Origin of the sequence: Alteribacillus iranensis (genome assembly GCF_900113025.1) — a bacterium.
GTDB lineage: Bacteria > Bacillota > Bacilli > Bacillales > Marinococcaceae > Alteribacillus_A > Alteribacillus_A iranensis.
In genome coordinates this window covers 442,201-499,871 of record NZ_FONT01000002.1, presented here as the reverse complement: position 1 = coordinate 499,871, position 57,671 = coordinate 442,201, and the positions used below count along the sequence as shown (strand labels likewise).

The window sequence follows — 57,671 nt, the reverse complement described above, 5'->3', positions numbered from 1 at the left end:
GTTACACTGTTCCATGCAGTTCAGACATTCTTTGATGCATTCTTCGTATGTCACCACTATCATCCTTTCTTCGCGAAGTGTAGAAGGTCGTACAAAAGAAGATGAGTGTGAATCTTCCATTGTCTCCTTTAACAGTTACCCTGTCATCTTCTTGTCTCAAACATAGAATGGACGGGCTGCCACAGGAAACGGCTCCAACCTGCAGGAGGCTGAAGCCGTGTATTATTTAAACATGCATTTGTCATCGATGCATTAGGACGCTTTCACCCAATACGCCGCATCATTGCTGGATGGGTCTGGAGGGAAACGTTCTCCTTTTTCCAAGTCAATTGTTGTGTTTTCTTCTGGAGTGCCTTCATTTACTAATTCGCTCACTTCATACTTTCCACTTTGTGGGGCTTCTTCGCCTGTTTTAAAACGATTTTGTGCCATGATAGAACACCTCCATGATGATTGGTTCACTGTTCTCCTTCCACCTCATCCCTTTTCGTAAACTTTTTTCTCGTTATTCTTTTTTCACCGCATAAAAAAATGTTGCTTCTCCCGGCGCTTTGACTCCGCCTGCTCCCGTGAGCGAAACACCCCGTATTTCATCATAAAAAAGCTGCTCGTAAAAGAGAGAAACATCGCGAGTCCTTTTGCGATATTTTGCGAAAGAAAAGCAGGGATTGGGAGGTACGCTTGTTCAGAAAACAAATGCAAGATGGCGATGAAAACGAAATTGTTGACGAGCCAAGCGATGATGGCCTGTAAGAGAAAAAGGGATTTTTCTTTCCAACCGAAGTCTGAAAACCGATAAAACGTAAACCGTGCATTCCAATAGTAGCTGTTCGCAATGGCAAGAAAATAGGCAATGGAATTAAAAAAGAAGAGCGATGTATTATCCGTGGTCGGCCATATCCAAAGAAGCAGATTTAGCACCCCGATGTCGATGATGGCATTCAAGACACCGATCGAACTAAACTGAAACACTTGCTTTTTCACATTGGTATCCCCCTCGGGAAGTTAGGAAAGTGTATGTGTTGTCGTGTTCAAGATGTAGCGCCTGACCCTAGCGCTCCTGAGCAAGGCGCTTGCGTTTTTGTTCTATGTACCCCCGCATGTTCCTCCTTACTCTCTTTTTTGTGGGAAGAACAAGGGTAAGGAGCAACAGAAAAAGCGGTTGCTTCCATAAAGTATAGGGGGGCGGGCCCAGCCTGTCTATTCCTGTCACAAACATGTCACGGTCGGTTCACCTAGGTGCTCTCAGGAAGTTCCAATGATTGGATAAAGGAGAAGCGTTTTTTGTCCACATACTTGGGGAAGAAAGAGAATTAGCGCCATCTATCAGGTCGAAAAACGCAAACCATGAAAGAGGTAAAGGAGAGAGGAAGCTATTGAGAACGCTGGATCGATTTCCATCATTGTTTTTATTATATCAGCGGTCGTATCCGCACTGTCTGTTATCAGACTATCGAAATATGCGGATATTATAAGTAAAGAAACAAAAATGGGCGGCCTGTTAGCAGGTACGATTCTTCTTGCTACGGCTACATCCTTACCGGAACTGACCATTACCGTATCCGCAGGGCTTATTGGGAACGCGGATATCGCGGTGGGGAATGGACTGGGAAGCATTTTATTTAACATTTTTATATTGTTCGTGTTGGATATTTACTTTCGGAGTCAACGCTTGTTTCTTCGTGTAAAACATGACCATATCTATACGGGGATGATTGCGCTTATCCTCTGTATTCTCACTGTCATTGGACTGAGTGTCCATGTTTCGGTGTCATTGTTTACTATGAGTCTCACGAGTATAGCGATTGTCGTGACGTATATTGCAGGTATGCGATTTGTATCAAAAAAGCAACAAGAAAACATAGAACCTTCTTCGGACAGCGAAAACCCAACGAAGCAAAGCGAAAAGAAGATAAGTGTACAACGAGCAGTGATAGGGTTTTTTCTGTTTTCGATTCTTATTTTCTTTTTCGGAAGTGTGTTGTCGATATCGGGGGATGTGATGGCCGACACGACTGGAATCAGCGCTACTACGGTTGGAAGCATTTTTGCATCATTAGCTACGTCCATCCCTGATGCGATGAGCGTGTTCATGTCCTTGAAGCTCGCCAACGTGAATATGGCAATTGGAACGATTTTAGGAAGCAACGTGTTTAATCTTTTAGTGATTGCGATAGCGGATCTCGTCTACGTAAACGGAAGCATATGGCTCGATACGAGTGATGAATTAATGTATGTGTCTCTCGTGGGGATCATATTGACGATAATGGTGATGGTCATCATCAAACGGGATCATACGCGGAACAGATTCACGTACCTCTTTCCGTCGATCATCGCGGTCACCAGTTATGTAGCGGTCGTGAGCTTCCTTTTTTTAGGGTAATCACTCGACGAACGAGGCTGGGACAAAACTAGAATAGTCAACTCTAAAGACGAACGATCACATGTTGGAGGAGTCACCCGTTTCATAAACGCAGTGTATCAGCGTAGTCAAAATACGTAGACTCCAGCGGGAACAGCACGAGCTGAAGATCCCGCAGGAAAGGCGTTTTCGCTTTCCGAGGAAGCTGAAGCCGTGCCCGCGGAAAGCGAAGTATTTTGACAAAGCGACAACATAAGTTGTTCGGATTTATCTTTCATTTAAATACTTTTGTCCCAACCTCTTTGGTCTTTTTTTCACGAGGAAACACCGGTTTTCGCTGGATAAATACATATGGAGAGGGGACCCTAACGGTTGACATTACCATTAGGATGATTTATTATTACCTTGAATTCAAGATAATTGAACGAAGGATAGGGTGACCATGAGTCAATCACGCCATAACAACGAAGATCTTTCACTTAAATCTCTAGTTGTTCTTTCTCGTGCCCAACATGCGGTCGAAGAGAAAATTAGAGAAGACATCCGCACGCATGGATTGAACCCGACGGAATTTGCGGTGCTCGAGCTTTTGTATCACAAGGGAGATCAGCCGATTCAACGAATTGGTGAGAAAATATTGTTGTCGAGCGGCAGCATTACGTATGTGGTAGACAAGCTCGAACAGAAACATTATTTAGAGCGAAGACGTTGTCCGAAAGATCGGAGAGTCATTTACGCAAGCATAACCGAAAAAGGATCCGAGCTGATGGATGATATTTTCCCGAAGCACCAGAAAGCTGTACAAGGAATGTTTAATGTGCTGGAAGAAGAGGAAAAGCAAACATTGATAACATTATTAAAAAAAGTCGGCTTTTCGTTGAAGGACTAGGTAAGTCAGCTTTTTCATCATGGGAAAGCTGCTTCCCCCCCCAAACAACAAAGATAAATTTTTTTAAAATAATATCTCGAATTAAAGATAAATGAAAGAAAAATAACTGGAAAGACAGGTGCCAACCATGGCTAAAGCAACTGCAGGGATTCACCATATTACGGCGATTGTTGGGGACCCTCAAGAGAATCTTGATTTTTACACCGAAGTGTTAGGACTCCGGCTTGTGAAACAAACCGTCAATTTTGATGACCCGGGAACGTACCATTTTTATTTTGGAAATGAAGAGGGAGAGCCTGGGACGATCATGACCGTCTTCCCGTGGGCCGGTGCTCCGCAGGGACGAATAGGAACCGGGCAAGTTGGAATCACGTCTTTCGTCGTCCCGGAGCATGCCTTGGATTATTGGGAAGCGCGATTACGAGACTTCGATGTTGAGGTGACAAAAGAAACACGGTTTCAAGAAGACTTTCTTCAATTTGATGATCCCCATGGCCTACGTTTAGAAATCGTCGCAAGAGAAGATGGCAATCCTAGCACGTGGGAAAGCAACGGGGTGACATCGGAGCATGCGATTAAAGGTTTCGGCGGAGCCGTGTTATGTACCGCAGCTCCTTACAAAACAGCAGAGCTGCTGGAGCGCGGTATGGGTTTCAAGAAAGAAGGGCAGGAGAACGATTATTTACGCTTCCGCTCCTCGGGCGCCTTTGGAAATGTCATCGATATCAAGCTGAGCGCAAGTCCCCGCGGCGAAATGGGCGTGGGTACGGTTCACCATATCGCATTTCGTACGGAAGACGGGGAAGATCAGCTGGAGTGGGGAAAGCATTTATCCGATCAAGGATACTTCCCGACAGAAATAAAAGATAGAGATTATTTTACTTCGATTTATTTCCGGGAGCACGGAGGATTATTGTTTGAAATGGCAACAGATCCGCCCGGCTTCACACGAGACGAGCCGTTAGAAACTCTCGGTGAAACACTGAAATTGCCGGAATGGCTGGAAGTTCACCGTACACGGATCGAAGGCATGCTGCGACCGGTGACGGTTCGAAATAGAAAGGAAGGAAACGAATGAAGCATATTTTTCAACAAGGGAAAAACGATACAACCTTTCTTCTTTTGCACGGAACAGGAGGAACAGAGACAGACTTAGTGCCTCTCGCAGGCATGATCGACGGTTCCGCTTCCGTGTTAGGGGTCCGAGGAAATGTGAGCGAAAATGGGATGCCCCGCTTTTTTAGAAGGCTCGCAGAAGGGGTATTTGATGAAGAAGATCTCATTCATCGTACCGAAGAACTGCATCACTTTCTCGATGACGCCGCGCAGGAGCATGGATTTGATCGTCAGAATGTCGTGGCTGTTGGCTATTCGAATGGAGCGAATATCGCAGCGAGCTTATTGTTCCATTATGAGAATGCGCTGAAAGGAGCTATCCTTTTTCATCCCATGGTTCCACGACGAGGCATCGAATTGCCAGATATAACAGGTCTTCCCGTCTTCATCGGCGCCGGGACGAATGATCCGATCTGTAAGCCGGAAGAGACAGAAGAATTAGCTGATTTCCTTCAGAAGGCCGGGGCATCCGTAGAAGTGCACTGGGAACATCACGGCCATCAACTGACGAGAAATGAAATCGAGAAAGCCGCCGAATGGTACAACCAAATAGGGTAACACGTTCCATGGTTATCCTAATAAAGGAGGTGTGTCGAACACGTCAGACGAGGAAATGGCCACAAGAAACGAATAAGAAAATAAATGCGGTGGTGTAGCAAATGGGTATTTTTGACTTCTTAAAAAAAGATAAAACCAAACAAGGGAGCGATCAACCAATGGAAAACGTAAAATTAGCAGTGATTTATTATAGTTCAACAGGAACCAACTACCAAATGGCACAATGGGCAAAAGAAGGCGCTGAAGCAGCAGGAGCGGACGTGAAGCTCATGCGTGTCGAAGAGCTTGCGCCAGAAGCAGCCATCGAGTCCAACCCAGCTTGGAAAGAACACATCAACGCAACCAAAGACGTGCCAGTCGCAACAAACGACGATCTCGAGTGGGCCGACGCGATCATCTTCAGCGCGCCAACTCGTTTCGGGAACATCCCTGCTCAAATGAAACAGTTCTTAGATACAACAGGCGGACTTTGGGCTAACGGAAAACTCATCAACAAAGTAGTGAGCGGTATGTCTTCCGCAAGCAACCCGCATGGCGGACAAGAAGCTACGGTTCAAGCTCTTTACACGACGATGATGCACTGGGGCGCGATCATTGTACCTCCAGGATATTCAGATGCGGTACAATTTTCTTCCGGCGGAAATCCATACGGCGTCAGTGTCACTGTAGACCAGGAAGGCAACATGCAAGAAGACGTGCAAGAAGCAGTGAAGCACCAAGCGAAGCGTACGGTGTCTGTCGCTTCTTGGGTGAAGCAAGGACAACAATAATACAGAGCGTCAGTTAGCAAAGGTGGGGAGAAGATCCTCACCTTTTTTTAGTGTCGTCCTATGGTTCAGAGTGGAAGGGTTGGTTCATGAGACATGAAAGATAAGGATTCAAAGGAAAGGTGGTCTCATGAAAGCAAATCCAGGGTTCATGGAGCAAGAAAATAGAAAACACCAAAGAAATTATGTTCCATGGAAGGTTCATAGGACAAGTATCAGGCGGAAAGTAAGTAATTCCTGCTCTATGAAGCTGTCATGAGACAAGAAAAACAAGGATTCCAAGGACTTTTCGTCTCATGAAAGGGAAAAACAATGTTCATGGAGCATCAATGGATAGAAAATCAAAGAATATTTGCTTTATGGAAGGTTCATAGGACAAGAAATATAAGAATCTATCAAAAATATTGTCTCATGACCCGGGGAGTTTCTCTTTCTCCCACACTTCGTTACGTAGACAAAGGAATACAATTGTTCAAGGTCGTCATTGGGGTTCAATAGTGACGTTGAAACTGAACAATATAGAAGGAAGGTCAACAAAGCGAAGCAACAGACCAAGGTGGATGCCCTAAGGCTGAGCAGAAAGGAAACCAAGGTCAGTAACCGGAGTGGGTGGTGCCCTTGAAAAGGAGAAGAAAGCTTCCAAGGTCATCATTGGGGTTCAATAGTGACGTTGAGATTGGAAAATAAAGAGGGAAGGTCAACAGAGCGAAGCAACAGACCAAGGTGATGCCCTAAGGCTGAGCAGAAAGGAAACCAAGGTCAGTAACCGGAGCGGATGAAGCCCTTGAAAAGGAGAAGAAGGATTCCAAGGTCATCATTGGGGTTCAATAGTGACGTTGAAACTGAAAAATATAGAAGGAAGGTCAACAAAGCGAAGCAACGGACCAAGGTGGATGCCCTAAGCACGCGAAGAAAGCAGACCAAGGTCAGTAAGCACAGTGGGTGGTGCCCTTGAAAAGGAGAAGAAAGATTCTAAGGTCGTTAACCGGCATCCATAGTGACGTCAAACTTAAAAAATATAGAAGGAAGGTCAACAAATGCAGCAGGGGACGATGTGTCTCGAATCCGAGTCCCTTACTTTGTCGAATCAAATAAAAAGCGGACCAGCTTCAGGGGCTTCCCTTACTGATCCGCTTTTCTTTTATTAAGAAGGAATGTGTTCTTTTGGTTCAGAAGCTTCTATGTCTTCGATTCCTTCTTCTCCGCGGAACTCGCGCAAGGCTTTATCAAAGCGGTCGACAACATGCTGGTCACGCGGCGCGGTAGCATAGCTGACACCGATGAACAAGACGGTATTAATCGCAAGTCCCCACATCGCAGGATCGAGACCAAGTGGACTCACTAGCGCTGGAATAAAAGTAAACGCAATGATAAAGACAAGGCTTCCAATCAAGCCGGCCATGGCACCGCTTGCCGTTCCGCGTTTCCAGAAAAGTGCGCCAATGACAGGAACAATGAGCTGCGCCGTTCCACCAAAGGCAATCAACCCAACGGTGACAAGCAATCCAGGCGCAAACAAAGCCAAGAAGTATGCTAACACCGAAAACGCCAATAGGAAATAACGACCGACTTGGATCAGCTTCGATTGGGGAGCTTCCGGATTTCGGTACCGTTGATAAAAGTCTTTCGTCATGACGGTGGACACCGCATGAATCTGGCTGTTCGCCGTAGACATGGCGGCTGAAGCTCCGCCGGCAAGGACGATTGCTCCGATGACAAACGGGGCGTAGTCGAGCAGCATGAGCGGCAAGATCTGATCTGGATTTTCGACTCCAGGCATAACGAGAACGCCTGTCCAGCTGACAAATAAGGATCCAATGTACGTGATCGCCACAAGTGAAATTAAAAACGGCATTAAATTAAAAAGCTGTCCGTTTTTGACGGAATACATACGCAGCCAAATCTGTGGTCCCATAATCGCACCAATAGCTGTCACAAAGCAAAGAGAAATCCAAGTCGCATACCCCGAAGAACCTTCTGGACCAGGGAGCGTCATGTGATTCGGATGGGACTCTTGCATTTGGCTGAACATAGACGCCGGTCCGCCTACAACGTTTGCAATATAAAACCCGACGAATAAGAGACCGAAAAATAACAATGCGCCATAAATAATATCGGTCCATGCGACAGCGCGAATTCCGCCAACCCACACGTATGTAATAATGACGACGTAAAAAATAAGAGCAGCAAGCCAGAAAGGAATCACACCGCCGGACGCCACTTCAATTAAATATGCGCCCCCGGTTAATTGAATCTGCAAGTAAGGAATCGTAAAAACAATAACGATAAGGCCAACGAGAATACGAACTTTTTCACTGTTATAAAAATCACCTAACAAATCAGACGGGGTCACATAGTTAAACTTTTTCCCTAAAAACCAGACACGTTTTCCGACTACAAAATATAAAAAACCAAATAAAATGTTCCATGCAAATGCGGTTAAATACACCGGCCCTTCAGTGTAAAACGAGGCGTTGGAGCCGAGAAAGGCGAAAGCACTCCACCAAGTGGCGGCAACGGTGAAAAACGCTGCGACCGATCCCATGCCGCGTCCTTGAATGAAATAGTCGTCACTCGTATTTTGAGATTTCCCAGCGGCATAAAATCCGACCACAAGCGGAATGACCATAAATAATACGATAATGAGAACGCCCATCGTCATGATGCATCACTCTCCTGTTTGGACTTCGGTTTTCCCCAGTTCATTTTGTGAGCAATGAAGAATAAGATGGTACAAAACGCCCACCAAAATAAAATCCAAGCTACTAAAAAAGGAAAGCCGAAAATGAAAGGTTCGACTCGATTTGCAGCTAAGAGGAGCGGACTTTCCATCATAATCAACCCGAAAATAGAAGCAGCAAAAAGAAAGATACGGGTATTGTTTCTATTCTTCACAATAGACACTCCTTTCTGAAAATTAATTGGGTAAAAAAGTAAGTTATTAAATATGATAATATAAAGTTAATAATTGTCAAATGAATTTTAATATTTTATCAAAATGCGCACGAAATAATAAGTTGTTTTTCTCATTGAGTGAATTTATTTTTACAAAAGAGACTGTGTCGAATGGTCTGGATTCAAATAAGGAAAAAAATAAAAGGAATTCGGGAGGAGTATCCCGAATGTCCTTTTATAGTAGATCATCTCATTACTTTTTAGCTCGAAAACTCTCTTCCACAAAGTCGATCCATTCTCTCGTGGCGTGAGATTGATAGCTGTTTTTTCGCCAAATGAGAGCGAGATCCCACGTGAGGGCCGGGTCTGTAACTTCAATAACCCCGACCTCGGTCATGTCCATTTTTTCACAGAGTGTTTCAGGAACAAATGCCACACCAAGATTTTTCTTAGCCATTTCAACGAGAAAATCCCACTGCGTGCTTTCATGGATAACAGTCGGTTCGAAACCGGCCTCAATGCATCCTTCGCGAACCCGGTCATATAAAGAAAAGCCTTGCTGGAACATAAGGAAGCGTTCATGACGAAGCTCTTTCATCGTGATCTTTTTTTCCTTTGCTAGCGGATGATCGGGGGCAACGATGAGAAGTAAATGTTTTTGAATGAGAGGGCGAACATCAAACAGGTCCGACGCGACGGGAAGAATCGCGACGCCTACATCAATATTACCTTCCAGCAAAGATGCTTCCATGATTTTTGCCCCTTCCTCAATGATTTGCATGTCGGTATCTGGGTAAGTCGCACGGAAGTCCGCGATCACATCGGGAAACAAGGTCGAACCGATGACCGGGGGGAGTCCAAAGAGGAAGCTTCCTTTTCGTCGCTGAATCAAATCATCTGCTGCTTTCTTCATATCATCTGCCGCCCGAATCACTTGTTGGGCATGGATCAACATCATTTTTCCTTCGTCGGTGATTCGCAAGTGGCGAGTCGATCGGTCAAACAAGCGGATGCCCAATTCTTCTTCAAGCTGATGAATGACTTTACTTAACGAAGGTTGAGAAACATGCAACGTTTGACTTGCTTTCGAGAAGCTTTTTTCCTTTTCTATTTCTAGAAAATATTCCAGTTGTTTCAAATTCATAGCGGTCACCTTTTATTCTATTTTGGAATAAATATATAATATTTATCTATTTTACTTATGTAAGCGTTTTTAGTAAAGTGGAAAGTAACAAAACGTCGTAAGGGGGTTTTTTCATGTCAAAGGTGTCTACGTCATTTGAAGAGAGTGTTCGCAAAATTAAAGATGGGGATACGCTCATCGTTGGTGGTTTCGGGTTATCGGGTATCCCGGAGAATCTCATTCAAGCATTGGCAGAACAAGGCACAAAAGATCTCACAGTAGTCAGTAACAACTGCGGGGTGGACGACTGGGGATTAGGTCTGTTGCTTCAAAATCGGCAAATTAAAAAAATGATTGCATCGTACGTTGGGGAAAACAAAACGTTTGAGTCCCAGTACTTGAATGGGGAATTGGAAGTAGAACTCGTACCACAGGGAACGCTTGCGGAGAGGATTCGCGCTGGCGGTGCTGGTATTCGCGGTTTTTATACGCCAACGGGAGTCGGAACCCCTATTGCGGAAGGCAAGGAGCATAAAGAATTTGACGGGAAAACATGCATTTTGGAAGAAGCCATTGTAGGGGATGTGGCTCTTGTAAAAGCATGGAAAGGGGATTCTTACGGAAATTTGATATACCGCTACACCGCACGCAACTTTAACCCGTTAGCAGCCGCAGCCGGTGAGCATACCATTGCGGAAGTGGAAGAGATCGTTGAGCCAGGGGAGTTAGACCCGAACTTTATCCATACGCCGAGCATTTACGTACAGAATATTTTGAAAGGCGATCACTTCGAAAAACGAATAGAGAGAAGAACCGTCCGCCAAGCGCAATAAGAAAAGCGTAAGTGCCCTGGCTTGCACAGGACGTGCTGACTTCTGCTTTGACTTACGCAGGAGATGCATTGCTGCACTTTTAGCAGAAGAATCGCTATGCACCAAAGAATAAAAATATATCGTCTAACAGCTATAAATACATGAGGAGGGATCGGTATGAGCAATTCGCGTGAAAAAATCATTTCCCGTGCGGTAAAAGAAATTGAAGATGGCATGAATGTGAACTTAGGGATTGGGATGCCGACACTGATTGCGGACCGGATACCGGAAACGAAAAGTGTGTTTCTCCATTCGGAAAACGGACTACTCGGAATAGGTCCTTACCCGGTAGAAGGAGAGGAAGACGGTGATCTCATCAATGCCGGAAAAGAAACGGTGACAACGAAAAAAGGGGCGTCTTTCTTTGATAACGCCGAGTCTTTCGCGATGATCCGCGGCGGGCATGTGGACCTCGCCATTCTCGGCGGCATGGAAGTTTCTGAGAAAGGCGACTTAGCAAACTGGATGATTCCCGGAAAAATGGTAAAAGGCATGGGAGGCGCGATGGATATCGTACAAGGCGCCCGAAAAGTGGTTATCATTATGAATCACGTGAACAAACACGGTCAGTCGAAAGTACGCTCCGAATGTGAACTTCCATTAACAGGATCACAAGTCGTCGATCGACTGATCACAGATATGGCGGTGTTTGATTTTACAGAGAACGGCATGGTTCTTCGTGAAATTTTAGATGGCTCGGATATCGAAACGGTTCGCCAAAACACGGAAGCTTCGTTTACCGTGGATGAATCACTCCGAAAGAAGGAGGGATCTCAGTGAGGGAAGAGGGTATTGTCTTAGCCGGCGCGGTCCGGACCCCGATCGGAACGTTCCGTGGGGCTTTCAATAACGTGTCCGCCGTCGACCTCGGAAAAGCAGCTATTTCATCCGCACTTGAGCGAGCGGGAATCCAGCCAGACCAAGTGGATGAAGTCATTATGGGAAATGTTCTTCAAGCCGGATTAGGGCAGAACCCGGCTCGCCAGGCAGCTCTCCAAGCCGGCCTTCCCGAAGGCGTTCCATCGATGACGATAAATAAAGTGTGCGGATCGGGCTTAAAAGCCGTTCACTTGGCAACGCAAGCAATAAAAGCAGGAGATGCGGAAATCATTGTTGCGGGCGGCATGGAAAATATGAGTCAGGCTCCTTATCTTGTAAAAGGCGCTCGCGATGGTTTTGGCATGGGGAACCAAAAGCTGGTCGACAGCATGATCGATGATGGCCTGACGTGCGCGATGGAAAATTATCACATGGGAATTACGGCGGAAAACTTAAATGAGGAGTACGGCATTACCCGTGATGAACAAGACGCGTTCGCTGCTGCGAGCCAAGAAAAAGCGGCTCAAGCCCAGGAAAAAGGGCTGTTTGAGGAAGAAATCATCCCGATTGACGTCCCGCAGCGAAAAGGGGATCCGGTCAGAGTAGACCAAGACGAAGGAATCCGTTCCGGCACGACTGCTGAGAAGCTCGGCAAATTACGCCCGGCCTTTAAGAAAGAAGGAAGCGTCACGGCAGGAAATGCATCCGGCATTAATGACGGCGCCGCTGCCTTGATTGTGATGAGTGAAAGAAAAGCAGAAGAACTAGGAATCACGCCGCTTGCTCGAATTCGTATGAATGCGAACGCCGCCGTTCAGCCACGTATTATGGGCATTGGGCCGGTATCCGCAACACAGCGAGCATTAGAGCGGGCTGGGTTGACGGTTGATGATCTTGACTTGATTGAGGCAAATGAAGCCTTTGCCGCGCAGTCCCTTGCCGTTCAGCGGGAATTGAAATTTCCTGAAGATCGCTTAAATGTCAATGGAGGGGCGATTGCCCTCGGTCATCCAATCGGTGCCAGTGGTGCTCGCGTTCTCATCACCCTTCTTTATGAAATGAAACGTCGAAACAGCAAAACAGGATTAGCTACGCTATGTATTGGCGGCGGTCAAGGTGTGGCTACCATTGTAGAACGTATATAGATAGAAGGAAGCCATTTTAAACGGCTTCCTTTTCCTGTGTAAAAAATCAAAATTACATAACAGAAATTTCAGAAAACAGGTTGACGCGAAGGAACATAAGTTCTATACTGAATCTAAAGTAAGCACTTGTTCCTTGCTAATAGAATAGACTGTTAAGCTCCAGGCCGTTATATGTCTCAATACGCCCCTGGAGCTTCTTTTACACTTGGGACACGAGGACCAGAGCCGTCTGCCACGTGTATCTTTTGAAGAAGAGTGATAGTTTCTCTTTTTCTCAAAAGTTATAGGTAAATAGGACTAGATGCGACTTTTTTTTTCAAATCAGCACTCCCAACTCTAGGGGGAGCTGTTTTCCGTAAGCAATAAACATTAAAATATTATTAATAATTATGAAAAATCCCTACCCAAAACAGATGAATACGATGTATAATTAAATATTAGGAACTAGTTTTATCATCCTAATAGAGTGAATGACATCATTTTTTATTATTCGACATAGTACCATTTTCACAGTTAAATGGCGCTCTGTTTCATCTGATGGGAGGTGGGGTGGTGACGTTGCGTACAAATATAAAGACGAGGCTTTTTCTTATAATGATAGGGTTCGCTCTTTTTATTTCGATAGGATTGTCGGCAATCGACCAACAACGATTGGAAGAGCAAGCAGTGAAACATAACCAATCCCAAGTACAGCAAACCGAAGAAATGGTGACCTCTTCGCTTCACTCTTTTGAGAAAGCACACTACTTATTTGAAGAAGAAACGGCCTCTAAAATGCAAGAAAACACCTATCGTCTCCTCGATAAATATAAAGACAATCCCCATTTTGACGAATGGGATTTCGAGCAATTAGAACAGCAACTCGGGATGGATATTTACATCCTCGACACGGAGAATGTTATTACTCACAGCAGCTTTCCCGATGACATTGGCTTAGATTTTGAAGCATGCTGCGAGAAGCTCGCGAGCGTTTTAAATGAGAGACGGGAAGCAGGACATTTCTTTCATGACGGCATGGACATCGAGCAAGAGACAGGAGAAGTGAAAAAATACAGTTATATGGCGACTCCGGACAAGCAATACATGATTGAGCTCGGCTATTCAGTGGAAGAAAGTCAGATTTTTGAAGAGTTTAATTTTTTCCGTGTCATGGAAAATTTAGCGGATCAGTATGACTCCATATATGATATCCATGTGTTAAATATAGGAGGCTATTCATTAGGAGAGCCTGTAGATGAGGCCAGGCTATCTCCGGAACGACGAGAGGCTTTTGAAAAAACCTATGCCACGAAACAGCCATCTGAAGTCGAAGAAGAGTGGAAAGGCGAGCCCGCCATTTATCGATATACTCCTTATGAGTCGAAAGTCGACAATGGGACAACGAAAAATAAAGTGTTAGAAATTGTTTACAACAATAATGAGCTGCAATCCGTATTAGAGGAAAATCGCAACAATTTTTACATGACGTTAGTAATTGTATTAACCGTAGCTACCGCATTGGCGCTTCTTATTTCACACTGGATTGCCAAGCCTATGCATATGGCTTTTCACGATAGTTTAACTGGTTTAAAAAACAGAGCGGCGTTTAATGATTTCCTCCGCTCTCAGCTGCGCCAGAAATCACAGGAAACCGCCTTAATCATGGTAGATCTGGATAATTTCAAAGCTGTAAATGATACTTTAGGCCATGATAGAGGCGATGTGCTGCTTAAGCAAATTGCTTTCCATTTGTCTTCGACGATTCGCAAAGGAGACACTCCATTCCGGCTGGGGGGTGATGAATTTATGATCATCATGCCTCACACAAACAGAGAGGAAGCGGAGAGTGCGGCAGCTCGAGTGATTTCTGATATTCAGCATTCGATCGAAACCGATCATAGCCTGTCGATGCTCAATGTTACAGCAAGTGCGGGAATTGCGATTGCGCCGGAGCACGGGAAGGATCCCGACGTGCTCTTTAAAAAAGCAGACAGTGCCTTGTATGCTTCGAAGGAAAAAGGAAAGAATCAGTATCACGTGTACGAGGAGGATGGATATGAAGAAGACGAAACGGGTTGAGAAAAAAATCGAAGAGACACGCCATGAAATGATGGCAGCTTATGAAAAATTCGGCTCCTTCACCGATAAGAGGGTGGTGGCCATCAGCCAGGAACTAGACCAATTAATGAATCAGCAATGCCCGGAAGCTATCGAGAGCTGTCTGGAATAAACCGGCGCATCATCATCCCTAGTATCCATCCATACAAGGAATGACCGATGAGCCACGGGATCAGTGCTTGAATGGAAGTAACAGAAGGCGTCTGTTCCGATAAAACGGTGACCGGAAAATATAAAACACCGATAAGGGTACTGGCCGTTACGATGAAAGGAACGATTCTTTCACGGGACGGCCTCTTTTTTCGTAAAAAACCCGCGAATACAGCAGTGAGACCTATGGAGACCAGGAGATGGAACCCGAACTCGGTAAACTCAGAAAAGTAATAATGTTGAAGGACTGGTATGTAGTCAACGTTAAGCAGTAACGTATATACTTTCACACCCGTCCCCTGCTCTACCGCCTTCAAAAATAAACCAAGTGCTGTTCCAGCTGCTACCCCTGCGCCGATCACTTGTCCCCATAAGCCATACTGTTTTTTCATAACTGCTCCCTTTCTACCTCTCCCCGCGATGGAAAGTGATTTCGAGTTGTCTTGCTTTGCTCTAACTAGTCTCTCTTGCATACGATGCTGAAGTACAAAGCCGATTAGTATGGCAAAAAAGTACGTTGTCATACTAAAAGATTTCCCGTCCAGCCAGCTGTGCTCCGAGTGCGGGTATCAGCATAAAGACGTCAAAGATCTCGCCATCCGTGAATGTACTTCAGAAAAAGTAAAGTACACACTTTTATCAAAGATGAACGAGATAAATAGAGGTTTATTGTGTGAAGTTGTTTTCAACGAAAGGGCAGTTTAATCGAATAAGAATAATCCTTGAATAAAAAAGGGGGATTGTATGCCTTCTCGTTTTAATCCTATTACTTATATCTGGGTGTAGTGAAAAAATATTCAGTATGCTTTAAAAAGATGGTTACTCAACAACTTTAAGAGGAAACGGTGAGACATCCCAAGATTCAATTTCAAAGTCTCTCACCCCATGGACGATGTAGGGGTCTTTCTCAATCAATGCTTGCGTTTCTTCATAAGACTCTGTTTTAAACAATAGATACCCTCCTACCTTGCCTGTAAACAATCCTGCCGTCAGTAAAGTTCCCTCATCATATAGTCTTTTTAGATAATCAATGTGAGGAGTCTTTAAATGTACCCCTTTATCATTGCCTTTTAAAGTATATTTCACTAAGTATAACACCATATGAATCTCCCTCTCTAAAATATTTATTGTTGTATACCAAATATTAACATAATTCAAATAGTTTTTGCCCTATTTAATAAAATCGTGCTGGATTCCTCGATCGTAAATTCAAACAAACATGGAGATTTTATCGATTTCAAAGTATTTGAAGGGCAAGTCATTATTGGTGTGCTAATATCGATCCATTTAGTAGGATACGTATAAAGGCTTGGATTGATGTGATGGTTTCCGAGCGAAGAACAGATAAAATGGAAAAAGAACATAGTAATAGTCTACTAGAAAAATTCAAAGAGAAAAAAAAGAGGTGGTAAAATGATGGAAGAAAAACAGGTTAATTTATCTGTAAACGATGTTCATGAAACAGTTTTTAGACAATGTTTTTCGAGGCTATAATAATGGAAGATTATGTAACTCTTAATAAAGAGATCGATCGTTTAAAAAAAGAAGTGGAATAGCTGAAAAAAGGCTTTAGATAAAAATGATGGTACGAGTAGTTATGACCGTGTTTGTTTGATCTTTCGAGAAAAAATAAATCAAGGAGAAACAAACGTTCTTCAACTAATGGATAATGGGTTGAGGGGGAAGGATGTCTGAAAAACAATAGATGTGGGATCACAAACTATTAGCGATCTAGCAATAGGAGTTCGATTTTGAATGAATATTTTCGATAATAAAGGCCGGTGTCTACATCATCTACTATAGTGAAGAACGAATGATTCTTATCTTCAAAGAGAGAGAAAAAGAACAAAGGGAGAGATCATTTCATGAAAAAATATATTGTGTTTGCAATTAGTTTTCTATGTTTGTTTGCAGCATTTCAAATGGTAACAGGATACTTGTTGACTGTCTTTTATGTTCCGGATATAACGAGTGCTTGGAACCAAGCTGGTCCTTTAACCAATAACACGGTGATCAATGGCGGCACTCCTTCCCTTACATTATTTATTGCATTTTTTGCAGCAACCCTTGCGTATTTAACTTCTAAGCTAATTGTAAAAGATACCCCTAGATGAATCGCCAATTCTTGCGGGTGTAATTTCAGGATACTGCCAACAGAAAAAGTATCTCCTCCAACGATCATTATAATGGTAAGAAGGCATTTCAGTTCATGTGGAGGGATAGGAAGAGTTGAAATACGCCTTAGAAGCCAAACCATCAAGTGATGAGTAGGTTGCAGGTTATCAAGATAGGGAGGCAGCGGATGTATCCGTGGCCCCATTAATCGATCCAATAATTACAGAGTCATCCTCCCTCTATTGAATGTAAAAGAGAGAGGATGACTTTTTTAAAAGATAAATAATATTTACGAGTTGCAGGGTGAAAATCCGTTTGTCGTACGTTTTGCTTCCATTCATTCATTTCCTCATGTTTCTCCTCTATTCATTATCCAGTTCTTCCCAAAACAATTCATCAAGTGTTTTGCCAAGCGTGTGACAGATTGCCAGGCACAGATTAAGAGTGGGGTTGTATTTACCGAGCTCGATAAGTCCGATCGTCTGGCGTGAGACCCCCACACGGTTTGCGAGTTCTGCCTGGGATAAGTCATGCTCGACCCGTGCCATTTTCAGTTTAATGTTTTTCATCGTTATCACCAGAATCATCCGCATCAAGCATTTTGTTTACTGCCTTATCGCTCATTCGTTTGCCTACTTCATTACCAACGACAAGGATAATGACAAAGAATGGCAAATAGATCATCAGTGAGCCGAAAGCGGTTATAAAAAAATATTCTATACTCTGGCCCGGCCCCTCTGCGTATCGCACAGCACTGTTCACACCCATGAAAAGGGCGATACCAAGTCCGAATACAACACTGTAAATTAGGGTTTTCTTTCGCATAGAATGCTTGCTTTTCTGGTCATGCATTTCTACGTCCGCAGAAAAAATACCTAACATCACAGATCGAACTACATAATAGATAGCACCAGCAAGAAGAATAATGAACTCAGTGAACATATGCTCAATAGTCAGATCATACACATAACGTTTCAGTAGAGCCGAGATACCGCATATTATGATGACCAGGATGTAAATTTCTGAGTAAATTTTGTACTTAGTATGAAGGACCCGTTCATCTTGAATCTTTGAGTTTAAAAACCCCATCATGCCTTCCCCCTTTTTGAGCTAACTTCATAGTAATCCATATAATGTCTTTATGCAATATATATTTGTCATTATGTAATGGAAATTAACTAATAAGACATACATACATGTTTTTATGGATAGGCATCACCCAATTATTTGGTGTAGGATATCAAAAGGTGGAAGGGAAGGAAGACGGTGACGTGACGCAGGTTGAAGGACATGCTCCTATCGATTAGAGGAGAAAAGAAATGATATTGGTTGGAACAAACAATGATGCTTTCGCATGTCCATAAGATGATTAAATAAACAGGGACAAGTCAAGAACAAAGGGCATGCCTTATTTTGCGGGAAAGGACCGGGTCAGTGGAATAAAATGTGGGTTTGTCATGGGGAAACGTTTTGCCTGTATCTCATGGCCATCGCACATATGTATGGTTACATAGGAAAAAGAGCGGATACAAAATAATCCTTTCTTCCTCCTTCCTAATCCGCCCATGGAGGAGAAGCGTTACCCCATTAAGCGATACAACGAATCAGAAAACGAAGCTAGGAATAACTTCTTCCAAGAAGTGAAGTAGGCAAAAAAAGGTGTGCTCGTCCGTTCGTCGGATCAAGCACACCTACGTCCTGTGAAGCCAGGACGCTTCCGCTTTTCTTATTGTCTAGCTTCAGCGCCCAGACGCTCTGGGTTTCTTCGGTGCAGACAATGAAAGGAAAGAGCACCTTTCTTTGCTGCCCCTCCAGAACCTATCGCGTCTGAGCGGGACGCCTCCGCTTTTCTTATTGTCTAGCTGCAGGCGTCATCGGCTCGAGATCGCTTCAACCCACACTGCGGCGGCAAAGCCACCTTGGCGGGTCTCCAGCGCTTGTCGCCGATAAACAGACGCCTCCGCTTTTCTTATTGATTTCGGGTGTAGGCGTCGGTAGCAAGCTGCATGATCGTCATGTCATCCATCGGTGGGTTGTGAAGTCCTGCTCTGACGTCTCGGTAGTGGCGTTGGAGTGGATTTTCAAGAGACAAGCTTTTCGCTCCTACCACTCTCATGGAGAGGTCGACTGCTTCGAGTGCGTCATTGACGACGGAGTGTTTGACCGCTGCCAATTCGGTTCTCATGTCCATCCGTTCCTCCCGAGAAGAGCGGTCCCATTTGGCGGACACCGAATAAAGGAAATGACGGCTGCGCAACAAGAGCAATTCGGCTTCTCCGATTTTTTGTTTGACGTTTGGAAGCTCGGAAATGGTCCCTTTGATGCTGTTTGGAGAGTAGTCCTGCGCGTAGCGGGCGCTGTAGTCGAGAGCCGCTTCGGCAATCCCTAAATAGCAGACAGGTACATGAAGAAGCCAGCCGGCTGGTTCTTTGCTCCCGGGAACGATTTCTTGGACAAAGTCCTCTTCACGCAGCTCCACGTTCTCTAGAATGAGATCTTCACTTCCTGTCGCGCGCATTCCCAGCATATTCCACGTGTAGTTAATCGACACGCCAGGTAATTCACGGCGGACGAGGAAGTTTCCGACCTTGTCTGTTCCTTCAATGCCGGCACTTACGACGAAATACCTCAAGATCGGCGCAAGTGTGGTGAACGTTTTGCGACCGGTGATCGTCCAGCCGTTGTCCGTTTTCACTGCCGTTGTTTCCGGACGGCCTCCGCGAGTGGGGCTCCCTGTTGCAGGTTCACTTGCTGTATTATTAAGCAACGAGCCATTTGCGACAATGTCTTCGGCAACTTCTCGATACGTTTCTTCGTTCCAGGCGTTATTTTCACCCAGCTGCATGACAATCCCCATGTGCCAGCCGATGGAAAGAGCGGTCGCTCCGTCTGCTTTTGCGATCACTTCCTGCAGCTCAAGCATTTCTTTTAAATTAATTCCGCCGCCTCCGTAAGTTTTCGGAATGGTTAATGCGGGATATTTTATCTCTTGCAAGGTTTCAAAGTTTTCGTGAGGGAAAGTCCCTTCCTTATCATGTTTATCCGCACGTTCGCGGAAGGGTTCTACGTGTTTTTCTAAGAGGGCGATGCGTTCTTCTTGGCTGTGACACTCGAGTAGATTCATTCTCTATCATCCTTCATTTAAATGGTTATCACTTTGATTTTATAGTAACATATTAAGGTTTTCAAAACATACTTTACATATCGGATTTACTATGATAAATTAATTCAAATGATAACGTAAAAAGGTGATGATCCGATGCTTACTGTTTCGAATCTACATAAATATTACGGAGATACTCACGTGCTAAAAGGGATAGATATTGAGGTGAAACAAGGGGAAGTCCTGTCGATTGTCGGTCCCAGCGGTTCGGGAAAAACGACGCTGCTACGCTGCATGAATTATTTAGAAAAACCGAGCAGCGGTCAATTGTCTATTAATAAAGTAGATATTGATGCGAAGCATGTGTCTAAAAAGCAGATTCATACGCTGCGCCAGCAATCGTCCATGGTGTTTCAGCAGTACAACTTGTTTAAAAATAAAACAGCGCTTGAAAACATAACAGAAGGCTTAATGATCGCGAAAAAAATGCCGAAATCAGAAGCGGAAGAAGTAGCAGAATCTTTTTTGAAACAAGTCGGTCTCTCGGAACGAAAACAGGCGTATCCAAATGAATTATCAGGCGGACAACAGCAGCGGGTTGGAATTGCCCGGGCGATGGCGATGAATCCGGCTGTTCTTCTTTTTGACGAGCCCACTTCGGCGCTTGACCCGGAAATTGTTGGTGATATTTTGGCGATTATCAAAGATATTGCGAAACAAGGGATGACGATGGTCATTGTGACACATGAAATAGAGTTTGCGCGCAGTGTTTCCGATCAAGTGGTTTTTATGGATCAAGGAGAAGTCGTGGAAAAAGGGAAGCCGGCGGATGTTCTGGTTCATCCCTCGCATGAACGGACGAAACGTTTCTTAAAACGAATCCATCAAGAGCCCGACTTTATCATTTAGTAGGAGGACGAGGAGATGAAAGCAATCAGAATACTTTTTGTCATGGTAGTCCTTTCTGTACTGATGAGCGGATGTTCGGGTGTACAGGGAACTGCGAATGATGGAAAAGAAATCATCCAGGTCGCTGTCAGCGCGGAAGTCAACCCTCCTTTTCTACGAAACGATGAAAACAATGAACCGACCGGCTATGATATCGAGTATTTAAAAGCAGTAGATGAAAGACTCCCGCAATATGAATTCAAATATGTGTGGGGAGAGGAAGAATCGAATCTCATTGGAGTCGGCGCCGGGAAATTTGATATGGCCATTAATTGGTTTTTCAGTAACCCGGAACGAGAAGAGAAATTTCTATATCCCGAAACACCGTACGGCTATTCCATGACCGGGCTGATTGTTCATAAAGACACAAATAACATTGAGTCGTTGGATGATATGACGGACAAAGAATTGGCTCCCGTCTCCGCAAGCGGCGGACTTCGCTCGATTTTAAACGCGTATAACGAGCAGAATGATCCACCGATTCCTTTAACGACGGTCGATAATCCGTCGAATGAAAATAACTTAAAACGGGTGGAAAGCGGCAGATCCGATGCGGTGTTTCTCAATATTACGACGTTTGAAGCGATCCAAAAAAATCTTCAGCTTGATTTGAAAGTGGGCGGGATCGTATCCAAAGAACCGGTGTATGTCGTGTTTCAACCGGATCACGAGGAACTCGCGGAAGAAATCAATCACGTCACGGAAGAATTAATTGAAGATGGGACACTTCCTGAACTTGCCGAAAAATGGTTTGGAGTGAACTTCTTCGATGATTTAGAAGACATTTCGGTAGAAGGCTTTCAATATGAGTGAGGTGAACGCATATGACATTTGGGCTCAGTGACTGGATCAATATATTGGGGCAAGTGCTCGACCGTTTGCCTCTCACGTTAGCTATGCTTGTCGTTTCTCTTATTTTTGCTATGTTGATCGGTATTGTGATCGCGTTTATCCGCATTGAAAAAATACCTGTTCTCCATCAGCTGGCTACCGTTTATTTGTCGTTCACGAGAAGTACGCCATTGATCGTGCAATTATTTCTCGTATACTTTGGTATTCCGCAGCTTTTATTAACGTTTGGGATCGATATTAATCATTGGTCTCGTTTTGTGTTCGTTGTCATCACGTTCTCTTTACATACAGGCGCTTATTTGTCCGAAGTGTTTCGGTCTTCCTACTTGTCGGTTGGGAAAGAACAGCTCGAAGCCGCGTACAGTGTAGGGATGACGTATCCCCAAGCGTTACGGCGCATTCTTATCCCGCAAGCGTTTCGTGTGGCTCTGCCTAACGTAGGAAACCACACCATTGAACTGTTGAAAGACACGGCGCTCGCATTTACGATCGGTATTATCGATATTATGGGACAAGTCAAACTCATTCTCGGAAACAATTACGGCGTCGGCATGTTTCAAATATATGTAGCGATCGCGGTCGTGTATTGGATTATTTGTATCCTCATCGAATTGGTCATTCTATGGATCGAACGGTCGCAGAGAAAGAAACATGCAGGCATATCGAATTAACGGAAAGAAGGGGCAACTATGGCAGGTATAGATCTACAATTTGCGTTAGAACAGGTGCCTAAGATCTTACAAGGTGTGCCCTATACGTTGTTGGTCACCATTGTTGCGATGATTGTCGGCTTAGTCATCGGAACGATCTTAGCTTTTTTTCGTATATATCGCGTACCGGTACTCCATCAGCTCACTGTTCTCTTCGTGTCTTTTTTCCGAGGCACTCCTTTAATTGTACAATTGTTTGTGTTTTTTTACGGGCTTCCTATGCTCATTCTATCCTTGAATGATACGTTTCAATGGGGGCTCAATCCTGATATCATGTCACCGCTCGTTATTGCACTCATTGCATACAGCATCAACTCTGCTTCTTATTTAACGGAAGTGGTACGAAGCGCCATCCAGTCGGTCGACAAAGGACAGCTGGAAGCCGCGAAGGCTGTAGGAATGACGACATTCCAAGGCATGTACCGGATTATTCTTCCGCAAGCGTTCGTTACGGCACTCCCTAACCTTGGGAACCACTTTATCATGTTAATCAAAGCATCCGCCCTCGCCTTTACTATTGGCATCATGGATGTTTTAGGGATTTCCAGAGTGATTGCAAATGATGGCTACCGGTTTTTAGAAACGTATTTAGTCGCAGCTCTTATCTATTGGCTTCTCAGTATTATTTTTGAAATTATCTTAGCAAGAATAGAAAAGCGGGCCAGAACTTTTGAAGGCCGTGCTAGTAACACCGCATAACTCATCCTTAAGCTTGCATTCCTTCCTTCGTGGAGGTTGCAAGCTTTTTCAATGATTTGGAACTGAGGAAGTTGCTCGAAAGGAGAGGGAAAGGATTAAGGAGGTCAGGGAAGCGTGCGAATGTTACCCGAATCGGGGAGGGAGCCCAGAAAGAAGTCACGCAAGCAGTTGAACCGTGCCCAGAGAGAGGTACATCAAGCAAGGGAGGTCAAGCAAAGAGGAGGAAGTTGCCCGAAAGGAGAGGGAAAGGATTAAGGAGGTCAGGGAAGCGCGCGAATGTTACCCGCAGCGGGGAGGGACTTGGAAAAGAGGTCATGCAAACTTGTAAAACGTATCCAGAATGACAGCCCGTCCTGGCACCACAAGCAAACATAAGCGCTAACGCCCGAGCATACAGTGGTAATAGCAAGAAAAGGCTACATGTTTCAAGGAGGCTGGGTGAACTTAGCAAAAGAAAGGAGGAAAGGACTTGGATGTTCTTTCTATTGTACCTCCGCTTGTTGCTGTAGTACTCGCGATTGTGACGAGGCGTGTGTTGTTATCATTGTTTCTTAGTATTTGGGTGGGCGGCTTGATCGCAGCGAATGGGAATCCATTTGGAGCCGTAGCAGAAACGTTTACGTGGATGAAAGATGTCATGATTGACCCGTGGAATGCAAGGTTTCTCGTATTGATTGCTTTTCTTGGGGCCGGTGCCGCTCTATTATTTAAAACCGGTGGGACCGAAGCACTGATTAAGACGTTTGAAAAAAGAATTACGAATGGAAAACGATCCTTACTGTTTGCGTATATTCTTGGTATTCTCATATTTTTTAACGACTACGTCAATTCGGTGATTGTTGGGAACGCATCGAAAGATTTGAATGCAAGGTACCGAGTGTCTCGGGAAAAACTCGCTTACGTGCTCGATGCTACAGCAGCACCGATGGCGACGATTGGACCGGTTTCCGACTGGATCGGATTTCAAGTCGCTTTGATTGCAGCTTCTTTTGCGTCGCTTAGTTTGACGGATGTGCAGCCGTATGCGATGTTCCTTCAATCGATCCCGTGGAATTTTTACGCGATTCTTTCGTTGCTTGCTGTGTTGACAGTAATCTTAGGGAAAGATTTCGGGCCGATGGCAAAAGCGGAAAAACGGGCACGAGAAACAGGGAAGCTGGTGGACGACGAAGCTGTTCCTTTGTCTTCGGTAGAGCATGACCTCGGGGAGCCGTTTGAGTCGGAACAGAAAGCATCTGTCTGGTATTTCGTTCTTCCTCTCGTTACATTAATTGTCGTTGGGGTCTTTGGATTGTGGTACACCGGGGGCGGCATGGAAGGATTGTCCCTCATGGAAGCGCTGGAAAACACAGATGTGTCCGTGGCACTGACGTGGGCTGCATTTGCGATGACATTGGTCGGTTTTATCATTGGCCTCCGGAGGGGAATGTCGTTAAAAGAATGTGAAGAAACCGTTCTTGCAGGAATTCGTACGATGCTGCCGGCATTGATTATTATGGTACTGGCTTGGTCCATTGGAGCGGTAGTGGACAGTCTCGGGACCGCAGAATTCGTCGTACGTTTGACAGAAGGTTGGATGACAACAAGCTTATTGCCGCTGCTAATTTTCGTCATTGCCATGTTTATTTCATTTGCTACCGGGACGTCTTGGGGCACGATGACTATTCTCACCCCTATTGCCGTACCTCTCGCATTTACGATTAGCGGTGTTGAATTTATCCCGATTGTGATTGGAGCCATATTTGCCGGAGCCATTTTTGGAGATCACATTTCTCCTATTTCCGATACGACCGTCATGGCATCTATTTTCGCTGGATCCGACCACATTGCACACGTGACAACTCAAATTCCATATGCGCTCGTTACCGCATCTGTTGCCGGATTGTTGTACATTCTTTCCGCATTTATCGGCAGTGTGATCGTGCTCCTTCTTATTGGGATTGTACTCCAAACGTTTCTGTTCCGTTTCTTCGGACGGCGATCTTTTTATAATTAACAATTCAACATGATAAGGACTTCCGAAATGAAGCGGAAGTCCTTTTATTATTCTCCTAGAACGGAGCGAAACGCTTCACCCTCTCCGCGCCAGTAAGTACCCTCTGTGGGCCTTTCATACATGCCATCATGAAGCTGCCGCCTGGCCTTGTTTTCATGAGTCAAAAGGCTTAAAAGATGGCGAGGAAATGTACAAAAATTAAGCATTTTAATGAAACGGACATCCGCGACTTTACAACGAAGGCCTCTAAAAGTATTCAGCAGGCGGAGCTTACATGGAACGATAATACAGTGTTACACGTGAAACAATCCGGGAGAGTCGCTGGCTTTCTATATAAACAATATGAAGTCCAAGCTGTCCCATTTGATATCTATGTCACAAGCAACGTGAAAGATACAAATGTCACGTTAATGGAGGAAGAGTAGACTGTCAAAGAGGCGGATAAGGAAGAAAAAATAGGACGTTTTTACCCGGGTCAGTGGGAAGGAACCGCGTCGTTTGAAACAGAATACAGCGACGGAGAAGTATCTTTTCAGCCAGATTTCAGCGCTGCTCGTAACAATGAGCTGTATGAGTCCGTGTCGTTTGATGCCAATCTTCTATACGTAGATGGAGATCAGCCGGATGCTCGCGTGTATGTTAATGGAAAAGACACAGGAGTAACTTTAGCAAATGCAGATACGCTCGGTCCGATGATGAAAGACGGGTCTGTCACTGTTTCCGCTGTCTATCATTCTCCGGACGCCGGCAGATTAGAATCGAATGAAGTCGTGTTACAGAATGATGACTCCATCTGGCTCGAGTTTCCGGAAGTAGAAAAGAAGGAAGAAGAGCCGGCTTATGCCGAAGGATCTGAGCCGCCGACGCAGGAAGAAGCGCCAGCGGTGGAAGAATTACCGGTAGAAGAAGCAGCCGTTTCTTTTACAGAGAGTGACGTGGCCCAATTTACGGAAAACTACCTGCACTATTCCGTAGAAGCGATGAATGTCGGAAGCTTTGACATGGTCAAACATTTCCATGATCCGATGGGAAAAACATACAAAGAATCCAGTGAATATATCGATTACATCGTCGAGAAAGGAATCACCGAAGATCTCGTGTACACGACCGTTCATGACGTTCAAAACAACGGAGATTCCTACCATGTTGTCGTTGAGGATGCGTATAATATTTTCTACAACGACGGCACAGCGACATACAAAGAATTCTTGTCCACGTTTAAAGTGACTGAAAAAAATGGGGAGCTCTTTATTCACGAGCTGCTCGAGCTTGAAGAATTGCGCTCCGAAGATATTCACTAACCAATCAGAAAAACGTCTCCTGTCTCGCCATTGCAGCGAGTGGAGACGTTTTTTGATGTTGGTTTCTGCAGATGGGGACAAAAAGAATCCTTAAGAAATGTTTTCGTTAGGATACGCATAGAGATAAAGAAAGTGTGCGAATGAGCATGTTGACTTGTGGTCAATTCACTATCTGTCTATCTATCCAACCGGTTCCCCCGACAACAGGAGCCCAGCAATAACAAAGAGGAGGATTGAAAACAAAGCAGGCAGGGAAACCTATCCGTAGACCAAACTCAAGAAGGAGAGGTGGATAGAATGGGATTTATTCTATTTTTAATTATTGGTGGTATTATTGGCTGGATTGCCGGCCTTATCCTTGGGAAAGACATACCCGGTGGTATCATTGGTAATATTGTTGCCGGTATTATCGGGTCTTGGATCGGAGGCAGCCTGTTTGGCAGTTGGGGACCGGCCGTTGGAGGTATTGCCATCGTACCTGCCCTCGTCGGCGCCATCATTTTCATCGTCATTTTAAGCTTAATATTACGTGTAATCCGCCAATAATAAGCGTACAGAAAGAAGACTGCAGGAGAGGAATGAATGATGTTCTAGATGAGAAAATAGTAATCATACACCAAATAGGAGTACCAATCGCATAGCGTTTCGTACTCCTATTTTTATTGATATTTTGGAAAGAATTTAGAACAAGCTTATTCAACTCCATAGGCGCAAATCGGGCGTTATAGATGGTGCTCGGTTTTTACTTATAATGCCAAGGCAATTATTATACTACCTTCTGTTATCAAACATAAATGTTATAATGAAGTTACCTGGATAAGAGAGGGATGATACCATTGGCAATGGAAGACTCAAAAGCAAGAGTTGGAATAAATCCTGAGTTCTTACCGTTTTTAAAAGGGAAAAATGTGCATTCGATTGACGAGGATGTTAATTTGTCACTAGCCATATATTTATTTACTGCAAAAAAATTAACACTGGCGCGTGCAGCCGAACTTTGCGGGAAAAGCTTATCAGATTTTATTCAAATCTTAATGGATCACAATATTCATTGGGCAGAGTACACAAAGGAACATAAAGAACAGGATGACGAAACAATTGAATGGATACTAAAAGAAGATGGTAGACAAACAAAATGATAGCAATATGTAATACTAGCCCTATTATTGGTTTGTCTATCATTGGACGACTTGATTTACTCTGGGAACTGTTTAATTTTACTACAGGCGGATACTTCCCTTCCTCACAGGTATACAAGCCAATCATACCCCCTTACGCGTCATATGTAGTGAACGAACAGAACTCGCAGATTCGCCGAAGGTCAATAATTATAAAAAATAACCATAAATAAATGACCTTTTTACCGTGCGCAACCTCCCGTTTATATCCTCAAGTTTAATATTAGACTATCAATGAATATAAGAATAGGACAATATTTGTTGCGAAAAGTAAAACTATTTCAACGAATGAGTTGACAGAGTGTAAGATTTCAGAAAATACAAAATAAGGTATAGTTAAAGTAATCCCTAAAAAGGGAGTAAAGGAGGATAGGGGAACATACAAAAAATATAATCGGGAGGGATAGTATGGAAAATAAAGATCAACGGTTAAGATCACCAGACTTGTTTCCGATTGGAAGCGCAGAACGGAATATCGGTACATTCGGTTTTGCCATCATGTGGGTTGGGATGGCAGTTGTACTTGCGGCATTTGCGATGGGAGGCGATGGCGTTGTCACTCTTCCTCTCGGATGGGTTATTGTCGCTTCTCTAATCGGCTGTTTTCTTATTGGCCTTGTCATTACGATAGTAGGAGATATTGGTGTAGAACACGGTCTGTCGTTTCCGGTCTATATGCGGGCACCTTTTGGAACTTCAGGAACGCATATCCCGTCTATCGTCCGTGCGATAACCGCTTCGATTTGGTTTGGTATTAATACCTATTTTGGCTCCACCGCCATGAATGGGATATTGAATATCTTAACAGGATTTGATAATTGGGTACTCTGTTTCGCCATTTTTGCTACTGTTCAAATCATCAACACGGCCATTGGTATTAAAGCGATTGAACGTTTTGCGGACGTTGCGGCGCCGATCATTATTCTTATTTCCATTTGGATTTATTATGTATTATCCGGGCAGGCAGCAAGTAATGGCACGAATGTATGGAGTATCGAAGCTGTGGAAGCTCCAGCCACTACAGGGGTAGAAGTGTTTAATGGTTTTATGCTTGTTATTTTAGCCGTATTAGGGTTCTGGTCAACGCTAGGAAATGACATCCCATCCATATCACGGTTTATTAAAGGACCGAAGCATGAAAGAAACTGGTTCAAGCGTAACAAAGGCACCATTGTAGGTACTCTCATTACAATGCCTATTGTTCAGACATTTATGGTAGCCATCGGTGGCGTTTCTTATATCGCATTAGGAAACTATGATCCGGTCGTAGCCTTACAAGAGTCTGCATCTGGACTAGTGCTCGCCATTCTACTCTTAATGATTATTCTCGCTCAATGGTCTACAAACACAGCCGCAAACGTAGTGCCGGCTGCCACGATCTTTTCCAATGTAGGCGGACCGAAAGTGCCTTTCTACGTTGGTGTTGTCATCGCCGGTATCGTTGGTACACTTGCTCAGCCATGGGCTTTGTTTAGTGTGCTGAGTCCATTCCTTCTTTATAGCGGAGCGATTTTATCCGGTGTCATCGGGATCCTTATTGTAGATTATTATATTATACGGAAGAGACGCGTGAATGTTCCTGACTTGTATCGGAGCGAAGGGCAATACCGATATAACAATGGCGTGAACCTCGCCGGCTACATCTCCTGGATTCTTGGAGGAGGACTCGCTCTTATTTTTGTGAATTACTCTTTCTTCGTTGGTTTCTTTGTAAGCGCTATCGCTTATTATTTCCTTGCGAAGCACTGGTACTTTAGGAAATTTAAGCAAGCTGAAGTGGAAGATCCGGATGACGAGAAGTATTTGGCCCTTACTGTAGGAAAAGACTGGGTCATTGATGAGAAAGATGATTCGGAGAAAGACAACATTGCGAGCGTCTAACATAGGAATGATATCGGAACCTTGGTTAATTATAGCCGAGGTTCTTTTTTTGTCTTTTTCGATAAAGGGTAGCGGTCTCGCTCCAATCTGATGATCCATCGCTACAAGTGATGACGGGTCCTTTGCTGTAAGTCTCCCCCCTTTGTGTGATGAAAAAGTCCGCCCTTCCCGCAAATGCGGACGCAGGGGTTTTCGTGTTTTTTCTCGTCCTACTGTTTCCTTCCCGGGCCTATGGGGAGAAAGTCTACCACTATTGAAGGTCGGAAGCATTTTTCCCTCGGATGGTGTGAGTTTGTCCTATCTCTTAGATTCTCTTAGTTGCGAAAAAGGGCCGGATCGACTATCATTAATGACAACTAGATGATAAACAGGGATTTCGAATTAGGACAAAAGATGTGAATAACATTCGGAAGATTCAGGATCCCCGCCTCTGTATCGGAAGGAGGAGCTGGATTGGCAAAAGTGAACTTACAACGTATTACGGTCGGCGATTTTTTAAAACGCCCTTTTTTTAAAAAGGCAGAAGTCATCGCCAGTCCCTCGGCATTACAGAGAGATGTCACATGGGTACATATCATGGACTCGACAAACGTGGAACATTTGCTGAATGGGGGAGAACTCATTCTGTCTACGGGGCTCGGTTGGAAAGAGGATGATGAAATATGTCTCTCTTTTCTGCGTCAGCTGATTGACAGTCAGTGTGCCGGGCTTTGTGTAGAACTGGTGACCTATACAAAACAGCTGCCGGAAGCCGCCATTCAATTAGCGAAAGACAATGATTTTCCATTAGTATTGTTTTATGAGGAAGTACGGTATATTGACATTACACAGGACCATTATGCTATTTTTTTGAATTATCACCACAAAATGGTAACCGAATTAGAACGATTATCCGCGCTTTTAAATGATTCTCTTCTGTCAGGGAAAGATCACATTTCTCTTCTGAAAGAGTTTTATCAATTCACAGGGTTGTCCCTGTTGTTTGAGCCGAAGCAAGGCGAACCGCTTCGTTTCCCTGCTAAAATAAGTGATGCGAAAAAACAAACGATGGCGACCGAAACAAGGTCTATTAAAGTGATGAACCATACGATTGCTCATTTGACGGTGTATTCAGAGAAGGAATTCGATGAATTTCAGCGCTTGGCTACGGACCGGGTAGAAATTGCGCTCGCGCAAGAATTAATGCGGTCGATGTATGTCGAAGAAAGGAAAAGCAGGAAAGAAGAAATGTGGCTGCAGCGCTGGTTGACAGGGGACTACAAGGAAGATGACATCCGTTTGCAGTTACAATCTATGTACCCGGATGATACCTTTTCCTCGTTAATTGTTTGCTTGGGACACCGGAACAATGATACAACGACGATGATAGGAAACACCATGATTACCCGCTCTTTATTTGAAGATCGGGACTTTACCTTAATCACGACTCCGTATCAACAGCAAACAGTCTATTTATTATTAATTAGAAAAGACGTACCTACTCCTCAGCTTTATGACAGTATTAGGGAAGTTTTTGAAATCCTAAAAGAAGACAGAATCCTGGATACTTACGCGATCGGTCAGCCTCAGAACCAATTAAACAAGCTTCGTTTCAGCTATCAAAGCGCCCAAATGGTCTTGGCGATTCATAGGCGGTTTGGCAGCTCGATTTCTCCCTTTTATGATGACCTTCATATTCATCGTATCGTTTATCATATGGATAATAACCATTACTTGGAGTCCTACGTGCAGGAATACTTACAGGGCCTTATTCAATATGATGAGCGAAAAAACAGCCAGCTGTTACGAACGTTAAAAGTGTACCTGCGCTCAAACGGAAACAAGCAAGAGACAGCAAAAGAGCTGTTCATCGTTAGACAAACGTTGTATCATCGACTGCGAAAAATCGAAGACATTCTTGGGTCTGATTTTTTTGATTACCATAAACGGTTAGCGTTAGACATTGCCCTATTAGGCTATGAATATTTGTATAGTCCTTTAAGTGATTAGTAGAAAAGCCAACTTGACTTTATAGTATATACTTAAGGGAAGAGGAGGTTTTGCAAATGGGTATTGGAGTGATTTCACCGTATGCTGCCTTCACGGAAAGTGTGAAGAAAAGCGCTGCCGAATGGAATATCCCGATTGAGATTGGGGAAGGAGCTTTAAACCGGGGGCTATACAACGCTCGTAAGTTGATTGAAAACCATGGGGTAAATGTAATTGTGGCACGAGGAGCGACGGCGACCTTTTTGGAGGAGAAATTAGACATCCCTGTCGTAAAAGTGACGTTTACGAATTACGATTTGTTGAAAGTATTTAAGCAAGCGAAGGACGTATCCTCTCATATTACGTTTATTGATCATTATGATCACGAGCCTATGACCGACCTCTCTTTTATGGAAGATATGTTAGACATTACGATTGATTTAAAGCAATATCAGGACGAAAAAGAAATTACAGAACATTTAAATAATATGGATACCGACCGGGAACCCGTGTTAGTCGGCACTGCTCAATGTGTCGCGCGTTCTGCGACGAAAAAAGGCATGAAAGCATTCATTGTGAATTCAAGTGATTTAGCAATCGCAGACGCGTTAAAACGAGCACATGAATTATCTGATTTGTACAAAAAGGAAAAGCTCCATCAGGCACACTTGGAGACGATTATTTCCAATGCTTTCGACGGAGTCATTGCAACGAACGCCTCCGGGAAAGTGATTGTTTACAACGACATTGCCCGGGATGTCTTGGGGATTAAAAAAGAAAATATATTAGGGCGTTATATTGAAAAGTCGACGCATCCTTATGTACGAAAAGTGTGGGGACATGGAGAGACAGTCAGCCGAGGCATCATCACCCTTGGTGAAAAGAGATACGTCATTAATCGGATCCCGCTCGCTTCGTTTGAAAACAGCATCGTTATTACGTTCCAGGAAATTGACCAATTGATGGATTTAAACTCGGAAGTGCGAAGTCGCTTGCATCACCGCCGTTTCTACGCGAAGCATACGTTCGAGGATATTATTTATACAAGCAGTCTTATGAAAGGGACGGTGCAAATCGCAAATGAATACAGTAAATCCGAGTGCGCGGTGTTAATTCAAGGAGAAAGCGGGACGGGAAAAGAACTGTTTGCGCAAAGCATTCACAACGCCAGCACACGCCGTGACGGTCCATTTATTGCGATAAACTGTGCGGCCCTCCCGTCCAACTTGTTAGAAAGTGAGCTTTTCGGCTACGAAGAAGGGTCTTTCACAGGCGCGAAGAAAGGCGGAAAGTCTGGCTTGTTTGAGATGGCTCACCAAGGAACCCTGTTTTTGGATGAGATCGGCGAGCTTCCTGTCGAGCTGCAGACGAGATTGCTTCGTGTGCTGCAGGAGAAAGAAGTAATGAGAGTCGGCGGTCAAAAAATTATTCCGGTTGACGTGCGCGTCATTTCAGCGACCAATAAAAATTTATTTGAATCCATCGCGGCCCATGAATTTCGCGAAGATCTCTATTATCGTTTAAATATTTTACAAGTGAACGTTCCACCGCTTCGAAAGCGCAAAGATGATATACCGGATCTTATTACGTTTATTTGGAAAAAGAAAAGCGATCAGCCGCTGCAAGTCAGTAACTCCATGTGGGATAAACTCATGGCCTATCACTGGCCTGGAAATATTCGCGAGCTTGAAAACGTAGTAGAGCGCATGCAGATTTTAGCGAGCAGCTCTGTTCTAAACTCAGAAGACTTTATTTTTAACCACTCGCAGCAACCTCAGCCACAGTCAGGCACCGCAGCCTCTATGGATGACGACCATCTTCAAGTGAAGATCGGGGCGATGAAAGAAATGGAAAAAGACATTATTCAACAATTGGATGAACGGTTTGACGGCAACAAACAACAAATCGCGAATATCCTCGGAGTGAGTCGAACGACATTATGGAAAAAGTTGAATGTGGAACATACAAAAGCGAACTAGTTCATTTTTTGAACGCAGGTGTTAAGAAAGTGAACATCACCGAATAACAAAAAAGGAAGCGCTTTCTTAAAGGAAGAATGGAAAACTCTTGATAAGAGTGCATTCTTCCTCTTTTTTTTGAAATTTTTCTAAGTTGGCACGCTTATTGCAATTATATAGGGTGTCATCATCAAAATAATTTTTAACAACAATCAGGAGGTTGAATCACATGGATCATTTCTTGAACCCACCACAGCCGGAAGAATTGAATTTGGAGAACGTTAAGTATGAAAAGAAAGATATGGTTGCAACGGTTACGATCAATCGTCCTCGCGTATATAACTGTTTAAATTTCCAGACTCTCCGGGAAATGACGAGAGCTTTTGAAATCGCTTCCTGGGACGACGAAGTTGGAGTGGTCGTGTTGACTGGTGCCGGAGATAAAGCATTTTGTACCGGTGCTGATATGAAGGAACAGAACAATGAAATTTTGGAACGTCCTCGTAACTATTGGAAATGGATGGGTGCGTTTATTGAAGCCCATGATAAGTTGATGAATATTGGGAAGCCGACCATCGCTCGTTTGAACGGAATGACTGTTGGAGGCGGAAACGAATTCAACATGAACTGTGACCTTGCGATTGCTGCGGATCACGTATACATCCGTCAAGTCGGTAACTCTCATGGTAGTGTTGCTGCGGGCGGCGCGACACAATGGCTGCCGCTTATCGTTGGAGACCGCCGCGCTCGTGAAATCTTGTGGCTGAATGAAGAAATCAGCGCAGAAAAAGCACTCGACTGGGGCTTAGTGAATGAAGTGGTCCCTTACAACCAGCTCGATGACGCCGTTGATAACATGGCGAAAAAGCTCCTTCAGAAGCTGCCTGAGTGTGTGCGTTACACGAAAGAACAAACGAACTTCTGGAGAAAAATGTCCTTTAATCAGACAGTGGGACATGCGCGTGACTGGCTGACTGTTCACACAGGTGCATACGAGACACATGAAGCAATGCGCGCCTTTAATGAAAAACGTAAGCCGGATTATGATATGCTTCGCCAGCGTATGGCTACAAATGATTCTTACGAGCATCTCTGGGGTGCGCCGATGCTTGAGTGTAACGAATGTGGCACAAAAGATATTCCAGAGCACTTTAAGCATTGCGGAAACTGCGGAGCGCCACTCAATAAATAAAGCCGATGCGTTCAGACAAGCTGGGGAATTCTCCCTAGCTTCTGCCGCCCGGCGGATTCACACGTTAGGTCCACAATGACATAGAAAATGAGGTGAATGGATTGAAAAAATCCCGATCAGAACAAGTCGCCAATTGGTACAGCCGTTATTTCCCGGACGCTTTTATATTTGCACTTGTGCTCACGATTATTGCCATGCTATTGTCCTTATTCTTAACAGAGAGCAGTGTCGGGGAAGTAATGGATCATTGGTTTGCCGGATTTCCTTGGCTATTCGAATTTGCCTTCCAGCTTATGTTCACCTATGCTGCGGCATTGGTGCTCGTAGATACTCCGGTCGTTCAAAAATACGTAAAAAAGACTGCGAATCTTGTGAAAACTCCTATGACTGCTTATGTAACAACCAGTGTAGTCGGTGCGCTTACTTCTTTCATCGGCTGGTACATTGGACCAGTAGTTACCGCTATTTTTGCGAGATCCGTAGGTCGTGAAATTCCAGGAGTCGATTACCGATTAATTTCAGCAATTGCTTATTCTTCTTTCACTATTTCACTAACTGGAATTTCGGGCACTATTCCACTGTTTGTCGCTACCGAAGGAGAATTTACGGATGTGATCGGCGGGATTGTTGGTCTCGAGCAGACAACATTCTCTACGTTGAATATCGTTTCTGCGATCGCAATCATTATTACAACAACCATCATTTATATGGTGATTGCAAAAAACAAAACAGATATTGTCACATTTCATGATTTGGCAACACCGGAGTTTAAAGCAGCGGAAGAGCAGGCAGGCGCTGTAGACCCGGATGAGTCGAATGTTTCGGTAGAAGAGATAGAAGAGAAGTCATTTGCAGATAAAGTAAACACGTTTCGTCCATTGATCCTCATTGTAGGGATCGTAGGGCTTGTGTATTTGATTTATTTCTTAGGAAGAGAAGGGCTTGGCGGACTAAACTTAAACACAGTCGCCTTCATTGCATTAGTGATGGGACTGCTCGTTCAAAAAGATGCGGTCAGTTACGCGAGGTCATTTTCGAAAAACTTAATTGCGACAGGCTCGATCGGACTTCAATTCCCGATTTACGGAGGAATTGCGTCGATACTAGTCGGTACAGGTCTGGCTGCTACTATTACGGATGCAATTGTAAGCGTATCCACGGAAGTGACATTTCCAGTATTAGCGTTTTTGACTACCGGTTTGTTGAACTTGTTTGTACCGTCAGCGGGATCGCAATTCACAGCAACCGCTACGTTCTGGATGCCGGCAGCAGAGACACTCGGCGTCGATTCGATCCGTACCATTATGGCGATTACGTATGGTGATATTTGGACAAACCTGATCCAGCCATTCTGGGCACTGCTTTACTTCCCAATTTTAGCAGTCGGGACGAACCTGAAAGTAAGAGACTTTATGGGTTACTGTCTGCCAGTGCTCATTGCCGTCGGCGTCATTTGGATACTATCCTTACTGTTTTTACCTGTTTAATTCTAAGATCAAACATTATTGGAGGGTTTCCTCGTGGAAAAAACTACCAAAACAGAGATTCCTTATTACTACAAATCTATCGACTGGGACCGATTAGTCAGCGAATATGAACCACCCATTGAATTCATGGAAGGGACATGGAAATGGTCGCGTGATCAAATTGAAACAACACAGCTCAAGCGTCTGAAGGAAACATTAGAGCGTGGAAGTAAGATTCCATTTTTCCAAAAGTTGTGGGCGAAACATGACTTCGACCCAAGCGACGTTAAGTCACTTGAAGATATGCACAAAATCCCACAGTACACGATCGATGATATTCGGGAAAGCATCGAAAGAAAGCCGCCATTTGGTGATTACCAAAGTCTTTTATTCGAAGATGCAGCGCACACCCCGCTTCGTTTTTATACGAGTGGCGGAACGACAGGGGCCCCGCGTCCAACGATTTATTCACAGTGGGATCGTGAAGTCGGTGCCATCCTAAGCGCGCGAACCTTTTATTTACAAGGCATTCGTCCGGGAGATGCGGTCATTAATGCTTGGGCGTATTCCACTCACAATGCCGCTTGGATAATGGATCATGCGTTATGGCACTGGAACGGTGCGATTCCGATTACGACAGGGACCGGCAACGTCACGCCGACTCAGAAACAAGTAGAATTCGCGAAAAACTATGGTGCTGCTGCGATTACAGCGACATCCGATTATTTACTCCATATTGCCGAAACGGCGAAGAAAATGGGCTATGACCCGAAAACAGACTTTAATTTTAAAACGATGCTTTCCTTCGGGGATACGAAAGCGGTGGAAGAAGCATTCGGCATACCCGCGTATGATTCCTATGCGTTCCATGAAGTGCAGTACGTCGCGGCGGAATGTCCAGCAAAACAAGGACTTCATATTTTCGAAGATGCGTTCATCGTCGAAGTATGTGATTTCGAAACAGGTGAACCGCTTCCACCAGGACATCGCGGTAATATCGTCGTCACTTGTCTCTATAAAACAGGAACACAGCAGATTCGCTACAACATCCAAGACATTTCCGGCATGTATGAAGAGTACGAGTGTGAGTGCGGCAGTGTTCACAAGCGTCTCGAGTATTTCCAAGGTCGAAGCGACACGATGGTTAAACTGCGCGGCGTCAATGTGTGGCCGGAAGCGTGCGGGAAAATCATTCAAGAACATGATTATTTGAACGGTGAGTATTTCTGCTACGTGGAACGTGTGAAGCCAGAAGGAAAACCAGCTCGTGATGAAATGACAATTATGGTAGAAACAAAAGCACAGGAAACCGACTCCTATAAAGTGCAGCAGGAAGTAGTGGAATTGCTTAAACAAAAAGTAGGTGTTCAAATCAACGTAGAAGTCGTGGCACCAGATTCTTTACGAGAAAAAACAGGGCACGGCGAACGAGCAAAACTAAAACGTTTTGAAGACCGCAGATAGGAGGTAGTCCGGTGAAAGCAATCGTACTAGAAGAGCATGGAGATATTAGTCAGCTCCAATACAAAGAAAAAGGACGCAAACAAGAGCTGGCGAGTGATGAAATATACGTGGAGATTAGATATTGTGCGTTAAACCATCTCGATCTATGGCTGAGAAAAGGGGGGACAGGAGACAAGTTTAACCTTCCTACTGTACCCGGCAGTGACATTTCCGGCGTAGTTGCGGAAACAGGGGCAGATGTGACCCATGTGAAAAAAGGAGACGCGGTTCTCATCTATCCGGGTGTCAGCTGCGGCCACTGTGAAATGTGTGCCAACGGTTGGGAAACCCGTTGCCCGGAATTTCAAATTATCGGCTACCAGCGCGACGGAGGGTATGCGGAAGGAGTCGTTGTTCCAAGCAAGAATGTTCTCCGCATCCCTTCTGACTATATGGATCAATGGGCCGCTGTTCCGATTTCTTACGTGACAGCTTGGAACGCCCTCGTCACAAAAGGCGGACTGAACGTGAATGACACGGTTGCGGTATGGGGAGCAGCAGGAGGTCTTGGTTTTGCCGCTCTTTCTATCGTCCGCGGCTTTGGGGCCGAAGCGATTGCGATCGTCGGGTCCGAAGAGAAAAAAGCATTTTTACGAGAACGCGGGTTTGACGGCCATGTCGTCGTCCGCTCGGATGACATCTTGAAAGACATCCGTTCGATTGCGAAAAAAGGAGTCAGTCTCGTTTTAGATCAAGCGGGCCGGGCCACATGGAACCATAGCTTAAAAATGCTCGGACGCGGTGGCAGACTCGCGTGTTGCGGCATTACAACTGGACCGAAAACAGAAACAGACCTTCGATACATTTTCGGAAAACAATTATCGATTTCGGGTTCTTGGATGGGAGACAAAAAAGATCTGCTCGAAGTCATCACCTTTTTGGAAAGACAGCCAGAGCTGCTACCGTATATCGACCGCACCTATCCACTAAAAGAAGCCGGAGACGCCCAGAAATTCGTAGAAGAAGGCAACCACAACGGCAAAGTACTGTTAGAGATATAGAAAAGCGAAATTTATGGAAGTTCGGCTAAAGGCGTCACGTCCTGTGACAACACCGAACTGACCCACGTCGTGTGGGCCCCCGAGTGGCTGGACACCGTAGCTAGACAAATAGAAAAAGAGTTAGATCCTGTTCTGATCAACAACGAATAACGGAGGGAGACGTACGATGAGTATAAAAAATATCATGGTTATCGGCGGCGGTATCATGGGACGAGGAATCGCCTATGCAGGAGCAGCCGGCGGTTACAACGTCACATTATTTGATATTGATGACAACGTATTACAAGAAGCAGAGAGAGAAATAGATAGATTTTTTGAAACGGCAGTAGAACGAGGAAAGCTGGAAGCCACAACGGCAGAACAAGCGAAGGCAGCGATGACATTCACCACAGAAATGGAAAAGCAGGCATCCCATGCGGACTTCGTGATTGAAGCTGTACCAGAAAACATGGACATTAAACGTAACGTGTTTGAACAATTGGACCAATACACAAAAGACGATGTTATTTTAGCAACGAACACTTCGACGATGAGCCCTACAGAAATTGGATCCTATACTGGGCGTCCAGACAAAGTAATAGCTATGCACTTTTTCAACCCGGTGCCAAAAATGAAACTGGTTGAGATCATTCGCGGCCTCGAGACGAGCGATGATACAGCAGATGCAACGAGAGCGGTTGCTGAACAAATGGGTAAGAAAACGGTCGTTGTGAATGAATTCCCAGGATTTGTGACGAGCCGAATGAGCAGCCTAGTAGGTAACGAAGCCTTCCATATGCTACAGGAAGGTGTAGGCACTCCGGAAGAAATAGACCGCGCCATTGAACTGGGCTTGAATTATCCAATGGGACCATTTAAATTAGGAGATCTCGTCGGGCTTGATACACGTCTTCGCAACTTAGAATATCTCCACAAAACATTAGGAGAGCGTTTCCGTCCGAGCCCGCTGTTAGTGAAATACGTGAAAGCGAATCGCCTCGGCAAGAAGACAGGAAAAGGAGTTTATGACTACACAGAGGAGGGCGAGCGTCAATGAATCAACAATTGAGCTTTGAACATATGAAACTAGAAGTAAAAGAACAAGTCGGTATCATTACTATTGACCGAGCGGATAAAAGAAATTCGATGGACGTCGACAGCTGGGTAGAACTGGAAAAAGCGATTCAAGACATGAACAACAATGACGATGTCCGTGCGATTATCATTACAGGAGCCGGTGACAAGTCGTTTGCGGCGGGTGCCGATATTCGCTGGATTCGCGACAGGGTCCCTCTAGACATTTACGGCTCTGCTGTTCAAGACGTCCTCTTAGCCGTTTACCGTTCCTACAAACCAGTGGTCGCCGCTGTGAATGGCTTTGCGCTAGGCGGTGGCTGTGAACTCATGACAGCGTGTGATATCCGAATCGCCAGTGAAGAAGCGAAAGTCGGTCAACCAGAAATTAATTTAGGAATTTTACCGGCAGGCGGAGGAACACAGCAGTTAACGAAGCTTGTTGGACTGGCGAAAGCGAAAGAACTTATTTTAACTGGAAAAGTTATTACGGCACAGGAAGCCCTCAATATCGGTTTATTAAATGAAGTCGTTCCGAAAGAAGACGTGTTGGAGAAAGCGATGGAAACAGCGGTACTGCTTGCTTCCAAGCCACCCGTAGCAGTAAAACTTGCAAAAATTGCCCTGAATGAAAGTGCGACCGCAGATCTCAACAGCGGAATGGCGTTGGAAAAAGCGCTTCAGGCCGTCCTTTTTGGTACGAAAGATAAAAAAGAAGGCGTCGATGCTTTCTTGGACAAGAAAACACCAAATTTTGTGGGGGAATAAAGCATGGCACAAGTAAAAGAAGTCGTAATCGTAGATGCTGTTCGCTCGGCAGTTGGGCGTTATAATGGTGTGTTCAAACATAAAAGGCCGGACGATATGATAGCGGATGTCATCAAAGGCCTCATGGAACGAAACCCACAAGTCGACCCGGCTTCCATTGAAGAAGTGGTGCTCGGGAATGCGAACCAAGCCGGAGAAGACAACCGGAATGTAGCACGCATGGCGTCCATCTTAGCCGGGCTGCCAGAAGAAGTGGGCGGAACGACGCTGAATCGTTTATGTGGCTCTGGCCTCGATGCGGTCAGCTACGCGAGACGTGCGATCGCCTTAGATGAAGGGGAGGTTTTTATCGCTGGCGGCGTGGAAAGTATGACTCGCGCTCCTTTCGTAATGGCGAAACCTGAAAAAGACTTCCCGCGTGGCAACATGGAAATATACGACACAACCATTGGCTGGAGATTTACGAATCCAAAGCTACATGACATGGTTGGTTCTCACAGCATGCCGGAAACCGCTCAAGAAGTAGCAGACCGTTTTAAGGTGTCCCGAGAAGCACAAGATGAATTTGCCTACCATAGCCAAATGAAAACAAAAGAAGCGATGGAAAACGGAAAATTTGAAGATGAAATCATCCCGGTAGAAACGAAAATCAACCGCAAAGAAACAACGGTCATCAAAGAAGATGAGCATCCTCGTCCGAACACAACGCTAGATAAATTATCGAGTCTGAAGCCTTTGTTTCCGAATGGCTCCGTGACAGCCGGGAACGCTTCCGGGGTGAATGACGGAGCTTCCGCGGTTCTTTTGATGAGTAAAGAAAAAGCACAAGAGCTCGGTTTGACACCAATAGCGGTCATTCGCTCTGCCGCGTCCACTGGTGTAGAACCACAAGTGATGGGGCTCGGTCCAATCAATGCATCAAACAAGGCATTAAAACGTGCTGGCATCCGTACATCAGACTTGGGATTAGTCGAATTAAATGAAGCATTCGCTTCCCAGTCGCTCGTGTGTATCGATGAACTCGGCTTAAATCCCGACATCGTGAACGTCAACGGCGGTGCTATCGCCCTCGGGCACGCCCTCGGATCCAGTGGCTCCCGTCTCTTAACTACGCTTGTCCATGAAATGAAACGAAGAGAAGTGCAGTACGGACTAGCCACCATGTGTATTGGCGTCGGTCAAGGTATTGCCATGGTCGTTGAACGCTACGAATCGTAAAAGTGTTGGTATGATAAATGCCCTAGGATGCAGGGAACTCATTGGGAGAGTATCTAATGAGTAAGGATGGTGCCCTAGGACGAAGGGGTTTCCAAGCGAAGGTCATTATCCAGAGGTGTTACTGCCCTAGGGTGAAGAACACGCATTGGGAACGTAACTAATGAGTAAGGATGGTGCCCTAGGACGAAGGGATTTCCAAGCGAAGGTCATTATCCAGAGGTGTTACTGCCCTAGGGTGAAGAAACCGCATTGGGAACGTAACTAATGAGTAAGGATGACGCCCTTGGAAGAAGAAAATCCAAGGGCAAGGTCGTTAAGTGGAGAAAAAGCGAGGGATGGTTCCCTTGAGAGCAAGAATCTCACAAGATAGGTCATTAATCTGTGGTGTTACTGCCCTAGGATGCAGGGAACTCATTGGGAGAGTAACTAATCAGTAAGGATGGTGCCCTAGGACGAAGGGATTTCCTAGCAAAGGTCATTATCCAGAGGTGTTACTGCCCTAGGGTGAAGACACCGCATTGGGAACGTAACTAATGAGTAAGGATGACGCCCTTGGAAGAAGAAAATCCAAGGGCAAGGTCACCAAGAAACATAACTGGAAAGATATGTATTATAACTGTGAGGTAAAACTTCATGAAGCAAGCATTCATGATTTTTTCTGAAAAAGCTGCTCTATGAAGCGTTCATAAGACAAAGAAAACGGAGATAACAAGAAAACTATGTCTCATGACCATGAAAAACCACAATCTTAAAGCTATATGAACAATTTTCACTTAAAAAATTGGTGGTGCAGCAAATCACTGAAAAAGGGGAGAATCACATGGCTTCTATCCTGTCGTTTAACGGGAAAACCCCTTCGATTGCGGATGGTGTTTTTCTGGCACCGGATGCTCAAATTATTGGGGATGTCACCATCGAAGAAGGAAGCAGTATTTGGTTTGGAGCGGTCATTCGTGGTGATTTCGGTCCGATTCATATTGGAAAGTACACGAGCATCCAAGATAATTGTGTCGTGCATGTAACTGAGAAAGGGACACGGGTAGGAGATTATAATACGATTGGCCACGGTGCCGTTCTTCACGAATGCCAACTAGGCGCAAATGTTGTGATTGGCATGAATGCCGTTCTTCTCGATGAAACCGTCGTCGAATCGGATACAGTGATCGGCGCAAACAGCACGATTTCGGTGGGCACTCGAATCCCTGGCCGGACGCTCGCAGCAGGGTCCCCCGCCAAAGTCAAAAAAGAGCTTGAAGGGGAATCGCTCTGGTGGGTGCAAAACAGTGCCAACGAGTACATCGAACTTTTAAAGAAGTATCCCGATGACTATTTTCATAAAAACACAACAGCAGGGAGCCGTTGATCAACACCCTTCCGGTTCTCAACGACTATCAGATTTGGTCCATGGCCGAGTGAGAAGAAAAATGGAGGGGGTGGCTTATGGAGCTCAATCTTGAAGGGAAATCCGTTATCATTACTGGTGGGAGTGCTGGCATTGGGCTTGCTGCAGCGAAGGCGTTTGTCGCAGAGGGGGCGAATGTGCTCATTATCGGAAGAGATAAGGATCGACTCCAAGAAGCAAAAGCGACCTTAAAAGCTGCGCGCTTATCCGACCATACTTCTGTTCACACTGTGAGTGCCGATATGACGGAGGAGGAATCAATACATCAGGCGTTTCTACAAGCGAATCAACTTTTTACATCGATTGATATTTTAGTGAATAACGCCGGGGCTGCGAAAGCCGGTTCGTTTTTTGAAATCGATGACTCGTATTTCACGGACGCCTGGACATTGAAATTTCTCGGCTACGTCCGCATGGTCAGGCTCGTTGGAAAAGAAATGATACAACAAAAAAGCGGGACGATCATCAATATTGTAGGAGCGGCAGCCCGCACACCGAGTCCGTCCTTTTTGCCAGGAAGCACGACCAATGCGGCCATCATTAATTTCACAAGAGGAATTGCAAAAGAATTGGCACCTCATCATGTGACGATTAATGCCATCTCGCCTGGCTATACAGCAACGGAGCGAGCGGAACGGCTAGCGGGTCAGCAGGCTGACATGAAAAACATATCCGTGGAGGAAGCGAAACGAGCTATTACAGATAACATTCCATTAGGAGAAATGGTGAGACCGGAGGAAGTTGCTAATATGGCGCTGCTGTTAGCGTCTGGCTGTGTTCGTTCCATGACGGGAACCGAAGTGATCGTCGATGGTGGTCAACAGCCCGGAATCTAACTATCCAAACCATACTTTTGCCAATACAGCAAAGGTATGGTTTTTCACGTGCGTAAGAACGGTGACAAGAAAGTGACCTGTGGTACAATGACGGCGAAGTGTATGTCTTGGTAGAGGTAAGGAGAGGTGTCAAATGAGAAATCAACACGAGGACCGGGACCCGCGTTTTCGCATCGCACGGCGGGAAGCTTGGATCGGTGTAGGACTCGTACTATTCAATTTCCTATGGTGGTTTGGTTTCGCGTATGGTCTTGGTTCTTCTCCTGCAGAGGAGTACCGTTACATATTTGGAATGCCGGCGTGGTTTTTCTATAGCTGTGCGCTCGGTTCGATCGTCATGATGATTCTTGTGTTTGTTATGGTGAAAGTCTTTTTTCGTGAGGTTCCGCTTGACGAAGAGGAGGAATCGTCATGAACTGGGATACCGTGTTACCGCTGCTTCTATTCTTAGTCATTATTTTCTTCATTGGGTTTTGGTCGGCGGGACGAATGGGACAAGCCAATGATTTTCTCCAGGAGTATTTTCTCGGCAGCCGGGAGTTGGGCGGATTGATTCTCGCAATGACGATGATTGCGACGTACGGAAGTGCGAGCAGTTTCATCGGTGGTCCCGGAGCGGCTTACACGCAAGGTCTCGGGTGGGTTCTTCTTTCCATGTCTCAAGTGGCAACCGGTTATTTCGTATTAATGATTCTCGGGAAGAAATTTGCGATCCAAGCCCGTCAGTACAAAGCGATTACGTTGGTTGATTATTTAAAAGGGCGCTACAACAGTAAAGCGGTCGTATTGTTGAGTGCGGCGAGCATTCTCATTTTCTTATTTTCTGCAATGACCGCCCAGTGGGTGGGAGGTGCTCGTTTAATTGAATCGTTGACCGGGCTTTCGTACACATCGGCCTTATTTATCTTTGCGGTTTCTGTTCTTATCTATGTGATTATCGGTGGATTTCGGGCCGTGGCTGTGACGGATGCGCTCCAAGGAATCATTATGTTTGTTGGCACACTTATTATTTTAATTGGGACGATTTATGCCGGCGGCGGGATGAGCCAGATTATGTCTGATTTAGCGGCAGAGAATCCCAATCTGATTACGCCGTTCGGTCATGATGGCACGTTGACTCCTCAGTATGTCTCTTCTTTTTGGATTCTCGTCGGCGTTGGTGTCATCGGTCTTCCTCAAGTCGCTGTTCGTGCGATGTCGTATAAAAGCGCGAAAAGTATGCACCGTGCGCTCATCATTGGCACGATTGTGGTGGCGTTCATGATGTTTGGGATGCACCTCGTTGGAGTGATGGCGCGCCCGATATTGCCGGGAATTGAAGTCGCTGACTCGGTGATGCCGATGATTACGATGGAAGTGCTGCCAAATTGGCTGGCAGGCATCGTACTCGCTGCTCCGATGGCAGCTATCATGTCCACCGTCGACTCGTTGCTTTTGCTCGTCAGTTCAACCGTTGTGAAAGATGTGTATCTCAATTATGTGCAACCAAAGGCGTCTCATAAAAAAGTAAAACAAATGAGTTTTGGGGTGACAGCCGTTGTAGGCATCGCTGTGTTTGCGATGGCGTTAAGTCCACCAGACTTGCTGATTTGGTTAAACTTATTTGCGTTCGGAGGACTCGAAGCGGCGTTCATTTGGCCGATCGTCCTTGGGTTATATTGGTCAAAAGGAAACAAGTATGGCGCTATCACAGCGATTGTCCTTGGCGCCGGCTCCTATGGAATTATCTATCAATGGTGGTCAGATCCTTTCGGCATGCACCCCGTCGTTTTGCCCGTCTGCTTTTCTTTTTTGGGCTACATCGTTGCGAGCCTAATTACGAGGCAGAGGAAGAGATTCATGAAAGGATGACAATTCACGATATGACTTTTACAGTTGCTCGAATATATAAGTAGGAAAATTGATTCATTTTTAAAAAAGTTATATACTAGCAGGTTGATAGTATTTTTTCCAGCGCTATACCGGGAAAGAAGGACTGTCATGATCAAACCTAGGAGGAAGATAAAATGGCGAAAGATCGTTATCAACAAGGGATCGACAAAATTCAGGAGCTGACACAAGCAAGCGATGACCATCCAACGGGCTTTATGGACATCGGCGAAGGATTGAAAGATATTGCTCCTGATTTAAGCAAATATGTTGTTGAATTTGCGTTTGGAGACATATATTCACGTCCAGGAATAGACAATAAACAAAAAGTACTTACCACCATTACAGCCCTTGTGGCTCAAGGGAAACCGCAGATTGAAATGCATATTAAAACGGGGCTGTCCGTTGGTTTAAAACCGGAAGAGATAGTCGGCTGCATCGTGCATCTCATTCCGTATACAGGGTTCCCGAGTGTCCTGAATGCACTGTCGGTTGCTAAAAAAGTATTTGCCGAACAGGGCGTGTCTGTTAAAACCCCTGAGGACGAATAAAGCATTCCGTATGGATTGTCTTTTGCGCAGATTTTACTGTGTTCTCGTCTAAACAGGTGAAACGTGTCTCCCTTTTTTTGTAACATTTTTTTAAACAAATAGGTCAAAATGTTTAAGAATTTCGTCCTGCTTCCGATATTTAAGGAAGAGAGGAGGGGAGAGCACGACACACCTTTGGCATCATAACACCAATCCTCACTTCTGCAGTGAGAGTTCCATTAGGACGAAGATGTTCGTGCGAAATAGGATGAGAAATACATCGATTAAACAGAAACTCATATTAATTTCTGTCTTGCTGCTCATTGTCCCGATGGTATTTTTAGGGATTTTCAGTTATACGAACAGCAGTAAGAGCTTAGACGAATTAGGGGAAACAAACTTACAAAACAGCGTAGAAATGACGCTCGAGATGATCGACACCTTACATCAAGAAGTCGAAGCGGGAAGAATCCCGTTAGAGGAAGCTCAGGAACAGGTGAAAGTCGCTATTTTAGGGGAAAAGAACGAAGATGGCACCCGTCCGATTAATGAAAACATCGATCTCGGAGAAAACGGCTATCTTTTCATTGACAACGTGGAAGGAATTTCTCTCGCTCATCCCGCGATAGAAGGCGAGGACAGCTGGGAAGATGAAGACTCCAGTGGTCAAAAATTTGTCCAGGAGATGACTCGACAAGGCCAGAACGGGGGCGGTTTTACATATTATGAATGGCCGCATCCGGAAGATGAAAGCCAGATTGTCGATAAAGTAGCTTACTCGAAAATGGACCCTCATTGGGGATGGGTCGTAACAGCTAGTACGTATATGTTTGATTTTAACGAGCCCGCTCAAGATATTGGCATCATGAACATTGTAGTGATAGGAGTGGCGCTCGTCATTGGCATCCTCGTGATCTGGGTCTTTTCCAACCGGATTACGAGGCCGATCAAGCAAGTGTCGGAGCAAATGGATGCGATGGCGGAGGGAGATTTGACTCAGGAACCGCTCTCCATTCAGTCAAACGATGAAGTCGGACAGCTGGCGAAAGCGATGAATGGCATGCAGTCGAAATTGCAAACCATTATTGCCAAAGTCGCCGGTGCTTCGGAGACGGTCACCGGGCAAAGCGAGGAGCTCAGCCAATCCGCGAATGAAGTGAAGACGGGATCTGAGCAAATCGCAGTGACCATGCAGGAATTAGCATCCGGGGCAGAAACGCAGGCCGGCCACGCGAATGAATTATCACAGAATATGCAAACGTATGTCGCAGAAATGGAAGCGGCTGATCAAAGCAGTCAGCACATTGAATCGTCCTCCCAGGAAGTTCTCGGAATGACAAGAGAGGGCAGTGAACTGATGAATGAGTCCATGTCGCAAATGGAACGCATCGATGGAATTGTCCATGATGCCGTGCAAAAAGTACGTGGATTAAACGATCATACTCAAGAAATTTCAAAGCTTATTTCTGTCATTAAAGACATATCGGAACAGACCAATTTGTTAGCTTTAAATGCAGCGATTGAAGCCGCTCGTGCCGGTGAACAAGGCAGAGGCTTCGCCGTCGTCGCCGATGAAGTAAGAAAACTAGCCGAGCAAGTAACTGCTTCTGTGTCAGATATCACCAACATCGTGACGAGCATTCAACAGGAAGCCAGTGTCGTCACGGACTCCCTGCAAGGCGGCTATCACGAAGTAGAACAAGGCACCGTCAAAATTAAAGACACCGGTGAAAAATTTGAAGATATCCAAGCAGCTGTGACCGATATGACGAGTCACATTGAAGCGACTTCGGAAAACCTGCGGACCATTGCGGCGAGCACCCAGGAAATGAATGCATCGATTGAAAACATCGCATCCATCTCAGAGCAAGCGGCAGCAGGCATCGAACAAACGTCTGCTTCGTCCCAGCAAACAAGCACGTCCATGGAGGAAGTTACGAATAATACAGAAGACTTAGCAAAGCTTGCAGAAGATCTTCATTCAGTCGTACGCCAATTTAAATATTAACAAGAAAAGCGAAGCGCCTTGCTCACGAGCGACAAGCACTGGAAGGCCTTTGACAGAAGTCGCTTTTCGGCTTCTGCAAAGGCCTGAAGTGACCTCGAGCGAGTAGGCGCTGAAGCTAGACAAACAAGAAAAGCGCAAGGCACTTGCACAGGACGTGCTGGCTTCTGCGTTGCAAACAGGACGTTTGCGCTTCTAGCAGAAGAACCGTTATGCGACAAGCGCTGGAAATCCGCTGAGGAGGCTTGCCGCCGCAGAGCGGGTTGAAGCGACCTCGAGCCGATGGCGCCTGCAGCTAGACATCACTCCGTGAATACATTCCTATTTTTCAAGAAAAACCGGCCCTGCTCAGGCGAAGCGGCCGGTTTTTTTATGTAAGGGAGAGCAAGTGACGAAAGTGGATGTCACACGAAAAAACAAATTCATAAGACCAAAAAATAGGAGAGAAAGCCAAAAGCATGCTCCATGAACGAGTCATGGAACAGGTTTTCGAAAGCGGCTTCTCTTGTGTCCTTCAGTCACTCCGTAAGACATCGATACGTCGTGAAGGCGAAAAGACCACTATCTTCGAGTGTCTTTTTTCTCGTCTCATCCGTTAAGTGGGCAAAGTCTTCGAGTCTTGGGTAGAGTAGCGAAGATTGGTCCATCAACGGTTTGTCCAAATAAGCCGGATGGGTCATTACTTCGATCACGCCCGCCTCTCCTACATAGTCTGCAAGCTCATGAGGGGACCGCTGAAGCTCTCGAATATCTTCTATAAAGAGATCCGGCGTCCGTCGTCCCGGAGAAGTCGGCTGCTGTAAGGGATCGTAGACACGAGTGGGAAGCTGAAATTTCTCCGCGACACGAAGAAAGATATCAGTGATCCCAGGATAGGAATGAATATGATGGTGGCTGTCAAGGTGAGTAGGATGGATGCCTCCCTTGATCACTTCCTCGATCTGGCACGTCCACTCCGCCAACACTTCTTCCAGGTCCACTTCACCGCCTTCTTGATAATAAGAACGGGGATGAAACGTCCCATCGTCCTGTGTCAAAGAAGAAAGGTCGGAACGGATAGGTGTTCCTAACGTAAGATTTAAATGGACGCCGACACCGAGGCCGGGATGGATCGACGCTAAGTCATAAGCATGGCAGGCACCTGGCATGTTAGATAGAATGGTAGCGGAAGTCAGCATACCGCATTGATACGCATCGATAATCCCAAAATTTACTCCGCGAGAATAACCGAAGTCGTCACCATTAATAATTAATTTCTTCACATGGTTCCCCTTTCTACAACAAGCGCTCTCTATTTAAAGTAATTCATAATTCTAGATTTATTGAATGGCAGTGATTCGTAAGGTGTATGGATGCTGAAAGAAATTTGATCGTTTTCCAGATCAAATTGTTGCGCTTCAATTCGGATATTTTCGTTCTTGCTGATTTCTGTAACAGCGACATGAATGATTTCATTTTCGGGGTCGACTTCAATCCACTCAGGCATTCGATAATTGGACTGCACGTAGTCCAAGACTCTCCGGTTCGGTAACTGCAGCTGGCCAAGACTGATGGACTCTTGCTGCAATATCAAATCTCCATTGTCCTGAACGACAGGATCCAACACAATTAATGCAGGAATCTCTTGATTAAACGCACGAATGGATCCTGCCAGGCGGACATTATTTTCCAGGTACACCGTATAATCCATGTCCTGGTCGGCCGTTAATTCACGTAAATACCGATTAATCAGCTCATTTAAATTATCTTTATCCGAGACGATCGTAAACTCCAAGTCCGCTTCTTTTGGATCCGGGGCCGCAGGAAGCAAACGATCGTCAGGAGAAGATTGGAAAAGCAGGATGACATAAAAAATCACCCCGGCATTCAAAACAACTAAGAAGAAAAATAACCATTTCCAGATGTTTTGCTGTTTAATCTTGTTCTGCAAGTTCCTCATGTGGATTCTCCCTCTCCTCGCTTGGAAGCCCTCCTTCCTCGTTTCCTTCCAGCTCTGTTTCCAGATAATCATACACGCGGTCAGCAATGAGGGCATAGCCGCGCTGATTCGGATGGAAGTTATCTTCTGCAAAGTACGTCTCATCAGCCCCGACAAACAAGTCCTGTATCGGAATAAAATAAGCATTGTCTTCGGACTCTATCGTATCACGGCCAATTGTATTCCAGTCCTGCACAATTTGATCCAATTCCGGGATTTCTGAAAAGTACGTGTTAAACGGATTAAACACACCGATTAAGTAAATGGGAGCGTCTTCGTTCAATTCGCGGAGCCGTTCAAATACAAGGTCCAACCGTTTTTGATAATGATCGGTTTCTCCTTGAAATTTGTCATACGTTAAATCGGTGAAATTGGCTTTGGCGACTTTCATAATATCATTTGCACCGATGGTCACGAGAATCAGGTCCGTGTTTTCGATATCACGAACGATGTCAGGATCTTCCAACCGCTGAAGCAGCTGGTCTGTCCTGTTTCCCCGTTTCCCGTGATTTTTAATTTCTAACGAACCGATGGCACTGTTTGACTCAATCATTTCTTCCAAGATCCCGACGTACCCGCCGTTATCTGTGTTGTCTCCCACTCCTTGAGTTAATGAATCCCCGATGGCTACCATGTGCAAGCTTTCTTTTTGAATAAAAAGATCACGCGCATTTTCCACGACAGAAGCAACAACCGTTTGAATGTCACGATTCAGGGATGGATCTGTTTCTTCTGCGGCCGGAGTGATATCATCGGCCTGTTTCACTATTTCTGTATAGGAGGCCCCAGTTTCTGTTTGTTCGGGCGCAGGAGGGGCGCTGTCCGAAGAAGAAAGATCTACAGGGGGGGAGGAAACGCGGTTGACGAGCCAGCCTCCGGAAGCAAGCAAACTTATAAATAACAAAACACCAATCAGTGTTAAGATTTTTTGAATCACAACGTATCACACCTACTTCACGTCAGTTCTATGCTGACTGTTCTTCCCTACATTTTAACAGAATACCCCGTCTTTTTGACACTGATACGAAAGCATCTATTACAAGTATCTCTTTTCCATTTTACCCTGTATGGACCAGTTATAAGACCTCTCATTGAAAAAATATAGAGAAGAAATATACCGTTTTTTATTGTTATTCTTTTTCACCGTTTCGGTTTCGTGGAATAAGGAAATAAAGGAAATAAATGATGCAGAAGGAGGCACAGACTTATGCCTTGGACTATGAATGACTATCCATCGTCTTTAAAAAATTTTAAAAAACCGATCAAAAAGAAAGCTATTGATATCGCCAATGCCATGATAGATGAAGGGTACGACGAAGGCCGCGCGATCCCCATTGCTACCGAGCAAGCAAAAGAATGGTATGACAATGCGTCGAAAAAAGAAATCGATGACTTCTTGGAGGAAGGGGATCCGACGGAACGCTCCGAAGAAGGAAAACAATACGAAAACCGGCCGAAGCTTCTTGATAAAGCAGAGACGGTTGTCAGTCATGAAGACGGCTGGGCCGTACAAGCAAAAGATGCGAAAAAGCCAACAGAAGTATTTGATAACAAAAAGGACGCCATCGAACGAGCAAAAGATATTGCTGAGAACAAAGGAACCGAAGCTGTCATTTACACCGAAGACGGCAAGGTGGAAAAGCGTCACCGCTACTCCAATAACAAGTAAGACATCCTAAAAGGGGTGTCTTTTTTTTATCATTCTGGACACCGTATATCGTCTCCCTCGATTCATTCAGGATAAAACGAAGACATTTGTAAACCATAGAAGAGGGGAGGTGAAAGGCCAATGACAGTCGGCACACAAATTCAACAGTGTATTGCGAGCTGTGAAAGCACACTAGCCAGCTTGCATTCTTTCGCATTAGAGACACAAGATCAAAACGCAAAACAGATGTTTCAAAACTTAGCGACTCAACAAGAACAAATTTTAATGAACTTAAAAACTCGTCAACAGTTCATTGAAAACGAGGAACCTCAATATAAACAGCAGTAAGTATTTCGATCAAAATGGGGCTCCCCGCTTTAGGTGGGGAGTCGTTTCCCATCAAATTTGAAGCACCGTTCCGATTCTGGAGTCGTCGGGGTCTTCCGCCGAAGTTGCGGCAGAGAGTTTCTTCGCCATGTCATCAGCACTTCTGTCCGATAGGCGTGCGGTTTCCGCTTTACTTAATGAGGTGATAGTGTTGGATGCTTTTATTCAGTATGGGTTAATCCCCCTTCTCATTTTCTTGATGGCCATGATTTACATTCGCTTGAGCGGAAAAAAAGCAGTCACTGAAATGAGTAACGCCGATGTTCTTTTTGTCCTCATTCTCGGTGTGATTCTCAGTGGTCCGCTAGTATCGAGCGAGCCTTTGGATGCGTTAGCCTACAGTTTTCTGTTCTTACTAGCATATGTATTATTTACTTACGCGGCTCAGTACCGTCGATTTCGTCCGCTTCTCGTTTCCCCGCCAACCGTTCTCCTAAGAAATGGAGACATTGATGAAAAAGGATTGCAGGAAGCACGGATGACGACGAGTCAGCTTTTGAGTGCTTTGCGTCAACGCGGCATTACGAAAACAGGAGATGTCGAAATGGCGGTCATGGAAGATACAGGAAAAATTAGTGTCATCCCGAAAGCACACGCTCGACCATTGCAGCCGCAAGATATTCAACTCCACCCCACACCGGAGTATGTGCCGATTCCCTTGATCATGGACGGTGAGCTGCTTCGTCACAATTTAAGGTATTTGGAAAAAGAAGAAGGCTGGCTAGATGCCCAATTGCAAGCGTTCGGGTTAAATAAGGATCAGATAGCTGACATTAGCTTAGCGGTTTATCATCAAGACGGATCGGTGTCTATCGATAGAAAGAAATCGGGTAGTAATAAAGGAAGAACCGATTCAGCCATTAATGAAGTCGACATGCCAGAGAACGCGACGTAAACATGGACGACATGCGCACCCCTCTTCGTCGGAAAAGGGGTGTTTTTACTTTCCGCCAATGCATAAGAATGCGTTCCATGTTAAGATGGTTGTAGGAAAATTCGCAACAGGATGCGGGTTATCCTGTGACAAGGATCATACATAAAAAGAGGGACGGGGATGTCCGTGACCTCTGACTTACCTTGAAAAACACGTCCTTTGATTGTTCGGGAAATGATAAAAGCTATTCACTTGAGGATAACTTTTGTGAAAGGTTAGCTACGTTCTGCTTCAGGCACCATCGGCTCGAGGTCGCTTCAACCCGCACTGCCGCGGCAAAGCCTCCTCAGGCCCGCAGGTAATTGACCTTTTGCTAAAAACATACACATCCTGTGTATAACGCAAAAGTCAGCACATCCTGTGCAAGCCAGTTCGACGTTGTCACAGGAACTTCCGCAGGAGGCGGTGGCTTCTACGTTGCACACACGACGTGTGCGGTTTTAGTAGAAGTACCTCTCCAACATAGTCGAACATCCTTACATGCTTGCGCTTTTTTATTTGTCTAGCTGCGGCGTCCAGCCACTCGGGAGGCCCACACGATGTGGGTCAGATCGGCGTTGTCTCAGGACGAGACGCCTTTAGCCGATCTTCCATCTGGTCCATTCAAAGAAAGCAAAAGGCGGCTTTCTTTGCTGGTCCTCCAGATCCTGTCGTGGCTGAGCGGGACGCCTCGGCTTTTCTTAGAAAACGCTATTTTTACCAAAGTTACGGAGGGGAAGGATACATGAAACAAAAAGTAGTGGCCTACAGCCGTGTTCGGAAGCCGGCACGCGAATTGCTTAGTGAAAAATTTGATCTCCGGCACTATCCGTACGGAACGGACGTCACGGATGAGAATTTTAAAAAAGATCTCCAAGAGGCCGTCGGTTATATCGGCTTAGAAAAAACAGTAGATGATGAATTTTTAAAGCATGCTCCGAATGTCAAAGTGGTGAGTAACGTTTCTGTCGGTTACGATAACTTTGATATCGAAGCAATTACAAAGCATGGGGTGATGGCGACAAATACACCTGGCATTCTTGATGACACGGTAGCGGATGCCATTTTTGGATTAGTGCTTGCTACCGCGCGTCGCATTCCTGAGCTGGACCGTTACGTCAAAGAAGGAGACTGGACCGAAGCTTTGCCAGATGAGAGATTCGGCGTGGATGTTCATCATAAAACACTGGGAGTCATCGGTGCAGGCCGGATTGGACAGGCGATTGCAAAACGGGGACGCTTCGGGTTTGATATGGATATTTTATATCATAACCGGTCACAGAAACCTGACTTCGAAGAGAAAATGGATGCTGTCTACTGTGCAGAATTGGATGAATTACTGGAGAAGTCGGATTACGTATGCTTGATGACCCCTGCTACTCCCGAAACACAGAATTTAATGAGTACCGAACAATTTAAAAAAATGAAAGACACGGCGATTTTCATTAATGGTTCTCGCGGTGCAACGGTGGATGAGGATGCGCTCGTTGAAGCGTTAACTAACGGGGATATCTTAGCAGCTGGATTAGACGTGTTCAAAGAGGAACCTGTGTCCGCGGATCATCCTTTGTTGCGACTCGAAAACGTGGTAACGACACCTCATATCGGTTCTTCCACAGGCGAAACAGAAGACAACATGTCCATCCTTGCAGCTGAAAACTTGATCGCCGCGGTTGAAGGAAAACGTCCGCCTAACTTGATCAACGAAGAGGTTTGGAAGAAAAACTAGAAAAACAACCAACATCAAGGAGGAATCACAATGTTAGACCAATTAAAGTCCCATGCATCCGTAAGAAAATATACAGATGACCCGATCTCTGATGAAACCCTTCATGAATTGCTGGAAGCCGGTCAGTCCGCCGCTTCGTCCCACTTTGTCCAAGCTTACTCTGTCATTGACATCACGGACCCGGAAAAGCGCGAACGGATGGCGGAGTTTTCCAAAAACCCGGTTCAATTTAAAGGAGCCGCCCGTGCTCTCGTTTTTTGTGCGGATTTGAAAAGACTCGAACATGCGGTGAAAAAGCACGGCCGTGAGATCCAAGCAGATACAACGGAAAACTTCATCGTATCCATTGTTGACACCGCTCTCATGGCTCAAAATTTTGTGACGGCGGCTGAATCGAAAGGTTACGGAATCTGTTACATCGGCGGCGTGCGCAACAACCCGGGCCCGATCAGCGAATTACTCGGCCTTCCTGATCACGTTATGCCTCTCTTTGGATTAACCATCGGCGTGCCAGCGGAAAAAAATGAAGTCAAACCACGCCTTCCCGTGGAAGCTATTTTACATACGAACGAATACGACGAGGAAAAGTATGAAGGCTTGTTAGCCGACTTTGATGAAGAACTGCTTGCTTATTATAAAAGTCGCTCAAGCAATCAGAAATCCATCAGCTGGACCGAAAACATGGCTAACTTTTTATCGGAACCACGCCGCGACTACATGAAAGATTTCGTCCAATCGAAAGGATTCGCAAAAAAATAATAAATCATCTATGGCCGGAACGGAGAGACCTCCCTCCGGCTTTTTATTGCGTTTGGATCGATAAAAGCTATTCGCTCATGGGTGACTTTTTTGAAAGGGTTAGCTACTTCCAGCTCCAGGCGCCACGGCTCGAGGTTCCTGTGGTTCGTCCATGGAGAGGAGAGAGCACCTTCCCGTATGTTATATTTCCAAAATTTGGGAACAGTAAGTGGAAACCAATGTGTACCATGGATATTCATTGGGTATAAAAGGGGAGGGCCCCGAACGAAACATATAGAGAAGAGGCTGGGACAAAACTAGAATAGTCAACTCTAAAGACGAACGATCACATGTTGGAGGAGTCACCCGTTTCATAAACGCAGTGTATCAGCGTAGTCAAAATACGTAGACTCCAGCGGGAACAGCACGAGCTGAAGATCCCGCAGGAAAGGCGTTTTCGCTTTCCGAGGAAGCTAAAGCCGTGCCCGCGGAAAGCGAAGTATTTTGACAAAGCGACAACATAAGTTGTTCGGATTTATCTTTCATTTAAATACTTTTGTCCCAACCTCTTTTGCTATATCCCGATCATTCGGAAGTTCCATGTATTATTTTTCCACGTCCACTTTGACTCTCCAGCCGAAAGGATCCTTTTCTTCATTCGTCTGAATGCCAGCGATCGTATTAGCGAGGTCAAGAGACAGCTTTCCCGTTTCATTCTCGTTCACGGTAATTTCTTTGTCTTTCCACTTCAACGTACCGACGGGTGAAATAACCGCAGCGGTCCCGGTTCCAAACACTTCTTCTAACTGCCCGTTTTCTGCCGCTTCAAATACTTCTTCGATGGAAATACGGCGCTCGCTCACGGGGACATCCCAATGCTTGAGTAATTCGATGACAGAGTCACGAGTGATACCAGCGAGAATGCTTCCGTTCAATGCGGGGGTGACGACTTCTCCATTGATCTTGAAGAAAATATTCATGCTGCCGACTTCTTCCACGTATTTTTTTTCAAAGCCATCGAGCCAGAGGACTTGATCGTAACCGAGTTCTTCCGCTTTCATTTGAGCACTCAAGCTCGCAGCGTAGTTACCGGACGTTTTCGTAAATCCAACCCCGCCTTTGACGGAACGGACATATTCATCCTCTACATAAATTTTGACCGGGCTCATTTGGTCAGACGTGGAATAGTAAGAACCAACCGGTGACATGATGATCATTAATTTATATTCTTCCGCGGGCTTCACATTAATGACAGGCTCGGTTGCGATAATAAACGGACGGATATAGAGCGACTGGCCTTTTTTCGTTGGAATCCAGTCTTGATCGATATGTACTAACTCTTTCAACGCATGCACCATAAAATCGACGTCAATTTCCGGGATACTGAGACGTTTATTGGAAACGTTTAAGCGTTGAAAGTTTTTTTCCGGGCGGAAGAGCAGGATATCGTTGTTCGATTTATATGCCTTCAGCCCTTCAAACACAGACTGTCCGTAATGAAAAACGAGCGCAGACGGGTCCAGCGTCAATGGAGCATAAGGCTCAATGCGCGGGTCGTGCCATCCTTTTTCCGCATGATAATCCATCACAAACATGTGATCCGTAAAGTTTTTTCCGAAAGCCAAATGGCTATAGTCTGGTTTCGGCTTTCTTTCTGTGACTTCATGAATGGTAAGTTCCAGTGCCATGCAGACAACCCTCTTTCTTTCTTATTGGATAGGAAAGTATAACATTCTTGAAATTGTGTCCAGCTCCAGCGCCCAGCCACTCGAGGCCCACAGGTGATTGTGCTTTTGCTAAAATCACAAACGTCAACAGTTGATCTTCTGCTAAGAACGCAAACGTCCGATGTGGATCTTTTGCTAAAATCACAAACGTCAACAGTTGATCTTCTGCTAAGAACGCAAACGTCCGATGTGGATCTTTTGCTAAA

General features: G+C 45.1%; 57 protein-coding genes (1 of these 57 running past the window's edge). 41 read left to right on the top strand and 16 right to left on the bottom strand.

Annotation, left to right across the window (positions count from 1 at the left end; translation table 11 throughout):
* From BM095_RS06355 to BM095_RS06345, 3 genes are all read right to left on the bottom strand, one after another.
* A protein-coding gene (locus BM095_RS06355) for a four-helix bundle copper-binding protein (protein WP_091659819.1) crosses the window boundary here: on the bottom strand, positions 1 to 63 show its 5' portion. It extends 270 nt beyond the left edge of the window; 63 of the gene's 333 nt are visible here — the first part of the coding sequence; it begins with the start codon at positions 61 to 63; the stop codon falls past the left edge of the window.
* 189 nt (positions 64 to 252) lie between these two features.
* Positions 253 to 432 carry a YjzC family protein gene (locus BM095_RS06350; RefSeq protein ID WP_091659067.1) on the bottom strand — a complete coding sequence of 60 codons (180 nt, stop codon included), beginning with the start codon at positions 430 to 432 and terminating at the stop codon, positions 253 to 255.
* Between the two features lie 84 nt (positions 433 to 516).
* Positions 517 to 984, bottom strand: coding sequence for a GtrA family protein (locus BM095_RS06345; RefSeq protein ID WP_091659063.1), 468 nt, complete (start codon positions 982 to 984; stop codon positions 517 to 519).
* Between the two features lie 391 nt (positions 985 to 1,375).
* On the opposite strand from BM095_RS06345, the gene BM095_RS06335 reads away from it, so the two are divergent.
* The 5 genes from BM095_RS06335 to wrbA all read left to right on the top strand — a co-directional run bounded on the left by BM095_RS06335 (position 1,376) and on the right by wrbA (position 5,695).
* Positions 1,376 to 2,383, top strand: a complete 1,008-nt coding sequence (locus BM095_RS06335) for a sodium:calcium antiporter (RefSeq protein ID WP_322787600.1) — start codon at positions 1,376 to 1,378, stop codon at positions 2,381 to 2,383.
* Between the two features lie 421 nt (positions 2,384 to 2,804).
* Entirely contained in the window at positions 2,805 to 3,251 is a 447-nt protein-coding gene (locus tag BM095_RS06330; RefSeq protein ID WP_091659055.1) for a MarR family winged helix-turn-helix transcriptional regulator, read from the top strand.
* 127 nt (positions 3,252 to 3,378) lie between these two features.
* On the top strand, positions 3,379 to 4,329 hold the full coding sequence (locus tag BM095_RS06325; protein ID WP_091659052.1) for a ring-cleaving dioxygenase: 951 nt from the start codon (positions 3,379 to 3,381) through the stop codon (positions 4,327 to 4,329).
* Positions 4,326 to 4,925, top strand: a complete 600-nt coding sequence (locus BM095_RS06320) for an alpha/beta hydrolase (RefSeq protein WP_091659050.1) — start codon at positions 4,326 to 4,328, stop codon at positions 4,923 to 4,925. Before BM095_RS06325 ends, BM095_RS06320 begins: the two co-directional genes overlap by 4 nt.
* Before the next feature lie 101 nt (positions 4,926 to 5,026).
* Positions 5,027 to 5,695: an NAD(P)H:quinone oxidoreductase gene (wrbA, locus tag BM095_RS06315; RefSeq protein ID WP_245757832.1), complete on the top strand. Its 669-nt coding sequence runs from the start codon at positions 5,027 to 5,029 to the stop codon at positions 5,693 to 5,695.
* A gap of 1,141 nt (positions 5,696 to 6,836) precedes the next feature.
* Here the strand turns inward: wrbA and BM095_RS06310 are convergent.
* The 3 genes from BM095_RS06310 to BM095_RS06300 form a co-directional block, all read right to left on the bottom strand.
* Complete coding sequence (locus BM095_RS06310) at positions 6,837 to 8,354, bottom strand: sodium:solute symporter family protein (RefSeq protein WP_091659047.1); 1,518 nt, start codon at positions 8,352 to 8,354, stop codon at positions 6,837 to 6,839.
* Positions 8,351 to 8,587: a DUF3311 domain-containing protein gene (locus BM095_RS06305; RefSeq protein WP_245757831.1), complete on the bottom strand. Its 237-nt coding sequence runs from the start codon at positions 8,585 to 8,587 to the stop codon at positions 8,351 to 8,353. The genes BM095_RS06310 and BM095_RS06305 overlap by 4 nt, the downstream gene beginning before the upstream one ends.
* 253 nt (positions 8,588 to 8,840) lie before the next feature.
* A complete protein-coding gene (locus BM095_RS06300; protein WP_091659045.1) occupies positions 8,841 to 9,731 on the bottom strand; it encodes a LysR substrate-binding domain-containing protein in 891 nt (296 codons plus the stop codon).
* Between the two features lie 113 nt (positions 9,732 to 9,844).
* On the opposite strand from BM095_RS06300, the gene BM095_RS06295 reads away from it, so the two are divergent.
* The 5 genes from BM095_RS06295 to BM095_RS06275 all read left to right on the top strand — a co-directional run bounded on the left by BM095_RS06295 (position 9,845) and on the right by BM095_RS06275 (position 14,755).
* Entirely contained in the window at positions 9,845 to 10,543 is a 699-nt protein-coding gene (locus tag BM095_RS06295; RefSeq protein ID WP_091659042.1) for a CoA transferase subunit A, read from the top strand.
* Positions 10,544 to 10,699: 156 nt separating this feature from the next.
* Complete coding sequence (locus tag BM095_RS06290; protein ID WP_091659039.1) at positions 10,700 to 11,362, top strand: 3-oxoacid CoA-transferase subunit B; 663 nt, start codon at positions 10,700 to 10,702, stop codon at positions 11,360 to 11,362.
* The gene (locus tag BM095_RS06285) at positions 11,353 to 12,546 is read left to right on the top strand and encodes an acetyl-CoA C-acetyltransferase (RefSeq protein ID WP_091659036.1); all 1,194 of its coding nucleotides are present in this window, start codon (positions 11,353 to 11,355) and stop codon (positions 12,544 to 12,546) included. The genes BM095_RS06290 and BM095_RS06285 overlap by 10 nt, the downstream gene beginning before the upstream one ends.
* A gap of 552 nt (positions 12,547 to 13,098) precedes the next feature.
* Positions 13,099 to 14,604, top strand: coding sequence for a GGDEF domain-containing protein (locus tag BM095_RS06280; RefSeq protein ID WP_177194721.1), 1,506 nt, complete (start codon positions 13,099 to 13,101; stop codon positions 14,602 to 14,604).
* Positions 14,582 to 14,755 (top strand): aspartyl-phosphate phosphatase Spo0E family protein, encoded by a 174-nt coding sequence (locus BM095_RS06275; RefSeq protein ID WP_177194720.1) that lies wholly within the window; start codon positions 14,582 to 14,584, stop codon positions 14,753 to 14,755. The genes BM095_RS06280 and BM095_RS06275 overlap by 23 nt, the downstream gene beginning before the upstream one ends.
* Here BM095_RS06275 and BM095_RS06270 read toward each other — a convergent pair.
* Together BM095_RS06270 and BM095_RS06265 are read right to left on the bottom strand one after the other, a co-directional pair.
* The gene (locus tag BM095_RS06270; protein WP_091659029.1) at positions 14,733 to 15,317 is read right to left on the bottom strand and encodes a hypothetical protein; all 585 of its coding nucleotides are present in this window, start codon (positions 15,315 to 15,317) and stop codon (positions 14,733 to 14,735) included. The genes BM095_RS06275 and BM095_RS06270 overlap by 23 nt on opposite strands.
* A 295-nt stretch (positions 15,318 to 15,612) precedes the next feature.
* The gene (locus BM095_RS06265) at positions 15,613 to 15,891 is read right to left on the bottom strand and encodes a YciI family protein (protein ID WP_218151612.1); all 279 of its coding nucleotides are present in this window, start codon (positions 15,889 to 15,891) and stop codon (positions 15,613 to 15,615) included.
* 767 nt (positions 15,892 to 16,658) lie between these two features.
* On the opposite strand from BM095_RS06265, the gene BM095_RS06260 reads away from it, so the two are divergent.
* Entirely contained in the window at positions 16,659 to 16,907 is a 249-nt protein-coding gene (locus tag BM095_RS06260; protein ID WP_091659024.1) for a hypothetical protein, read from the top strand.
* 363 nt (positions 16,908 to 17,270) lie between these two features.
* Here BM095_RS06260 and BM095_RS06255 read toward each other — a convergent pair whose 3' ends face one another.
* From BM095_RS06255 to BM095_RS06245, 3 genes are all read right to left on the bottom strand, one after another.
* Positions 17,271 to 17,477, bottom strand: coding sequence for a helix-turn-helix transcriptional regulator (locus tag BM095_RS06255; RefSeq protein WP_091659021.1), 207 nt, complete (start codon positions 17,475 to 17,477; stop codon positions 17,271 to 17,273).
* Positions 17,464 to 17,997 (bottom strand): DUF6773 family protein, encoded by a 534-nt coding sequence (locus tag BM095_RS06250; protein WP_091659018.1) that lies wholly within the window; start codon positions 17,995 to 17,997, stop codon positions 17,464 to 17,466. The genes BM095_RS06255 and BM095_RS06250 overlap by 14 nt, the downstream gene beginning before the upstream one ends.
* A gap of 880 nt (positions 17,998 to 18,877) precedes the next feature.
* A complete protein-coding gene (locus tag BM095_RS06245; RefSeq protein ID WP_091659015.1) occupies positions 18,878 to 20,032 on the bottom strand; it encodes an acyl-CoA dehydrogenase family protein in 1,155 nt (384 codons plus the stop codon).
* Positions 20,033 to 20,167: 135 nt separating this feature from the next.
* Here BM095_RS06245 and BM095_RS06240 point away from each other — a divergent pair, with 135 nt between their 5' ends.
* The 25 genes from BM095_RS06240 to BM095_RS06115 all read left to right on the top strand — a co-directional run bounded on the left by BM095_RS06240 (position 20,168) and on the right by BM095_RS06115 (position 48,348).
* The gene (locus tag BM095_RS06240) at positions 20,168 to 20,920 is read left to right on the top strand and encodes an amino acid ABC transporter ATP-binding protein (RefSeq protein ID WP_091659013.1); all 753 of its coding nucleotides are present in this window, start codon (positions 20,168 to 20,170) and stop codon (positions 20,918 to 20,920) included.
* A gap of 15 nt (positions 20,921 to 20,935) precedes the next feature.
* Positions 20,936 to 21,772: an amino acid ABC transporter substrate-binding protein gene (locus BM095_RS06235; protein WP_091659010.1), complete on the top strand. Its 837-nt coding sequence runs from the start codon at positions 20,936 to 20,938 to the stop codon at positions 21,770 to 21,772.
* An 11-nt stretch (positions 21,773 to 21,783) separates the two neighbouring features.
* A complete protein-coding gene (locus BM095_RS06230; RefSeq protein WP_091659008.1) occupies positions 21,784 to 22,482 on the top strand; it encodes an amino acid ABC transporter permease in 699 nt (232 codons plus the stop codon).
* Between the two features lie 18 nt (positions 22,483 to 22,500).
* Positions 22,501 to 23,220, top strand: coding sequence for an amino acid ABC transporter permease (locus tag BM095_RS06225; protein ID WP_091659005.1), 720 nt, complete (start codon positions 22,501 to 22,503; stop codon positions 23,218 to 23,220).
* Positions 23,221 to 23,689: 469 nt separating this feature from the next.
* Positions 23,690 to 25,216 carry a Na+/H+ antiporter NhaC family protein gene (locus BM095_RS06215; protein ID WP_091658999.1) on the top strand — a complete coding sequence of 509 codons (1,527 nt, stop codon included), beginning with the start codon at positions 23,690 to 23,692 and terminating at the stop codon, positions 25,214 to 25,216.
* A gap of 176 nt (positions 25,217 to 25,392) precedes the next feature.
* Positions 25,393 to 25,641: a hypothetical protein gene (locus BM095_RS06210; protein WP_091658996.1), complete on the top strand. Its 249-nt coding sequence runs from the start codon at positions 25,393 to 25,395 to the stop codon at positions 25,639 to 25,641.
* 153 nt (positions 25,642 to 25,794) lie between these two features.
* On the top strand, positions 25,795 to 26,517 hold the full coding sequence (locus BM095_RS06205) for a TcaA NTF2-like domain-containing protein (protein ID WP_091658994.1): 723 nt from the start codon (positions 25,795 to 25,797) through the stop codon (positions 26,515 to 26,517).
* A gap of 297 nt (positions 26,518 to 26,814) precedes the next feature.
* Complete coding sequence (locus BM095_RS06200) at positions 26,815 to 27,063, top strand: GlsB/YeaQ/YmgE family stress response membrane protein (protein ID WP_091658992.1); 249 nt, start codon at positions 26,815 to 26,817, stop codon at positions 27,061 to 27,063.
* 296 nt (positions 27,064 to 27,359) lie between these two features.
* Complete coding sequence (locus tag BM095_RS06195; protein ID WP_245757844.1) at positions 27,360 to 27,656, top strand: UPF0175 family protein; 297 nt, start codon at positions 27,360 to 27,362, stop codon at positions 27,654 to 27,656.
* A gap of 447 nt (positions 27,657 to 28,103) precedes the next feature.
* A complete protein-coding gene (locus BM095_RS06190) occupies positions 28,104 to 29,576 on the top strand; it encodes an NCS1 family transporter (RefSeq protein WP_091658987.1) in 1,473 nt (490 codons plus the stop codon).
* A 462-nt stretch (positions 29,577 to 30,038) separates the two neighbouring features.
* A complete protein-coding gene (locus tag BM095_RS06185) occupies positions 30,039 to 31,565 on the top strand; it encodes a PucR family transcriptional regulator (protein ID WP_245757843.1) in 1,527 nt (508 codons plus the stop codon).
* A 56-nt stretch (positions 31,566 to 31,621) separates the two neighbouring features.
* Entirely contained in the window at positions 31,622 to 33,523 is a 1,902-nt protein-coding gene (locus BM095_RS06180) for a sigma 54-interacting transcriptional regulator (protein ID WP_091658982.1), read from the top strand.
* A 208-nt stretch (positions 33,524 to 33,731) separates the two neighbouring features.
* The gene (locus BM095_RS06175) at positions 33,732 to 34,694 is read left to right on the top strand and encodes an enoyl-CoA hydratase/isomerase family protein (protein ID WP_091658980.1); all 963 of its coding nucleotides are present in this window, start codon (positions 33,732 to 33,734) and stop codon (positions 34,692 to 34,694) included.
* A gap of 101 nt (positions 34,695 to 34,795) precedes the next feature.
* Positions 34,796 to 36,181 (top strand): TIGR00366 family protein, encoded by a 1,386-nt coding sequence (locus BM095_RS06170; RefSeq protein ID WP_177194719.1) that lies wholly within the window; start codon positions 34,796 to 34,798, stop codon positions 36,179 to 36,181.
* 33 nt (positions 36,182 to 36,214) lie between these two features.
* Positions 36,215 to 37,624 (top strand): phenylacetate--CoA ligase family protein, encoded by a 1,410-nt coding sequence (locus BM095_RS06165; protein ID WP_091658974.1) that lies wholly within the window; start codon positions 36,215 to 36,217, stop codon positions 37,622 to 37,624.
* 11 nt (positions 37,625 to 37,635) lie between these two features.
* Positions 37,636 to 38,664, top strand: coding sequence for an alcohol dehydrogenase catalytic domain-containing protein (locus tag BM095_RS06160; RefSeq protein ID WP_091658972.1), 1,029 nt, complete (start codon positions 37,636 to 37,638; stop codon positions 38,662 to 38,664).
* A gap of 166 nt (positions 38,665 to 38,830) precedes the next feature.
* A complete protein-coding gene (locus BM095_RS06155) occupies positions 38,831 to 39,700 on the top strand; it encodes a 3-hydroxyacyl-CoA dehydrogenase (RefSeq protein ID WP_091658969.1) in 870 nt (289 codons plus the stop codon).
* Positions 39,697 to 40,485: an enoyl-CoA hydratase/isomerase family protein gene (locus BM095_RS06150; protein WP_245757829.1), complete on the top strand. Its 789-nt coding sequence runs from the start codon at positions 39,697 to 39,699 to the stop codon at positions 40,483 to 40,485. The genes BM095_RS06155 and BM095_RS06150 overlap by 4 nt, the downstream gene beginning before the upstream one ends.
* 3 nt (positions 40,486 to 40,488) lie before the next feature.
* Complete coding sequence (locus BM095_RS06145) at positions 40,489 to 41,703, top strand: thiolase family protein (protein WP_091658967.1); 1,215 nt, start codon at positions 40,489 to 40,491, stop codon at positions 41,701 to 41,703.
* Positions 41,704 to 42,523: 820 nt separating this feature from the next.
* Positions 42,524 to 43,066, top strand: coding sequence for a gamma carbonic anhydrase family protein (locus tag BM095_RS06140; protein WP_091658964.1), 543 nt, complete (start codon positions 42,524 to 42,526; stop codon positions 43,064 to 43,066).
* Between the two features lie 77 nt (positions 43,067 to 43,143).
* On the top strand, positions 43,144 to 43,941 hold the full coding sequence (locus BM095_RS06135) for an SDR family NAD(P)-dependent oxidoreductase (RefSeq protein WP_091658959.1): 798 nt from the start codon (positions 43,144 to 43,146) through the stop codon (positions 43,939 to 43,941).
* 133 nt (positions 43,942 to 44,074) lie between these two features.
* Positions 44,075 to 44,356, top strand: coding sequence for a YhdT family protein (locus tag BM095_RS06130; RefSeq protein WP_091658956.1), 282 nt, complete (start codon positions 44,075 to 44,077; stop codon positions 44,354 to 44,356).
* On the top strand, positions 44,353 to 45,792 hold the full coding sequence (gene panF / locus BM095_RS06125; protein ID WP_091658953.1) for a sodium/pantothenate symporter: 1,440 nt from the start codon (positions 44,353 to 44,355) through the stop codon (positions 45,790 to 45,792). Before BM095_RS06130 ends, panF begins: the two co-directional genes overlap by 4 nt.
* A 155-nt stretch (positions 45,793 to 45,947) precedes the next feature.
* Positions 45,948 to 46,361 carry a carboxymuconolactone decarboxylase family protein gene (locus tag BM095_RS06120; RefSeq protein ID WP_091658950.1) on the top strand — a complete coding sequence of 138 codons (414 nt, stop codon included), beginning with the start codon at positions 45,948 to 45,950 and terminating at the stop codon, positions 46,359 to 46,361.
* 235 nt (positions 46,362 to 46,596) lie between these two features.
* Positions 46,597 to 48,348: a methyl-accepting chemotaxis protein gene (locus BM095_RS06115; RefSeq protein WP_407639137.1), complete on the top strand. Its 1,752-nt coding sequence runs from the start codon at positions 46,597 to 46,599 to the stop codon at positions 48,346 to 48,348.
* 515 nt (positions 48,349 to 48,863) lie between these two features.
* Here BM095_RS06115 and BM095_RS06110 read toward each other — a convergent pair.
* The 3 genes from BM095_RS06110 to BM095_RS06100 are packed head-to-tail and all read right to left on the bottom strand — an operon-like array spanning position 48,864 to position 51,260.
* Positions 48,864 to 49,607, bottom strand: coding sequence for a carbohydrate deacetylase (locus tag BM095_RS06110; RefSeq protein WP_091658944.1), 744 nt, complete (start codon positions 49,605 to 49,607; stop codon positions 48,864 to 48,866).
* A 29-nt stretch (positions 49,608 to 49,636) separates the two neighbouring features.
* Positions 49,637 to 50,284, bottom strand: coding sequence for a YpmS family protein (locus tag BM095_RS06105; protein ID WP_177194718.1), 648 nt, complete (start codon positions 50,282 to 50,284; stop codon positions 49,637 to 49,639).
* Positions 50,259 to 51,260 carry an SGNH/GDSL hydrolase family protein gene (locus BM095_RS06100; protein ID WP_091658938.1) on the bottom strand — a complete coding sequence of 334 codons (1,002 nt, stop codon included), beginning with the start codon at positions 51,258 to 51,260 and terminating at the stop codon, positions 50,259 to 50,261. The genes BM095_RS06105 and BM095_RS06100 overlap by 26 nt, the downstream gene beginning before the upstream one ends.
* Before the next feature lie 270 nt (positions 51,261 to 51,530).
* On the opposite strand from BM095_RS06100, the gene BM095_RS06095 reads away from it, so the two are divergent.
* The 5 genes from BM095_RS06095 to nfsA all read left to right on the top strand — a co-directional run bounded on the left by BM095_RS06095 (position 51,531) and on the right by nfsA (position 55,759).
* Positions 51,531 to 51,992, top strand: a complete 462-nt coding sequence (locus BM095_RS06095; RefSeq protein ID WP_091658934.1) for a DUF2188 domain-containing protein — start codon at positions 51,531 to 51,533, stop codon at positions 51,990 to 51,992.
* A gap of 120 nt (positions 51,993 to 52,112) precedes the next feature.
* On the top strand, positions 52,113 to 52,319 hold the full coding sequence (locus BM095_RS06090; protein WP_091658931.1) for a DUF1657 domain-containing protein: 207 nt from the start codon (positions 52,113 to 52,115) through the stop codon (positions 52,317 to 52,319).
* A 127-nt stretch (positions 52,320 to 52,446) separates the two neighbouring features.
* Positions 52,447 to 53,253, top strand: coding sequence for a DUF421 domain-containing protein (locus BM095_RS06085; RefSeq protein ID WP_091658928.1), 807 nt, complete (start codon positions 52,447 to 52,449; stop codon positions 53,251 to 53,253).
* Between the two features lie 763 nt (positions 53,254 to 54,016).
* Positions 54,017 to 55,000 (top strand): 2-hydroxyacid dehydrogenase, encoded by a 984-nt coding sequence (locus BM095_RS06080; RefSeq protein WP_091659806.1) that lies wholly within the window; start codon positions 54,017 to 54,019, stop codon positions 54,998 to 55,000.
* A gap of 30 nt (positions 55,001 to 55,030) precedes the next feature.
* On the top strand, positions 55,031 to 55,759 hold the full coding sequence (gene nfsA, locus BM095_RS06075) for an oxygen-insensitive NADPH nitroreductase (RefSeq protein ID WP_091658925.1): 729 nt from the start codon (positions 55,031 to 55,033) through the stop codon (positions 55,757 to 55,759).
* Positions 55,760 to 56,343: 584 nt separating this feature from the next.
* Here nfsA and BM095_RS06070 read toward each other — a convergent pair.
* On the bottom strand, positions 56,344 to 57,426 hold the full coding sequence (locus tag BM095_RS06070; RefSeq protein WP_091658922.1) for a branched-chain amino acid aminotransferase: 1,083 nt from the start codon (positions 57,424 to 57,426) through the stop codon (positions 56,344 to 56,346).
* The coding region (locus BM095_RS06065) for a hypothetical protein (RefSeq protein ID WP_177194717.1) at positions 57,401 to 57,671 on the bottom strand (271 nt) is incomplete at its 5' end. The genes BM095_RS06065 and BM095_RS06070, both read right to left, overlap by 26 nt.

Bases quoted from the DNA above. Each gene is read 5' to 3' on its own strand.
- BM095_RS06085 (WP_091658928.1), top strand. From the start codon at position 52,447: ATGTCATCAGCACTTCTGTCCGATAGGCGTGCGGTTTCCGCTTTACTT.
- panF (WP_091658953.1), top strand. From the start codon at position 44,353: ATGAACTGGGATACCGTGTTACCGCTGCTTCTATTCTTAGTCATTATT.
- BM095_RS06140 (WP_091658964.1), top strand. From the start codon at position 42,524: ATGGCTTCTATCCTGTCGTTTAACGGGAAAACCCCTTCGATTGCGGAT.
- BM095_RS06070 (WP_091658922.1), bottom strand. From the start codon at position 57,426: ATGGCACTGGAACTTACCATTCATGAAGTCACAGAAAGAAAGCCGAAA.
- BM095_RS06155 (WP_091658969.1), top strand. From the start codon at position 38,831: ATGAGTATAAAAAATATCATGGTTATCGGCGGCGGTATCATGGGACGA.
- BM095_RS06135 (WP_091658959.1), top strand. From the start codon at position 43,144: ATGGAGCTCAATCTTGAAGGGAAATCCGTTATCATTACTGGTGGGAGT.
- BM095_RS06090 (WP_091658931.1), top strand. From the start codon at position 52,113: ATGACAGTCGGCACACAAATTCAACAGTGTATTGCGAGCTGTGAAAGC.
- nfsA (WP_091658925.1), top strand. From the start codon at position 55,031: ATGTTAGACCAATTAAAGTCCCATGCATCCGTAAGAAAATATACAGAT.
- BM095_RS06195 (WP_245757844.1), top strand. From the start codon at position 27,360: ATGGAAGACTCAAAAGCAAGAGTTGGAATAAATCCTGAGTTCTTACCG.
- BM095_RS06120 (WP_091658950.1), top strand. From the start codon at position 45,948: ATGGCGAAAGATCGTTATCAACAAGGGATCGACAAAATTCAGGAGCTG.
- BM095_RS06240 (WP_091659013.1), top strand. From the start codon at position 20,168: ATGCTTACTGTTTCGAATCTACATAAATATTACGGAGATACTCACGTG.
- BM095_RS06105 (WP_177194718.1), bottom strand. From the start codon at position 50,284: ATGAGGAACTTGCAGAACAAGATTAAACAGCAAAACATCTGGAAATGG.
- wrbA (WP_245757832.1), top strand. From the start codon at position 5,027: ATGGGTATTTTTGACTTCTTAAAAAAAGATAAAACCAAACAAGGGAGC.
- BM095_RS06290 (WP_091659039.1), top strand. From the start codon at position 10,700: ATGAGCAATTCGCGTGAAAAAATCATTTCCCGTGCGGTAAAAGAAATT.
- BM095_RS06310 (WP_091659047.1), bottom strand. From the start codon at position 8,354: ATGACGATGGGCGTTCTCATTATCGTATTATTTATGGTCATTCCGCTT.
- BM095_RS06080 (WP_091659806.1), top strand. From the start codon at position 54,017: ATGAAACAAAAAGTAGTGGCCTACAGCCGTGTTCGGAAGCCGGCACGC.
- BM095_RS06350 (WP_091659067.1), bottom strand. From the start codon at position 432: ATGGCACAAAATCGTTTTAAAACAGGCGAAGAAGCCCCACAAAGTGGA.
- BM095_RS06300 (WP_091659045.1), bottom strand. From the start codon at position 9,731: ATGAATTTGAAACAACTGGAATATTTTCTAGAAATAGAAAAGGAAAAA.
- BM095_RS06180 (WP_091658982.1), top strand. From the start codon at position 31,622: ATGGGTATTGGAGTGATTTCACCGTATGCTGCCTTCACGGAAAGTGTG.
- BM095_RS06225 (WP_091659005.1), top strand. From the start codon at position 22,501: ATGGCAGGTATAGATCTACAATTTGCGTTAGAACAGGTGCCTAAGATC.
- BM095_RS06255 (WP_091659021.1), bottom strand. From the start codon at position 17,477: ATGAAAAACATTAAACTGAAAATGGCACGGGTCGAGCATGACTTATCC.
- BM095_RS06130 (WP_091658956.1), top strand. From the start codon at position 44,075: ATGAGAAATCAACACGAGGACCGGGACCCGCGTTTTCGCATCGCACGG.
- BM095_RS06275 (WP_177194720.1), top strand. From the start codon at position 14,582: ATGAAGAAGACGAAACGGGTTGAGAAAAAAATCGAAGAGACACGCCAT.
- BM095_RS06095 (WP_091658934.1), top strand. From the start codon at position 51,531: ATGCCTTGGACTATGAATGACTATCCATCGTCTTTAAAAAATTTTAAA.
- BM095_RS06330 (WP_091659055.1), top strand. From the start codon at position 2,805: ATGAGTCAATCACGCCATAACAACGAAGATCTTTCACTTAAATCTCTA.
- BM095_RS06270 (WP_091659029.1), bottom strand. From the start codon at position 15,317: ATGACAACGTACTTTTTTGCCATACTAATCGGCTTTGTACTTCAGCAT.
- BM095_RS06260 (WP_091659024.1), top strand. From the start codon at position 16,659: ATGAAAAAATATATTGTGTTTGCAATTAGTTTTCTATGTTTGTTTGCA.
- BM095_RS06200 (WP_091658992.1), top strand. From the start codon at position 26,815: ATGGGATTTATTCTATTTTTAATTATTGGTGGTATTATTGGCTGGATT.
- BM095_RS06190 (WP_091658987.1), top strand. From the start codon at position 28,104: ATGGAAAATAAAGATCAACGGTTAAGATCACCAGACTTGTTTCCGATT.
- BM095_RS06245 (WP_091659015.1), bottom strand. From the start codon at position 20,032: ATGAATCTACTCGAGTGTCACAGCCAAGAAGAACGCATCGCCCTCTTA.
- BM095_RS06145 (WP_091658967.1), top strand. From the start codon at position 40,489: ATGGCACAAGTAAAAGAAGTCGTAATCGTAGATGCTGTTCGCTCGGCA.
- BM095_RS06250 (WP_091659018.1), bottom strand. From the start codon at position 17,997: ATGGGGTTTTTAAACTCAAAGATTCAAGATGAACGGGTCCTTCATACT.
- BM095_RS06210 (WP_091658996.1), top strand. From the start codon at position 25,393: ATGGCGAGGAAATGTACAAAAATTAAGCATTTTAATGAAACGGACATC.
- BM095_RS06295 (WP_091659042.1), top strand. From the start codon at position 9,845: ATGTCAAAGGTGTCTACGTCATTTGAAGAGAGTGTTCGCAAAATTAAA.
- BM095_RS06325 (WP_091659052.1), top strand. From the start codon at position 3,379: ATGGCTAAAGCAACTGCAGGGATTCACCATATTACGGCGATTGTTGGG.
- BM095_RS06175 (WP_091658980.1), top strand. From the start codon at position 33,732: ATGGATCATTTCTTGAACCCACCACAGCCGGAAGAATTGAATTTGGAG.
- BM095_RS06235 (WP_091659010.1), top strand. From the start codon at position 20,936: ATGAAAGCAATCAGAATACTTTTTGTCATGGTAGTCCTTTCTGTACTG.
- BM095_RS06230 (WP_091659008.1), top strand. From the start codon at position 21,784: ATGACATTTGGGCTCAGTGACTGGATCAATATATTGGGGCAAGTGCTC.
- BM095_RS06320 (WP_091659050.1), top strand. From the start codon at position 4,326: ATGAAGCATATTTTTCAACAAGGGAAAAACGATACAACCTTTCTTCTT.
- BM095_RS06150 (WP_245757829.1), top strand. From the start codon at position 39,697: ATGAATCAACAATTGAGCTTTGAACATATGAAACTAGAAGTAAAAGAA.